The 53,851-nt window shown below is 72.6% G+C and carries 44 protein-coding genes and 1 pseudogene (1 of these 45 running past the window's edge); 17 read left to right on the top strand and 28 right to left on the bottom strand.

Features of this window, described 5'->3' with window-relative positions; genetic code table 11:
* Positions 1–123: 123 nt before the first annotated feature.
* From AC07FK_RS12535 to AC07FK_RS12505, 7 genes are all read right to left on the bottom strand, one after another.
* Positions 124–867 (bottom strand): glycoside hydrolase family 12 protein, encoded by a 744-nt coding sequence (locus AC07FK_RS12535; RefSeq protein WP_479104848.1) that lies wholly within the window; start codon positions 865–867, stop codon positions 124–126.
* A 23-nt stretch (positions 868–890) separates the two neighbouring features.
* Positions 891–3,179, bottom strand: coding sequence for a glycosyl hydrolase family 95 catalytic domain-containing protein (locus AC07FK_RS12530; protein ID WP_479104847.1), 2,289 nt, complete (start codon positions 3,177–3,179; stop codon positions 891–893).
* Complete coding sequence (locus AC07FK_RS12525; protein ID WP_479104846.1) at positions 3,176–5,158, bottom strand: beta-galactosidase; 1,983 nt, start codon at positions 5,156–5,158, stop codon at positions 3,176–3,178. Before AC07FK_RS12525 ends, AC07FK_RS12530 begins: the two co-directional genes overlap by 4 nt.
* A 44-nt stretch (positions 5,159–5,202) precedes the next feature.
* Entirely contained in the window at positions 5,203–7,422 is a 2,220-nt protein-coding gene (locus AC07FK_RS12520) for a WD40/YVTN/BNR-like repeat-containing protein (protein ID WP_479104971.1), read from the bottom strand.
* Positions 7,423–7,628: 206 nt separating this feature from the next.
* Positions 7,629–8,558, bottom strand: a complete 930-nt coding sequence (locus AC07FK_RS12515; RefSeq protein ID WP_479104845.1) for a carbohydrate ABC transporter permease — start codon at positions 8,556–8,558, stop codon at positions 7,629–7,631.
* Entirely contained in the window at positions 8,555–9,610 is a 1,056-nt protein-coding gene (locus AC07FK_RS12510; RefSeq protein ID WP_479104844.1) for an ABC transporter permease, read from the bottom strand. Before AC07FK_RS12510 ends, AC07FK_RS12515 begins: the two co-directional genes overlap by 4 nt.
* Positions 9,611–9,654: 44 nt before the next feature.
* Complete coding sequence (locus AC07FK_RS12505) at positions 9,655–11,319, bottom strand: extracellular solute-binding protein (RefSeq protein WP_479104843.1); 1,665 nt, start codon at positions 11,317–11,319, stop codon at positions 9,655–9,657.
* Between the two features lie 425 nt (positions 11,320–11,744).
* On the opposite strand from AC07FK_RS12505, the gene AC07FK_RS12500 reads away from it, so the two are divergent.
* The 4 genes from AC07FK_RS12500 (at position 11,745) to AC07FK_RS12485 (ending at position 18,608) form a co-directional block, all read left to right on the top strand.
* Positions 11,745–14,570: a glycoside hydrolase family 3 C-terminal domain-containing protein gene (locus tag AC07FK_RS12500; RefSeq protein WP_479104842.1), complete on the top strand. Its 2,826-nt coding sequence runs from the start codon at positions 11,745–11,747 to the stop codon at positions 14,568–14,570.
* A gap of 618 nt (positions 14,571–15,188) precedes the next feature.
* Positions 15,189–16,628 carry a PucR family transcriptional regulator gene (locus tag AC07FK_RS12495; RefSeq protein WP_479104841.1) on the top strand — a complete coding sequence of 480 codons (1,440 nt, stop codon included), beginning with the start codon at positions 15,189–15,191 and terminating at the stop codon, positions 16,626–16,628.
* A 118-nt stretch (positions 16,629–16,746) separates the two neighbouring features.
* Complete coding sequence (locus AC07FK_RS12490; protein WP_479104840.1) at positions 16,747–16,992, top strand: DUF485 domain-containing protein; 246 nt, start codon at positions 16,747–16,749, stop codon at positions 16,990–16,992.
* Positions 16,992–18,608, top strand: coding sequence for a sodium/solute symporter (locus tag AC07FK_RS12485; protein ID WP_479104839.1), 1,617 nt, complete (start codon positions 16,992–16,994; stop codon positions 18,606–18,608). The genes AC07FK_RS12490 and AC07FK_RS12485 overlap by 1 nt, the downstream gene beginning before the upstream one ends.
* A gap of 45 nt (positions 18,609–18,653) precedes the next feature.
* Here the strand turns inward: AC07FK_RS12485 and AC07FK_RS12480 are convergent, their stop codons facing one another.
* The 4 genes from AC07FK_RS12480 to AC07FK_RS12465 all read right to left on the bottom strand — a co-directional run bounded on the left by AC07FK_RS12480 (position 18,654) and on the right by AC07FK_RS12465 (position 24,963).
* Positions 18,654–19,868: a cation:proton antiporter gene (locus tag AC07FK_RS12480; protein ID WP_479104838.1), complete on the bottom strand. Its 1,215-nt coding sequence runs from the start codon at positions 19,866–19,868 to the stop codon at positions 18,654–18,656.
* 165 nt (positions 19,869–20,033) lie between these two features.
* Positions 20,034–21,761 carry a serine/threonine-protein kinase gene (locus AC07FK_RS12475; RefSeq protein WP_479104837.1) on the bottom strand — a complete coding sequence of 576 codons (1,728 nt, stop codon included), beginning with the start codon at positions 21,759–21,761 and terminating at the stop codon, positions 20,034–20,036.
* A gap of 140 nt (positions 21,762–21,901) precedes the next feature.
* Positions 21,902–22,177: a hypothetical protein gene (locus tag AC07FK_RS12470; RefSeq protein WP_479104836.1), complete on the bottom strand. Its 276-nt coding sequence runs from the start codon at positions 22,175–22,177 to the stop codon at positions 21,902–21,904.
* A 389-nt stretch (positions 22,178–22,566) separates the two neighbouring features.
* Positions 22,567–24,963 (bottom strand): ATP-binding cassette domain-containing protein, encoded by a 2,397-nt coding sequence (locus AC07FK_RS12465; RefSeq protein ID WP_479104835.1) that lies wholly within the window; start codon positions 24,961–24,963, stop codon positions 22,567–22,569.
* Positions 24,964–25,168: 205 nt separating this feature from the next.
* On the opposite strand from AC07FK_RS12465, the gene AC07FK_RS12460 reads away from it, so the two are divergent.
* Both AC07FK_RS12460 and AC07FK_RS12455 read left to right on the top strand, forming a co-directional pair.
* A complete protein-coding gene (locus AC07FK_RS12460) occupies positions 25,169–25,636 on the top strand; it encodes a helix-turn-helix domain-containing protein (protein WP_479104970.1) in 468 nt (155 codons plus the stop codon).
* A 10-nt stretch (positions 25,637–25,646) separates the two neighbouring features.
* Complete coding sequence (locus tag AC07FK_RS12455; protein ID WP_479104834.1) at positions 25,647–26,066, top strand: VOC family protein; 420 nt, start codon at positions 25,647–25,649, stop codon at positions 26,064–26,066.
* 182 nt (positions 26,067–26,248) lie between these two features.
* On the opposite strand, the gene AC07FK_RS12450 is transcribed toward AC07FK_RS12455, so the two are convergent.
* Positions 26,249–27,265: an isopenicillin N synthase family dioxygenase gene (locus tag AC07FK_RS12450; RefSeq protein WP_479104833.1), complete on the bottom strand. Its 1,017-nt coding sequence runs from the start codon at positions 27,263–27,265 to the stop codon at positions 26,249–26,251.
* A gap of 723 nt (positions 27,266–27,988) precedes the next feature.
* On the opposite strand from AC07FK_RS12450, the gene helR reads away from it, so the two are divergent.
* Together helR and AC07FK_RS12440 are read left to right on the top strand one after the other, a co-directional pair.
* Positions 27,989–30,136 (top strand): RNA polymerase recycling motor ATPase HelR, encoded by a 2,148-nt coding sequence (gene helR / locus AC07FK_RS12445; RefSeq protein WP_479104832.1) that lies wholly within the window; start codon positions 27,989–27,991, stop codon positions 30,134–30,136.
* A gap of 336 nt (positions 30,137–30,472) precedes the next feature.
* Positions 30,473–31,753, top strand: coding sequence for a geranylgeranyl reductase family protein (locus AC07FK_RS12440; RefSeq protein WP_479104831.1), 1,281 nt, complete (start codon positions 30,473–30,475; stop codon positions 31,751–31,753).
* 76 nt (positions 31,754–31,829) lie between these two features.
* Here the strand turns inward: AC07FK_RS12440 and AC07FK_RS12435 are convergent, their stop codons facing one another.
* From AC07FK_RS12435 to AC07FK_RS12420, 4 genes are all read right to left on the bottom strand, one after another.
* On the bottom strand, positions 31,830–32,192 hold the full coding sequence (locus AC07FK_RS12435) for a DUF952 domain-containing protein (RefSeq protein WP_479104830.1): 363 nt from the start codon (positions 32,190–32,192) through the stop codon (positions 31,830–31,832).
* Between the two features lie 114 nt (positions 32,193–32,306).
* Complete coding sequence (locus tag AC07FK_RS12430) at positions 32,307–32,666, bottom strand: hypothetical protein (RefSeq protein ID WP_479104829.1); 360 nt, start codon at positions 32,664–32,666, stop codon at positions 32,307–32,309.
* Positions 32,667–32,764: 98 nt separating this feature from the next.
* Positions 32,765–33,460 carry a type 1 glutamine amidotransferase domain-containing protein gene (locus AC07FK_RS12425; protein WP_479104828.1) on the bottom strand — a complete coding sequence of 232 codons (696 nt, stop codon included), beginning with the start codon at positions 33,458–33,460 and terminating at the stop codon, positions 32,765–32,767.
* Positions 33,461–33,707: 247 nt separating this feature from the next.
* On the bottom strand, positions 33,708–34,667 hold the full coding sequence (locus tag AC07FK_RS12420; RefSeq protein WP_479104827.1) for a GlxA family transcriptional regulator: 960 nt from the start codon (positions 34,665–34,667) through the stop codon (positions 33,708–33,710).
* 90 nt (positions 34,668–34,757) lie between these two features.
* Here AC07FK_RS12420 and AC07FK_RS12415 point away from each other — a divergent pair, with 90 nt between their 5' ends.
* The 3 genes and pseudogenes from AC07FK_RS12415 to AC07FK_RS12405 form a co-directional block, all read left to right on the top strand.
* Positions 34,758–35,705, top strand: coding sequence for an NADP-dependent oxidoreductase (locus AC07FK_RS12415; RefSeq protein WP_479104969.1), 948 nt, complete (start codon positions 34,758–34,760; stop codon positions 35,703–35,705).
* 87 nt (positions 35,706–35,792) lie between these two features.
* On the top strand, positions 35,793–36,749 hold the full coding sequence (locus AC07FK_RS12410; protein ID WP_479104826.1) for a LysR family transcriptional regulator: 957 nt from the start codon (positions 35,793–35,795) through the stop codon (positions 36,747–36,749).
* A 73-nt stretch (positions 36,750–36,822) separates the two neighbouring features.
* Positions 36,823–37,005: pseudogene (locus AC07FK_RS12405) on the top strand (hypothetical protein); the annotation flags it as partial.
* Positions 37,006–37,047: 42 nt separating this feature from the next.
* On the opposite strand, the gene AC07FK_RS12400 reads toward AC07FK_RS12405, so the two are convergent.
* The 3 genes from AC07FK_RS12400 to AC07FK_RS12390 are packed head-to-tail and all read right to left on the bottom strand — an operon-like array spanning position 37,048 to position 39,591.
* Positions 37,048–38,283, bottom strand: coding sequence for a sensor histidine kinase (locus AC07FK_RS12400; RefSeq protein ID WP_479104825.1), 1,236 nt, complete (start codon positions 38,281–38,283; stop codon positions 37,048–37,050).
* The gene (locus AC07FK_RS12395; RefSeq protein ID WP_479104824.1) at positions 38,280–39,017 is read right to left on the bottom strand and encodes a response regulator transcription factor; all 738 of its coding nucleotides are present in this window, start codon (positions 39,015–39,017) and stop codon (positions 38,280–38,282) included. Before AC07FK_RS12395 ends, AC07FK_RS12400 begins: the two co-directional genes overlap by 4 nt.
* Positions 39,018–39,021: 4 nt before the next feature.
* Positions 39,022–39,591: a DM13 domain-containing protein gene (locus tag AC07FK_RS12390; RefSeq protein WP_479104823.1), complete on the bottom strand. Its 570-nt coding sequence runs from the start codon at positions 39,589–39,591 to the stop codon at positions 39,022–39,024.
* 307 nt (positions 39,592–39,898) lie between these two features.
* Here AC07FK_RS12390 and AC07FK_RS12385 point away from each other — a divergent pair, with 307 nt between their 5' ends.
* Positions 39,899–40,960, top strand: coding sequence for a PucR family transcriptional regulator (locus tag AC07FK_RS12385; protein ID WP_479104822.1), 1,062 nt, complete (start codon positions 39,899–39,901; stop codon positions 40,958–40,960).
* A gap of 13 nt (positions 40,961–40,973) precedes the next feature.
* Here AC07FK_RS12385 and AC07FK_RS12380 read toward each other — a convergent pair whose 3' ends face one another.
* The 4 genes from AC07FK_RS12380 to AC07FK_RS12365 form a co-directional block, all read right to left on the bottom strand.
* Positions 40,974–41,588, bottom strand: coding sequence for a DUF1990 family protein (locus AC07FK_RS12380; RefSeq protein ID WP_479104821.1), 615 nt, complete (start codon positions 41,586–41,588; stop codon positions 40,974–40,976).
* Positions 41,589–41,888: 300 nt separating this feature from the next.
* Positions 41,889–43,820, bottom strand: a complete 1,932-nt coding sequence (locus AC07FK_RS12375) for an NAD-binding protein (protein WP_479104820.1) — start codon at positions 43,818–43,820, stop codon at positions 41,889–41,891.
* A 131-nt stretch (positions 43,821–43,951) separates the two neighbouring features.
* Positions 43,952–44,122: a hypothetical protein gene (locus AC07FK_RS12370; protein ID WP_479104819.1), complete on the bottom strand. Its 171-nt coding sequence runs from the start codon at positions 44,120–44,122 to the stop codon at positions 43,952–43,954.
* A gap of 153 nt (positions 44,123–44,275) precedes the next feature.
* Entirely contained in the window at positions 44,276–46,387 is a 2,112-nt protein-coding gene (locus tag AC07FK_RS12365; RefSeq protein ID WP_479104818.1) for an MMPL family transporter, read from the bottom strand.
* Positions 46,388–46,461: 74 nt separating this feature from the next.
* Here AC07FK_RS12365 and AC07FK_RS12360 point away from each other — a divergent pair, with 74 nt between their 5' ends.
* The 3 genes from AC07FK_RS12360 (at position 46,462) to AC07FK_RS12350 (ending at position 49,447) form a co-directional block, all read left to right on the top strand.
* A complete protein-coding gene (locus AC07FK_RS12360) occupies positions 46,462–46,953 on the top strand; it encodes a MarR family winged helix-turn-helix transcriptional regulator (protein WP_479104817.1) in 492 nt (163 codons plus the stop codon).
* 209 nt (positions 46,954–47,162) lie between these two features.
* Complete coding sequence (locus AC07FK_RS12355) at positions 47,163–48,929, top strand: S8 family peptidase (RefSeq protein ID WP_479104816.1); 1,767 nt, start codon at positions 47,163–47,165, stop codon at positions 48,927–48,929.
* A gap of 176 nt (positions 48,930–49,105) precedes the next feature.
* A complete protein-coding gene (locus AC07FK_RS12350; protein ID WP_479104815.1) occupies positions 49,106–49,447 on the top strand; it encodes a DUF5713 family protein in 342 nt (113 codons plus the stop codon).
* Between the two features lie 17 nt (positions 49,448–49,464).
* On the opposite strand, the gene AC07FK_RS12345 is transcribed toward AC07FK_RS12350, so the two are convergent.
* The 3 genes from AC07FK_RS12345 to AC07FK_RS12335 form a co-directional block, all read right to left on the bottom strand.
* Entirely contained in the window at positions 49,465–49,659 is a 195-nt protein-coding gene (locus AC07FK_RS12345; RefSeq protein WP_479104814.1) for a hypothetical protein, read from the bottom strand.
* 122 nt (positions 49,660–49,781) lie between these two features.
* A complete protein-coding gene (locus tag AC07FK_RS12340) occupies positions 49,782–50,084 on the bottom strand; it encodes a hypothetical protein (protein ID WP_479104813.1) in 303 nt (100 codons plus the stop codon).
* Positions 50,085–50,212: 128 nt separating this feature from the next.
* On the bottom strand, positions 50,213–51,199 hold the full coding sequence (locus tag AC07FK_RS12335) for a helix-turn-helix transcriptional regulator (RefSeq protein WP_479104812.1): 987 nt from the start codon (positions 51,197–51,199) through the stop codon (positions 50,213–50,215).
* A gap of 63 nt (positions 51,200–51,262) precedes the next feature.
* On the opposite strand from AC07FK_RS12335, the gene AC07FK_RS12330 reads away from it, so the two are divergent.
* Positions 51,263–52,456, top strand: a complete 1,194-nt coding sequence (locus AC07FK_RS12330) for an epoxide hydrolase family protein (RefSeq protein ID WP_479104811.1) — start codon at positions 51,263–51,265, stop codon at positions 52,454–52,456.
* Between the two features lie 82 nt (positions 52,457–52,538).
* On the opposite strand, the gene AC07FK_RS12325 is transcribed toward AC07FK_RS12330, so the two are convergent.
* Complete coding sequence (locus AC07FK_RS12325; protein WP_479104810.1) at positions 52,539–52,760, bottom strand: helix-turn-helix domain-containing protein; 222 nt, start codon at positions 52,758–52,760, stop codon at positions 52,539–52,541.
* Positions 52,760–53,257 carry a DUF2975 domain-containing protein gene (locus AC07FK_RS12320; protein ID WP_479104809.1) on the bottom strand — a complete coding sequence of 166 codons (498 nt, stop codon included), beginning with the start codon at positions 53,255–53,257 and terminating at the stop codon, positions 52,760–52,762. The genes AC07FK_RS12325 and AC07FK_RS12320 overlap by 1 nt, the downstream gene beginning before the upstream one ends.
* Positions 53,258–53,512: 255 nt before the next feature.
* Here AC07FK_RS12320 and AC07FK_RS12315 point away from each other — a divergent pair, with 255 nt between their 5' ends.
* Positions 53,513–53,851: the start of an AI-2E family transporter gene (locus AC07FK_RS12315; RefSeq protein ID WP_479104808.1), read on the top strand. The gene runs 777 nt beyond the window's last position; the window shows 339 of its 1,116 coding nt (coding positions 1–339); its start codon is at positions 53,513–53,515; its stop codon lies beyond the right edge, outside the window.

Genomic DNA, 53,851 nt, shown 5'->3' with positions numbered 1-53,851 from the left:
GGGAAGTACGTTCGTTCTCCTTCTCTTTCTTTTTTTTTTGTGCTGTCCATTTTCCGCCGGCGTGGTGCAACAGCCCCCCCCTCCCCCCCCGCCCCCCCCCCCCCCCCCCCCGCGGTCGCGGTGTCACCTCGCGGTGACCCCGAAGTCGTGCGTCACGAAGTCCAGTCCGCCCGGCGACGAGGTGATCTCGTAACCGAACTGGACGTCACCGATGGTCACGTCGCCGATCCAGCCCTTGGAGTTCTTGAGCCAGTCGAGGACGGCCTTGATGTTCACCGTGCCGGAGGTGGAGTCGCCGGTGCGCAGGAACGAGTACACGGCGTTGGAGCCGTTGTCGCCCCGGTAGACGTCCCACGTGTGCCCGCCGAGGGTGACCCTTCCCTGGCTCGTGCCGATCGGCCCGACCGGGCCGGTCTGGTTGACCCACAGCATGATCTCGTGGTCGTAGGCGGTGTCCCAGATGTCGTACGAGGTGTTGTACGCGCCCGAGGCCGGCACGGAGACGGTGTAGTGCGAGCTGAGCGACGACAGCGCGCTGATCTTGCGGTTCACCACCTTCTTCGCGTTGGGGTAGGACTTGATCCCGCCGGTGCCGGGGTGGTCGGCCCACACGCCCCAGTCGGTGGCCGAGTCGGCCCAGATGGTCTGGGCTCCGGCTCCGGAGCCCCAGATGTTGTTGTAGAGGGTGTAGCCGCCGCTGTTCCAGGTGCCCCAGCGGTCGGAGGAGTACCAGACGGCCGCGTGCGCGGGCGCGGACGCGAGACCGACGACGGCGAACATCGCGAGGAGCGGGGCCAGGAGCGCGGCGAGGCCGGGGCGGCGGTGCGTCCGGCGTGGTGCCGGTGCGGTGTGGGCTGTGCCTTCCATGGAGTTCCTTCCAGGGTGGGGGGTCACGTCTTCCCGGGGACGGAGAGGACGTGTGTCTCGTCGGCGACGAGAGTCAGGGGGAATCGGCCGGACGCCGTGACCACTTCGATCGTCCGGTCGGCCGGCGACGTCAGTGCGGCGGTGGCGTACGCGTCGCACCAGGTCAGGTCGAGCCGGGCAGCGAACCGGGTGCGGACGCCGCGCAGGGATCCCGCCGCGCACCCCGGCGGTACCGCCGGCAGCAGCACCAGGCGCTCGGGTGTCGACTGGACGAGGCACTCGACGAGTACGGCGGGGAGCGTGTGTGCGGCGTCCGCGTTGTAGACGTTCCGGCCCGGGTAGTGGGCGCTCATCAGCGAGGCGTGGAAGAAGTCGCCGTCCAGCACCCGGCCGAGTGCCCGCCCCGCGAGGCCCCGGTCGCGCAGCCGGGCGGCGACGAGGGCGGTGTGCAGGTAGCCGTGCGCCGAGTCGTTCTCGGCGCCGCGCAGGGCGAGGGCCCGGTGCGCGGCCGCGGCGAGCTCGGGGGTGTCGTAGGGGTTGATGTCGTCCAGCGGCCACACCGGGTACAGGTGGCTGAGGTGCCGGTGGTCGTAGGTGTCCCGCAACCCGGGACGGGCCCATTCGGCGAGGGCGCCGTCCTCGTTGACGCGGTAGGGCGGCAGCCGGTCGGCGAGTTCCCGCCAGTGGGGGGCGCGCGGGTGACCGGGGGCGAACGCGGCGGCGGTGGTGAGGGCGTGCCGGGCCGCGGCGATGTCCATGGTGGCGTCGATCGTGCCCCAGCCGGCGTTGGCGGGGCGGTTCTCCGGTGAGTACGAGGGGACGACGGTGAGGCGGCCGTCCGGCCCGGCCCGGACGAGGAAGTCCTCGTAGAACTGTGCGGCTTCGACGAGGGCGGGTGCCAGGCGGGGGTCGGGCCGGCCGCCGCAGAGGATCGCGTCGACCAGGGGGTGGAGCAGCCAGTCGGCGCCGGCGGTCCACAGGTGCAGCGGGTAGGCCCGTTCGAAGTGGCGGGTGTGGCCGCTCTCCCCGTCGGTGTGCGCGGGGGCGACGATCCCGCGCGCGCCGAAGATCGCCCGGGCGTTGTCGCGCCAGTCGGCCAGCTGGCCGTGGACCAGCCGCGCGTGGGCCTGCGACACCTCGGGCAGCGCCCCGGCGGCGGCCGACGAGATCTGCAGGTTGAGGTTGGCGTTGGTGGTGAAGGCCCCGGACCAGGCGGTGTTCCAGTCGCCCGTCCACAGGCCGGTGAGGCGAGGCGGCATCAGGCCGCTGGACGACAGCAGGTGGTAGCGGCCGGCGGCGAAGAGCCGCTCGACGAGGGCAGGGCTGCCGGGCAGGCGGAGCAGCGCGCTGCCCGGCAGCTCCCTTTCCGCGGCATCGGCCGTCAGGGTGAGTTCGGCGCGGAGGTAGGCGTCACGGTGGCGGGGCAGATGACGCGCGAGGAGCCGGCCGTAGACCGCGGTGGCGGTGTCCGGCGGCGCGGTGGCGGTGGCCACTTGGCCGGTCCGGGGCGCGCGGCCGGTGCCGTCCGGGGCCGTGTCGAGCAGTGCCCGCAGCGCGGTTTCCTGGTCGGCGGAGGGGTCGAGGCGCGCGGGATGCCGCTCCACCCGGGTCAGGAGAAGCACCGCCGACGCGCCGGTCACCCGCAGCCCGGCGGCGGTCGGCGCCGTGTGGCCGCCGGTGACGGCCACCACGGTCGTACCCGTGAAGGCGGTCCGTCCGTCCGCGTAGTCGGTGCGCAGGCTCAGTACGGCCGTGGCTCGGCCGGGCTCGCCGCATTCACAGGTGGACGTGCGACTGAATCGCAGCCCGTCAGGCAGTCCCGGCAGGCGTTCGTCGAGCCGCAGGTCGGCGCTGAGGCCGTCCGGCCGGGTGCTCGTCCGGTGGACGATCACGTCGTCGGCACGGGAGACGAAGAGGTCGCCGCGCCAGTCGCCGTCCACGGCGCTCGCGACGCCCGTGGTGAAGTCCACGTGCCGGCGGTAGTCCCGCGTCCGGTGTGCGGCGCGCCGTACGCGGATCTGGAAGGCGGGGTGGAACGGCTGCACCCACACGTGCGGGTGCCCGGCGCCGAAGCGCTCCGCCGCGGTGGTGTCACCCGCCAGCAACGCGTCCTGGAGAGCGGGCAGTTCGGCGGCGAGAGCGGGCGGGCCCGCACGCTCGCTGCCGTTGGGGCGGACCAGCGTGTGGTGGGTGACGACGACGCGCTCGTCGGCCGGGTCGCCGAACACCATGCCGCCGTGCCGGCCGTTGCCGCTGAGGAAGGCGTCCTCCCACCGGCCGGCGGGTTCCGGCTCCCACGTCCCGTGTCTCACGGCCGGCCTTCCGCCAGCACGGCCGCACCATGGCGTTCGAGGCTGACCGTTCCGTCGGTCCGGTGGCCGGAGAGGAGGTCCAGGTGGTGGCCCGGCACGGTGACCGTGACCGGCCCCGGCGCGTGGTTCAGCAGGAAGAGCAGGTCACCGCGGCGTACGGCCTCCAGTCCGGCGGGCCGGTCCGCGAGGACGGGCCGCACGTCCGCGGCGTCCGCCGCCCGGGTCAGCAGCGCGCACAGTGCTTCCGGTTCGGGAAGGGTGGAGACGTACCAGGCGCGGCCGTTGCGTAGGACGGCGGGCATTCCGGTGAGTTCGCCGCTGCGGTACGCGGCGACCGTGCCGGCGGTGGAGACCTCCAGCTCCTCCGCCCATACGGTGCCGTCGAATGCGCGGAAGCCGTCGCATCGCACCGTCTCGCCGGCCTGCACGGGCCACCACTCGTGGACCGTGGCGATGCCGAACAGCTCGCGCAGGCGTGCGTCCATGCCGCCCGGGCGGATGCGGTCGTCCCCGTCCGCGACCCCGGTCAGGAAGCCGGAGACCAGCGTGCCGCCGCCCCGTACATGGGCGACGAGGTTGTCGACCGCCGTGTCGGTCAGCAGGTACAAGTGCGGGACGACGACCAGCCGGTAGGCGCTCAGGTCGTGTTCGGGGTGGGCGAAGTCGGCGGTCCGGCCCGCGTCCCACAGGGCGCGGTGCCAGGCCCGTACGACAGTGGGGTAGTCCAGGTCGGTGGACGGCCGGCCCTCCTGCTCGTCCGCCCACCAGGAGTTCCAGTCGTGGAGGATCGCCACCTCGGAGGTGACGCCGGTGCCCGCGATCCGCTCCCCCAGCCGGGCCAGATCCGCACCGATCCGCTTGATCTCCTGGTAGGTGCGCCCGTGTTCGCCGGCATGGGACACCATGGCCGAGTGGAACTTCTCGGCACCCTGCCGGGACTGCCGCCACTGGAAGTGGCAGACCGCGTCCGCGCCGCGGGCGACGGCCTGGAGGGACCAGAGCCGGCCGAGGCCACGGGGCTTGGGGTGATTGACGCCGCGGAAGTTGACCGCGCCGGGCGCCTGCTCCATCACCATCCACGGCCCGCGCGCCTGGGAGCGGGTCATGTCCTGGATCATCGCGCCGTACTGTCCCCCGAGCGGATCGGCGGGATCCGGGTAGATGTCGACGGAGACGACGTCCTCTTCCCCCGCCCACTTCCAGGCGTCCTGGCCGATCCAGAACGGCATGAAGTTGCTCGTGACCGGGATGTGCGGAGTGTGCGCCGCGACGATGTCCCGCTCGGCGGTGCAGCACTCCAGGAGCGCGTCGGAGGTGAAGCGCCGGAAGTCGAGGGTGCAGGCGGGGTTGCGCAGGTACTGGGCCTTGCGCGGCGGGATGATCTCCTCCCAGTCGTCGTAGCGCTGGCTCCAGAAGGCGGTGCCCCACGCCTCGTTGAGCGCGTCGGTCGTCGTGTAGCGGTCGCGCAGCCAGCGGCGGAAGTGCCGGGCGGTCTCGTCGCACCAGCAGAACGTGCAGTACTCGTTGTTGACGTGCCACATCCGCAGCGCCGGGTGGTCGCCGTAGCGCGCGGCGAGGTCTTCGGTGAGGGCTGTCGCACAACCCCGGTAGACGGGTGAGCTGGGGCAGAAGTGCTGGCGCGAGCCGTACCAGATCACCGATCCGTCCTCCGCGCGCGGCAGGGTCTCGGGATGCCGGGATCCCATCCACGGCGGCGGTGAGGCGGTGGGGGTGGCGAGGACGACTCCGATGCCGTTCTGGTGCAGCAGGTCCAGCAGCCGGTCCAGCCAGCCGAAGTCGCGGGCTCCCGGGCGGGGTTCGATGCGTGCCCAGGAGAACACGCCGACGGTGACCGAGTTGACCCCCGCCTCCTTCATCAGCCGCATGTCGTCGGGCCAGGTGTCTTCGGGCCACTGCTCGGGGTTGTAGTCGCCGCCGAACAGGATGCGGCCCGCGGTGGCGTCGTTCAGGGAGGGCATGGCATGACTCGCTTCGTCGCAGGAGGGATGCGGGCGCGCCGGGGTCAGACGGGGTCGGCGTACTGGATGCCGCGGCCGTTGGTGCCGAGGTAGACGCGGCCGTGGACCCGGGGGTCGCCGGTGATCGTCTCCCCGATCCAGCCCCACTGGTGGTCGTCGTCGTTGACGCGGATCCAGGAGGCGGCCTCGTCGTCGGAGCGGAACACGGCCGTCTTCTCGGCCGTGGCGCCGACCTGGAAGAGCGCCGGGTAGCTGGCGCTCTCGGCGGCTCTGCCGAACCCCAGGGTGTACGAGGCCCAGCAGCTGGCGATTTTGGTGAAGGTGCGGCCGCCGTCCGTGGAGCGGTACAGGCCGTTCCACTTGGCGGAGAGCCAGAGGTGGCCCTCGTGCCCGGGGGTGGCGGCGATGCGGAACTGGCTGTCGCCCGAGGGCAGTCCGGTGGCTCCGGGGGTGAACGTCCGGCCGGCGTCGACCGACCGCAGAATGGTCCCCGCCCCGGTGTCGTAGGCGTAGAAGTGCCGGGGGTTCACGGGGTCGGCGACCGGGGCGGCTCCCCGGGGGAAACCGGGCGCCTCGGCCCAGGTCGCGCCGTTGTCGGTGGAGCGGTGGGTGGCGTGCGCCGAGCCGTCCCAGTGCACGAACGACCACAGCAGGACCCGGCCGTCGGCACTGACCGCGAGGGGACCCGGCGCCGTGGCCGCGATGTCCGGCTGGCCGGCGAAGGGCTGCCAGGTCCGCCCGCCGTCCGCGGACCAGGCGCCGTTGTGGTCCGGCGCCCAGCCGGCCCGTACGACGTACGAGGGCTTCAGCGCCGCCATCGCCAGGCCGGTGGCGGAACCGAAGACCGGGTTGTCCGCCATGCCCCGGGACGGCGAGGCGGTCAGCGAGTCGTGGTACATGACCCCGATGTCGCCCAGGCCGCTGATCAGGTGGGCCCTGCCGGTGGGCGGGGAGATCAGTTGCCGTACGGCGCTCTCCTCGAGCCCGCGGATCTCGGGGGCCCAGTGGACCAGATCGCGGGTGCCGTAGAGGGTGGCGCCGGTGCCGTACACGACGTGCCGGGAGTCGAAGGGGTCGATGGCGACGGTCTGCGTCCACCAGCCGAACTTGGGTTCCCGCTCGCCCCAGCGGAGGTAGGGCGTTTCCGACACGTCCAGCACGGCCCGGTCCTTGAGCGACGACCACGTGCGTCCGCCGTCGGCGGAGCGGAAGACGGTGTCGACTTGGGCCCAGCGGTTGTTGGTGGTCACCACGAGGGTGCCGGGGCGGCGGGCGTCCACGGCGACGCCTCCGTAGCCGAAGGTGTCGCGCGATCCGTCGGAGGCCGTGCCGCCGGGGGCGACCGGCGTGACGTCGCTCCAGGCGCCGGTGGTGGTGTCGTACCGGTGCACGCTGCCGTCACTCTGGCCGTTGGGCCCCGGGCCGTCCGCGAAGGTGACGTACAGGGCGCGCGTGTGGGGGTCGTACGCCGCCCGGATCGGTGTCCGCGCCGCCCGGCCTTCCGGCTGCCCCGGTACCGGTTCCCAGGTCCCGCCGTCGACGGAGCGGTACAGCGTGGGGCCCCCGTCGGCCCATCCGGCGTACAGCGTCCGGCCGGCGGCGACGAGGAGCGTGACGCCCTGCCCGGTCGGCGAGGGCTCGGCCGGGAAGCCGGCGCGTGCCCAGGCGGCTCCGCGGTCGGTGGACTTCCACAGGCCGTCGTGGCGGCTGCCGAGCCACAGGGTGGAGTTGTCGCGCGGATCGACGATCAGGCGCTCGCCCGCCCCCCGGCCGTCCTCGTTGGCGCCGAGTTTGACCGGCAGGTCGGTGCGCGCCCAGGTGGCGCCGCGGTCGTCGGACCGCACCACCGCTCCGTTGCCCGCCCAGCTCTGGGTGTACGTGCCGAGGGCGAGGTAGAGGCGGTCGGGCTCGCGCGGGTCGATGGCGACGGCCTCGACGCCGAGCAGGTTGTAGTCGTCCCAGCCCAGGCCGTCGTTGAGGGGCGTCCACGCGCGGGTGCGGTCGTCCCAGCGGTAGGCGCCGCCGATGTCGGTACGCGCGTAGGCCAGGCCGCGCACAGCGGGGTGGAACAGGACGCCGGTGATGAAACCGGTGCCGCCGATGACGACGTTGCGCCAGCGGTGCGGCCGGCTCGTGGCTCCCGCCGGGGTCTCCCCCGCCGCGCGGTCCGCCGGGGACGCGTGGGCGGGGTGCGACGCGGCGGTGAGGACGGCGGCGGCGCCGGCGGCGAGGACGGTGCGCCGGCCGGGGCGGTGTGACGACATGGCCATGTCTGCGACCTTCTCTTCGTGGGGGGTCCTGGAGCAGCGGTGACGAGGGGTGACCGCCGTGCCCGCCCGCCGTCGGGTACGAACGGGCACGGTGGTGGTTCGGGCTCGCGTGCGGTGTGGCACGGGAGGTGTTGCCGGGGGCTTCCGTGGTGACGCGACGGCCTGGGCTCCCGCGCCTCGCGCGGGACGGCACCGCCGTGTCAGCCCTTGACCGCGCCCGTGAGCATGCCCTTCTTGAAGTGCCGCTGGACTAACGGCGACAGGACGGCCACGGGCAGCAGCGCGAGCACCATGACGGCCATCTGGATCGACAGGGGTGAGAGCTGTCCGGCGTTGATGGCCTGGGCGAGCCCGGTGGGGCGTTCCTGCTTGAGGACCAGCTGCATCATCACGTTCTGCAGCGGCATCATGTCCTGGTCGCTGAGGTAGATCGACGCGTTGAACCAGGCGCTCCAGTAGCCGACGGCGTAGAACAGGGCGATCACGGCCAGCACCGCCCGGGACAGCGGCATCACGATCTGCCACAGGATGCGGAAGTCGCCCGCCCCGTCGATGCGGGCGCTGTCGGTGAGTTCGGGTGCGACCGACATGAAGAAGGAGCGCAGGACGAGGATGTTGAAGACGTTCACCGCGCTGGGGAGGATCAGGGCCAGGTACGTGTCGGTCAGCCCCAGCCCCTGCACCAGCAGGTAGGTGGGGATGAGTCCGGCGCCGAAGAACAGGGTGGCGAGCAGGGCCACGAGCAGCGGCCGGTGCAGCACGGATCCGCTGCGGGAGAGCCCGTACGCGCACAGCACGGAGACGGTCATGCTGAAGAGCGTGCCGACGGCCGTGACGCCCAGACTCACGATGGCCGCGCGGGTGACCTGGCCGCCGCCGAGCAGTTCCTGGTAGGCGACGAACGTGAGGTCGCGGGGTACGACGACGAGTCCGCCGGCCTCCGTGATGGTCTTCGACGACGAGAGGCTGGTGACGACGACGATCCAGAGCGGGAAGAGGATCGCCGTACAGGCCAGCACGAGGACCGTGCCCTTGGCCGCGAGTCCCGCCCGGCTCGGCTCCTCCTCCCACGCGGGCCGCAGCCGGCCGCGGGATCCCTCCCGGCGTGTCGCGCCCGTCACGGTGCTCATCGCCTGTACACCCCCTGCTCGCCCATCATGTGGGCGACCTTGTTGGCCGCCAGCACCAGGCAGAGGCCGAAGACTCCCTTGACGATCCCGACGGCTGCCGCGTAGCTGAAGTCGCCGTACTGGATGCCGACGTTCCAGACGTAGGTGTCGAGCACCTCGGCCGCCGTCGGGCCCACGGCGGTGCGCTGGAGGAGGATCTGTTCGAAGCCGACCGTCAGCGCGTTGCCCACCTGGAGGACGAGCAGCAGTGCCACCACCGGACGCAGGGCGGGCAGCGTCACGTGCCACATCCGCCGCCATCGGGAGGCGCCGTCCATCGCCGCCGCCTCGTACAGGTCGGGGCTGACCGCGGACAGCGCGGCGAGGAAGACGATGACGCCCCACCCCGCGTCCTTCCAGACCGTCTCGAAGGTGAGGAGGAACGGGAACAGGCCGGGGTCGGTCATCAGGTCGACGCCCTCGTGCCCGTGGTCGCGCAGGGTCTGGGCGAGCAGTCCGGCGCCGCCGAACATCTGTTGGAAGACGGTGACGACCAGCACCCAGGAGAAGAAGTGCGGCAGGTACAGGACCGCCTGCGCCACAGCGCGGACCCGGGGCCGTACGAAGCTGTTGACGAGCAGCGCCAGCAGGATCGGGACGGGGAAGAACAGGGTGAGCTGGACCAGGAAGATGACCAGGGTGTTCCCCAGCGCCTGCCGGAACAGCCGGTCCTCCCCCATGCGGGTGAAGTGCTCGGCGCCCACCCAGGGGCTGTGCGTGACGGCCTGCCAGGCGTTGTCGCCGAGATAGGGGTCGTAGTCCTGGAACGCCACCACGTTGCCGAGCAGCGGTACGTAGTGGAAGACCAGCACCAGGAGAACGGCGGGCAGCGTCATCAGGATCAGCGTGCGGTCGCGCCGCAGCCGAACCCTCCAGCCGGTCCCCAGGTGCAGGCGAGACCGGCCGGCCGGTGTGCGCGCCGGTCCCGCGTCCGTGTGCGCGGCGGGCCGGGACGGGGCCGTGGTGCTCTCGGCGGCGGCGCGATCGGGGTCCGCCACCTTGCTGTGCGACACGTTCTCTCTCCCCTCGCTCCCGGCTCGACCGGTGTCCTCGCGACTCAGGACGCCTGGCCGACCTCGTCGAGCAGCTCGCGGTACCAGCCGCGCAGCCGGTCGCCACCGCGGGAGCGCCAGTCCGACACGGCCTGCTGCATGTCGCCCACCTTCTTGCGGCCGCGCACGATGTCCTTCTCCAGGTCCTCGAACTGGCTGCTGAGTTCGGCCCATCGCCTGGGCTCCTGGACCTGCGCGCCGTGGAACAGCGGCTTGGTGACGAACGCGCCCATCCGCTGCTGCCAGCGCACCATTCCCTCGGCGACGTCGGGGTGGTTGGGGTAAGCGAAGAACTGCTGGGGGCCGGCGATGTACTCGTAGGTGGCGAAGACCTGGTTGTTGCCGGTCTCGGTCTTGGTGATCTCCTTGCCCTTGACGGTGTGGTGGACGCCCTCGACGCCGTAGGCCTTGAGCCGCTGCTCCTTGGTTCCGTACGGGGCCGCGGTGTAGTTCGCGATGGCGAGGACGTCGCGGACGGTCTTCTCGTCGGCGTGCTTGTTGACGAAGGCCCAGATGTTGGAGGGCGAGCCGGCGTAGAGCTTCGGATCACCGCCGTCGTGGTGGAAGTAGTCCATCGCCGCCATGGTGAACTCCGGGTTGTCGCCGCGCTGCACGACCGTCTTGCCGTACCAGTCGGAGATGTCCGCGTTGTACATCCACACACGGCCCGAGGCGAAGAGGTTGCCGATGTCGCCCGTCTCGGCCTTCGCGTCGGGGTGTACGAGACCGGCGGAGTACAGGGAACGGGACCACGCGAGGGCTTCGAGGTACTCGTCGGTCTCGATGCGGTGCACGAGCTTGTCGCCGACGAGTTTCCAGCAGGTGGGCTTCTCGTCGAGCACGCCGAAGAACTTGTACGCGGCCCAGGTCATGTCGCCGCAGCCCCAGACCTTGTTCCTGGCCGACGTTATCTCCTTGGCCAGGCCGAAGAACTCCTGGGTGGAGGTGGGCGCGTCGTACCCCTTCTCCTCGAAGAGGTCGGAGCGGTAGAACGGTGCGATGTTGGGGATGTCGCTCGCCGGCATGGGGAGGCCGCGCAGTTTGCCGCCGAACACCGCCCGCTGCCAGGCGCCGGTCGGTACGGCGGCGAGGTTCGGGTACTCCTTGACCTTGTCGCCCGACAGGTACGGGCCGAGGTCGGCGAACTTGTTGTTGACGGCGCTCGGTATCTTGCCGCCGAGTTCCCAGGCGGGGACCACGACGACGTCGGGTATGGAGCTGGAGGCGAGGACCGCGCCGAGCTTCTGCCCGTAGGTGTTGCCGTCCTGGTTCTGCCAGTTCACCTGGACGCCGATGGCCTCGTCCATCGCCCGGTAGTACGGGTTGCCGGACTTGGGCGGGGTGCCCCACAGCGGCGCCATGACCGTGACGGTGCCGCCCCTGCCGAGCTTCTTGGGTACGGACACGGCCAGTTGCGAGGCCGGCAGGGCGGTGGTGAAGCCCAGCGCCGAACCGTTCCTGCTCGGCACGTCCGGCTCCACGACCTCCGAGCCCGCGAAGGCCGGGAGCACGCCGCGGAGCTTCTTCCCGGTCGTGGCGCCCTCGGTGTCGCCGCCACCGGACGTGCCGCTGCACGCGCCGAGCAGGGGAACCCCGCCGGTGACGGCCACCGCGGCCACCGCGGTGGACGTGAGGAACGATCTCCGGCTGGGAGCTGTGGTCCTGGGCATCGGGTCAACCCTTTCCTCGTGCGGACAGCCGGTGGGCGTTCGGGGTCGGCGTTCGCGCAGGGGTGTCGGCGTGCGGGGATGCGTGTCGGCGTGCGGGGATACGTGTCGGCGTGCGGGGATGCGCTGCAGGAAAGCGAACGACGGGCTTCGCGCAGGTTTCCCGTCCGGCACAGGTTCTCGTCCCGTGTAGTTTCGTCGAAGCGCTTCGATGTTGCAGTGAGGTTAAGTGAGGACGCCAGTCGGTTCAAGGGTCGTCGCGAAAATCCTCGCAAGACTGCGCCAGTTGGGGCTTCCAGGCAAGCGTCCGGCCCGTGGAGAGGCGGCCGTTGCTGACCTGCTCCTCTTGACACCTCCGCACGACCGGCCTCAGCATCGAAGCGCTTCGAATCCGGTGTCCGGCCATATCGATCGTCTAGGGGACCCACGTGACCGACGCCCAGCCGCCGTTCCGCGATGCCGCGCTCCCCGTCGACGACCGTGTGGACGACCTGCTCGCGCGGCTCACCCCCGACGAGCGCATCGCGATGCTGCACCAGTTCACGCCGGCCGTCGACCGGCTCGGCGTCGGCGCCTTCCGCACCGGCCAGGAGGCGCTGCACGGCGTCGCCTGGATGGGCCCGGCCACCGTCTTCCCCCAGGCCGTGGGCCTGGGCGCCACGTGGAACGACGACCTCGTACGCCGGGTGGGCGAGGCCGTGGCCGCCGAGACGCGCGCGATGCGGGCCGGCGACCCACGGGTGGGTCTGAACGTCTGGGCGCCCACCGTCAATCTGCTGCGGCACCCGCTGTGGGGCCGCAACGAAGAGGGATACTCCGAGGACCCGCACCTGACGTCCGCCATGGCCGTCGCCTACACCGGCGGCCTGCGCGGGGACCATCCCGTCCACTGGCGTACCGCACCCGTGCTGAAGCACTGGCTGGCGCACAACCACGAGACCGACCGGGCCACTTCCTCCTCCTCGGTCCGCCCGCGGGTGCTCCACGAGTACGATCTGCGCGCCTTCCGCACCGCCGTCGAGGCCGGCGCCGTCGCCGGAGTGATGCCCGCCTACAACCTGGTCAACGGCCGGCCCAACCACCTCTCGCCCCTGCTGCGCGAGCAGCTGCGCCGGTGGACCGACCGGTCCCTGGTGGTCTGCTCGGACGCCGGCGCACCCTCGAACCTGGTCGATGCGGAGCACTACTACGACACCCACGAGGAGGCGACGGCCGCCGCCCTGCGCGCCGGGGTGGACAGCTTCACCGACCACGGTCAGGACTCCTCGGTCGTCATCGGCCGGGTACGCGGGGCGCTGGACCGGAAGCTGATCGGCGAGGAGGACGTCGACGCCGCCGTGCGCCGGTTGCTCGCCATGCGTTTCGCCCTGGGAGAGTTCGATCCGGACCCCGACCCGTACGCCGGCGTCAGGACGTTCGACACCCCGGCGCACCGCGCGCTCGCGCGGGAGGCGGCCGAGCAGGCCGTCGTGCTGCTCAAGAACGACGGTCTGCTGCCCCTGGCCGGAGGAGAGCGGATCGCCGTCGTCGGACTCCTCGCCGACGAGTGCAAACTCGACTGGTACAGCGGAACGCTGCTGCGACGCGCGACCCCGCTCGACGGGTTGCGCGCACGCTTCGGCGCGGAGAACGTCTCCTTCGCCGAGGGCGTCGACCGGATACGGCTGCGGACGGCGGCCGGCTGGGTGCGGGTGCCCCCGCCGTCCACCGCCGCCGGGGCCCGGGGCGCCGAGGGCGCGCTCGACCCGGCGCTGCTCGCCGGACGTACCGACCTGCCGCCGCTGACCTGCGGGGAGGAGCCGACGGAGTTCGCCATGGCCGACTGGGGAGCCGGCCTGCTGACCCTCCGCGCGCCCGACGGAAGCCATCTGTCGGTCGCGGAGGACGGCTGGGTGCGCGCTTCCGCCGACCAGCCCGGCGGCTGGGTCGTGCAGGAGACCTTCCGGCTGGAGCAACACGGGGAGGGGCACCTCCTGGCGCATGTGGGGACGGGCCGGTATGTCTCTGTCACCGCCGACGGCCTGAAGGTTGCCGACGACGGAGACCTTTTCGAGACGGTGGTCGTCGAGCGCGGCGAGGACGCGGTGGCGGCGGCCGCAGCGGACGCCGACGTCGTCGTCGTCGTGGCCGGGAACGACCCGCACATCAACGGACGTGAGACCGAGGACCGCGCCACACTCGGCCTTCCGGAGCATCAGAACCGGCTCTGGCGGGCGGCCCGGGCCGCGAACCCCCGTACGGCGCTCGTCCTCACCTCCTCGTATCCGTACGCCGTGGCCGACGCGGACGCCGCTCTGCCCGCCCTGGTGTGGACCGCGCACGGAGGCCAGGCGGCCGGGACCGCGCTGGCCCGGGTCCTGGCCGGCGACGTCTCGCCGGGCGGCCGGCTTCCGCAGACCTGGTACGCGGCCGACTCCGACCTGCCCGCCCTGCTGGACTACGACGTCATCGGCAGCCGCCAGACCTACCTGTACTACGACGGCACACCGCTGTACGCCTTCGGGCACGGCCTGTCCTACGCGTCCTTCGCCTACGGCGACCTGTCCGCCGAACGCGTCGGCGACACGGTCCGGGTGTCGTTCTCCCTCACCAACACCGGGGCGGCCGCCGCCGACGAGGTCGCCCAGCTCTACGGGCGCGCCGGGAGTCCGTCCGTGGTCCGCCCGCTGCGGCAGCTCCTCGCCCACCGCAGGGTGCGCCTCCCCCCGGGCGCGGGACAGCGCCTGGTCTTCGAGGTGCCGCTGGCCGGCATCGGCTTCTGGGACGTGGCCCACGGGCGCTGGACGGTGGAGGGTGGGCCCTACCTCTTCATGGCGGGCGCCTCCAGCACGGACATCCGCCGCACGGCCGCTGTGGAGATCGACGGTGAGGAGATCGCCCCGCGCGCCGTGCTGGAGCGCGGCCTCGAAGCCGCCGACTACGACGAACAGCGCGGCACGTCGATCGTGGACCGCGCCAGGACGTCCGGCGACGCCGTGACCCCCGCCGGCGACGGCGCCGGTGAACTCGTCTTCCACCGCTGCGACTTCGGCGACGGCGTCACGGCCGCGTCGGTCGAGGTCTCGGCCGCCGGTCCGGCCTCGGTCGAGCTGCGCCTGGCCGACGGCACGCCCCTCGCGACGTACACCCCCGCCACCGGCGGACGGTACGACTACGTCACCATGAGCGCCGGTTTCCCGCTGTCCGGCGTGCACGATCTGCACATCCGCCTGCACGGTCCGGTCCGCCTCGCGCGGGTCTCCTTCACCGGCTGAGGGGCCGGGGGCAGGGACCGGTGGCGGCCGTTCGGCGGGAGTCGCACGCCGGTGATCGCGGGGTCCGGTGACGCTCGTCCGGGGTGGGCGTTGTTCCGCCTCCGCTCCCCCATGCCCTCCCGTCAGCGCCTCGACGCGGCTACTTCTGCGCGTCGTTGCCAGTGTGCCCGGGGCCGGATGAGCGCGCGCGAGCGTCGCGGAGTGCGCACGGCAGAAAGCCCGCTCAGCTCCCCCCGGAGGCCGTCGAAACCCTTCGGCGGGTACGCGCACACGCGACGGCGCAGTCATACCGCAGTCGGGCCGGCCTGTGACGCCGCCGCCCGGACGGCCGTACGGCCGGGGTCGACGCGTACGCCTTCCGCCGCCGGGGACGAGCCGCGTGCCGGGCACCGGGTGACCGTACCGGCGTCGCCGCCGGATGTGGCGGAATCATCACGGTTCGGCAGCGACCTCGCCCTGAGGTAACCGACTGCTTAGCATGGTGGCTTCCCGGAGGCTGCCGCCGCCCACCCCGCTGTGGCGGCCGCCCCGGGGAGGGAACCACACCGCGCACCGCGCGGCGCACGACATGGCGACCCGCCGTGGTGTTCTCGCACGTCCCATCCGTTTGGAGGGTCCATGCACGCCAATGCTGTCCCCGGCGGCGTTCGCCCCACCGCCGCCGGCACCGGCCGCGCGAACGAACGCTTCCCCGCGCCGACCGGCACGCTCCGCTCCGACCCGCGCCGGGAGAAGACGCGCGACCACGAGGGCGCGGGCGGTCCGCGGTCCGACGGCTCTGCGGAAGCCTCCGCCGTCCAGCTGCTGGACCGCGCCTGCCGGCGCCTTCTGGGGCGCGGCTCGGAATTCACCGACGCGGTGGTGGGAAAGATCCGTGCCGAAGTGCCCTACTACAGCGACCCGGTGCTCGCTCCGCCGGACCTGCCGCGCTCGGTGAGTACCGGTGTCCGCCACGGTCTGGAGTCCGGCCGCGATCCGGACCGCTTCGTGGACGTCGAGCGGTACACCAGGGAGCTGGGCATCCGGCGAGCGGAGGAGGGCCGCCCCCTCGACGAGGTGATGCATGCCTACCGGGTGGCCGGCGCGGGCGTGTGGGGCGGCATCATCCGCGTGGTGGAGAGGGAGGGGCTCGGCGACACGCGTCAGCTGGTGCACGTGGCGGAGCTGGTGTGGAAGCACAACGACCGGGACGCGGTCCTGGTCGCCGACGCCTACCGGCAGGTCGCCCAGGGCGTCGCCAGCCGGCACGGCGAGCGCGTCCGCCTGATCCTCGCGGCGCTGCTGGAGAGCCGCGACGAGCCCGAGTTCACCCGGGACGCGGCGACGATCCTCGATCTGCCGCTCGACGGACGGTTCGCCGTCGCGGTGGTGGGGGCGACCCCTCCGTACGGCCGCGTGCCGGAGGCCGTACCCGAGGTGCGCGGCATCCGGATACTGCGCCAGGCGTCCGGACAGCGCGCCGTGCTCGTCGCCCACCTGGGCGACCGCCCCCTGGACGCGCTGGTTGCCGGCCTGGCCGCGGGCAGTGGACTGCGTATCGGCGTCAGCCCGGTGGTGCAGGGCCTGCACGGGCTCCCCCGGGCGCGTGACATGGCCGTACTGGCGCTGCGCACGTGCCGCGCCGACGGCGAGATCGCGCGTCTCGACTCCCGGCTGCCCGACGGTCTCCTGCTCTCGCGGCCCGACCTGTCCACCGCGCTGACCAGCCAGGTGCTCCAGCCGATGTACGACCTGGAACCGGCGGACCGCGAGATCCTCTTCGACACGCTGGGCATCTGGATCGACAAGGGCGGCTCCGCCGTCCAGACCGCCCGGCACATGCTCTGCCACCGCAACACCGTGCTCAACCGGCTCCGTCGCTTCGAACAGATCACGGGGCTCGCCCTGTCCCGCCCCCGCGACCTGGTGCAGCTGACCCTCGCCCTCGACGCCCTGCGCCTGCTCGGGCCGGCAGCCGCTCTCACGGGCGCCGGGGACCCGCCCCCGTCGTCCGCGGCCGGACGGCGCCCGCCCGGGGAGGAGCGCGGCCGGGTGGGCAGCGGCACAGCGACGCCGTAGCCGCCTTGGGAGCGGACAACGGCGCGGGCGCGGAGCATCGACGAGCCGGGGCGTACGTGCTCGAGTGAGCGCGCATCGGGCTCGCTCGCCCGCAGTTCCCGCACGCCAGGAGACCCTCATGGCCCAGCAGTACGCCCCCCGGCTTCGTCACCGGCCACAGCGGCACCGCCCCGGCGTGTCCTTCGCGGTGGTCAACGGAGTGACCCTGTGCGTGCATCTGCTGCTCGCCCTGTCCGCCGCCGGCTTCCTGGCCACCCGTATCTGGGGAGAGGTGAACATCGGCATGCTGGTGATCCTCGCCCAGGGCTGCCTGCTGCTGTGGACCGCCGCGCGGTACGACCGCCACGCCGACGAGGAGCGGTGATGACGACTGCCGGCCTCGCGGTCCTCGCGTCACCCGGTGCCCGGGTTCTGGACTCGGACACGCGGGGCATGGTGCTCGTCGGCTTCCTCGCGTTCATCGTGCCCATCCTGTTCATCTGTGTGCTCAGCGGCCCCTCGCGGGACCGCGTCAACGACTTCTACACAGCGGGTCGCACGCTCTCACCGCTGCGCGGCGCCCTCGTGCTGTCCGGCGTCTACCTGTCGGCGGCCACGGTGCTCGGGACGACGGGCAGCGTGGCGGTCTTCGGATACGACGGCCTGTTCACCGCCCTGTGCACGGTGCTGTCGCTCGGTGTGCTGCTCCTGCTCGCCCGCCCCCTGCGCGAACGCGGCTGCTACACCTTCGGCGACCTGTTCGCCCTCCGCGCTCCCGGGCCCGCGGTGAGGATCGCGGTCGCCGCCGTGGTGCTGAGCGCCTGCGTCCCGTACCTGGTGGTGCAGCTCTCCGGTGCGGGGGTGACCACGGCGATGCTGCTGGGACTCTCCGGACCGGGCCCGGAGCAGACCGCCACGGTGATGATCGGTCTCCTGGTCGTCTGCGCGACGGCGTTCGGCGGAATGCGCGGCATGATCACCGTGCAGATAGTCAAGACCGTGGTGCTGCTCGGCATGGCCCTGGCCGTGGCGGCAGTGGTGCTGCACCGTTTCGACTGGAGCGCCGACTCCCTCCTCCACGCGGCCGGGCAGGGCAGTGGCCGCCCCGCCGTCCACATGCGGCCGGGGCTGCGCTTCGCCGACGGCGGCACGGTCGAGGACACACTCGACCACATCGGCCTGATGATCACCATCGTGCTGGGTGTGGCGTGTCTGCCCCACGTCGCCACGCAGCTCAACACCGCCCGCGACGCGGCCACGGCACGCCGTACGGTACGTCACACCATCGGAATCGTCGGTGCGTTCTGCCTCGCCACCGCCGTACTGGGCCTCGGGGCCGGCGCACTGGTCGGAGTTCCCAAGATCCTCGCCGCGGACCCGGGCGCCACCAGCAGTCTGCTGATGCTCACCGGCGAACTCGCCGGTGGCTCCTCCGCGGGTGACGCCTGGCTCGCGGTCCTCGTCGCCTCCGCCGTCTTCCTCACCACGCTGGCGGTCGTCGCGAGCGTCACCCTCGCCGCCGCGGGGGCGGTCGCCCACGACCTCGTGACGCATGTGCTGCGCCGAGGACGCACCACCGAGGGCCGCGAGGTGGCGGCCGCCCGCATGGCGTCCGCCGGAGTCGGCGTACTGAGCATCGGGCTGGCGGTCTCGGTCCAGGGATGGAACATGGGGTTCCTGTCCGCGCTGGCCCTGGCGGTGGCGGCCTCCTGCCTGCTGCCCACCCTGGTGTACTCGCTCTTCTGGAGCGGCTACACCCGGGGCGGCCTGCTGTGGACGCTGTACGGGGGCTTGTTCTGCGCCGTCGGACTGCAGATGTCGAGCCCGATCTTCTCGGGCACACCCATCGCATTGCTCCCCCAGTGGCACCTCGACTGGTTCCCGCTCCAGACGGTCGTCCTGGTCTCGATGCCGGTCGCCTTCCTGCTCGGCGCGCTGGGCAGCCTCGCGGGCAGACGGCGAGCACCGGCGGTCACCGACCGCGCGGCGACACACGCCTGACGGTGCGGAGTCCGGCGCGGACGGCACGGAGGCGGTGACCGCGCGCTAGGTTGCCTGTCCCACGTCGGTCCGCTTCCTGCGAGCGTAGGCGCGGCCGATCGGTTCGGCGCTCAGGCCGTGCAGCACGATGCTGAGCATGACGGTCAGCACCATCACCCGGGCGATGAAATCGGCGCTGTGAGCGGGCAGCTCGACGGCCGCGAGGAGCCCGAAGACGATCGACGTCACGCCTCTCGGGCCCAGCCACCCCAGGAACAGCTTGTCGGACCGCCTCAAACCGGTCCCCGTGAGCACGAGCAGCACGGGGACCGTGCGCGCCAGGGTGACGGCGACGAGCGCGTACAGGACGATCGACAGGTGGAACCCGTCCGAGAACGCCTCGTTCACGGTCTGGCCGAACACGAACCACAGCCCGAGGCACATCAGAGCGACCAGATCGTCGGTCATCTGCACCGCGTCCGCCGGCAGGTGGCGCATGGCGGGGGCGATGCAGACGCCGGCGACGAAGGACGCGACGAAGCCGTTTCCACCGAGGGCCGACGACAGGGTGTATGCGGCCACGGGAACGGTCAGGATGCCGAGCCGCGTCGCCGCGTGCTGGGTCCAGCCGCTCGCCCACGACCGGCGCAGCAGCCACCCGGCCACGTACCCGATGACCGCCCCCGCGCCGACGGCCCAGGCCGCCGCTTCGACCGCGCCCAGCAGCGCCTCCGTGTAATCGGCGCTCCGCGTGCGGGACTCCACGGCGGCGGCCATGCACAGGAGGAACAGGGGCGAGACGATGCCGTCGTTCAGGCCCCCTTCGACGTTGAGCACGTCACGGAGCCGCGCCGGGATCCGCTTGTCCCTGACGACGGCCGTGGTGGGGGCAAGGTCCAGAGGGACGACCACCGTCGCCAGGACCGCCAGGATCCAGCCGGGCTGGTCGGGGAAGAAGGCGTACGCCGTGAGAAACGCGACGCCCAGCGTCAGCGGCAGCGCACCGCCGAGCAGGCGCGCGACGATCCCCTTCTCCCTGCGGATGACGCCCCCGGGCACCTCGGTGGCGTCGACGAAGAGCAGCAGCGCCAGCACGACTTCCACCGCGTGCTCGAAGCCGGCCGTGTCGATCTCGAAGCGCAGCGGAGGGTCCGAGCCGGCGGTCATGGCGACACCGGCCGCCATCATGGCGATCGGGGCGGTGATGCTCCAGCGCGCCAGCCGGTGCGAGAGGACGGCCCAGACGAACAGAATGCCCGCGATGACGGTGACGGCAAGCATCGCATCCTGCGCTTTCCGGCTGGGCGCCTTTCCCGATGTGCGGAGCTTAGAGCGACGCGTCGGGCGTGACGGCGGAGCGCGCCGGTGGGCAAGACATCGGATCGCTCGCAGGTGAGCGGCGCCGGCCGGTGCGACGCCCTTCGTCGTACCGGCTCCAGGCCGTGGTCAGTTCTCGGCTGCGTAGGTGTTCAGCACTGCGCCGTCGAAGTCGGCGACGAGGTATCCGGACGAGTTGTACTCGTCGGTGAGGTAGATGTTGATCGTCGGCACACTCTCGAACACCGGTCCGCGGACGACGGCGTAACGCATCGTCGGTTCGGCGATGCCGAGGTCCTGGTCGGCCTTCTGGATGAGCGCGGGCAGCTTTTCCCAGTCGACCTTGCTGACGTCGATCGGGCCTTCCTCCGTGCCGATCGCGGTGCCGCCGGGGCCTTCCTTTGCGGCGTAGCCGTTCCGGTACACGTAACGGTCGTACTTCTTCTCGCTCCCCTCGACCGGAACGTCGGCGATCGCGTACTCCTTGTAGACGGTGAGCTCGAAGAACTTCGTCGTACGGGTCTCCGCCTTGAGCGCCGCGATCGCCTTCCGCGCGCTGTCCGGTGTGAGGAGATTCTTCGTCTGCTTGGACGGCGGCAGTGACGCCTGCGCCGGCTGTTTGACGTCGTTGCGTTCCGTGGTGCCCGGAGTGTCCTTGCCGCCGGTGGCCCCCGTGGTCGAGGCGGAATTCTCCTGCGGCTTCCCGCCGAACAGACCGCTGTCCAGCGGCAGGGCGTTCAGCACCGTCCATGACGCTGTGGCCAGCAACGCAGCGGTCAGGACGGGCACGGTCCACCGCTTGCGTCCCCGCTGGGGCGAAGGGCGGAACGACGGGGTGTCGAGAACGGTGCCCCGCTGAGGCGGCGGACCGAAGCCGGCCGGCGGGGCGGACGCGGGAGCAGCGCTCGACGGCCAGGACGGCGCGGGCCGCGCACCCGGCACGTCGTGCACGGTCTCGGCTTGGGGGACGGCCGGCGGCGCGGGCCACGGCGCGGAAGCCGGGGGGACGGCGTCGGCGCCGCGTCCGGCGTCGACGAGCATCTGCTCCAGACGCGCGGCGTCGGGTCGTGCCGCGGCGTCCCGCGTGAGCACGGCGTCGAGGAACGGGGCGAGCGGCCCCGAGCGCACCGGCGGGGGTATCGGCTCGTCGAGAACCGCGACCAGCGTCGACAGGCTCGTCTCGCGCCGCAACGGGTGCCACCCCTCGAGGGCGGTGTAGAGCAGCATGCCCAGGGACCACAGGTCGGAGGCCGGGTTGCCCTCCTCGCCGCGGATGCGTTCAGGCGCGATGTACTCGGGCGAGCCGATGAGGTCGCCCGTAGCGGTCAGGCTGGTCGACTCGCGCAGTACGGCGATGCCGAAGTCCGTCAGGACGGGGGTGCCGTCGGGTCGCAGAAGCACGTTGGCGGGCTTCACGTCCCGGTGGTGGATGCCCGCGCCGTGCGCGGCCTGGAGGGCGGACAGCACGCCGCGCCCCACGGTCACCGCCTCGGAGACGCTCAACGGGCCCTGGGCCAGGCGTTCGTGCAGGGACTGCCCCGGCACCAGCTCCATGACGATCCACGGGTGAGGACCGTCGGACGCGTCCACGATGTGGTAAATGGTGACCACATGCGGATGGGCGAGCCGGGCGAGCGCCCGAGCCTCACGCAGTACGCGCTCACTGAGCATGCGCGCCCGGGCCGGGTCCGCCTCCGCCGTCGCGGGGTCCGGCGAACGTACTTCCTTCAGTGCGACTTCACGGTGCAGCACGATGTCCCGGGCCCGCCACACGGTGCCCATACCGCCGCTGCCGAGCCTGCCGAGCAGTTCGAACCGGCCGTCGATCGGCCGTCTGCCGGCCTCCTTGGTGTCCATAGCGGGTCAGCTTACGAGCAGCGCGCCCGCCACCGGAATCGCCCTTCGGGCAGGGGCCGATGCGCGGGAGTACCAGGCCGACGGCGAGGCTTTCGTGCCGTACGAACGGCCCAGTGCGCCGCGCGGTCCGGGAGCGGCGGTCAGGGTGCGTCCCCGGACCAGTCCCAGCGGCGCCGGTCGCCGGGGCGGGGGTCGTACAGGGCCCGCCCGCCGGCTCCGAACCGCCCCAGCTCCGTCTCCAGGGCGACGCCCGTGTCGATCCGGTCCGCCGCCCAGCCGGTGATGTCGAGCAGCAGACCGTCCAGCGGCCCGCCGACCAGCTCGGCGTACGCCCGTCCCGGCCGCGGGCCGCGCCGGGGGTCGTCGTGGTCCTGACCGTAGATCCGGCCGCGCAGCAACTCCTCGTCCCTGTCCATGGCCCCAGCCTCCCAGCCACCACCGACAACGGGGTTCCGGCCCGGGACGGCGGGGGCTCGGTCCAACCCGCGGATCAGCCACCGCCGGCGCGGCGGGTCACTCCGGTGCCGTCTGTACTGGGCAACTCCGGCCGGCCGACGACCCGCCCGGAAGCGGTCGGGCGGGTCGAGGCGCACGCGCCGACGCGTCTGCGCTCAGCCCGGTCGGTGTCCGCCGTGCCTCGACTCGTCCCACCGCACAGGCGCTGGGCGCCCCCGGGTGGGACGAGTCGGGACGGGCCGGGGGGAAGCCGTCCCACCGTGTCGGCGAGACGCTCGGTCAGGTGCCGCCCGGTCCGGCGCCGAGCCGGAACCGGTCCAGTGCCGAAACCGGTCAACGCCACTCCCGGTCAGGCCCCGACGTAGGCCGCGAGGTGCTCGCCGGTGAGCGTGGAGCGGGTGGCGACGAGGTCGGCGGGCGTGCCCTCGAAGACGACCCTGCCGCCGTCGTGACCGGCGCCCGGGCCGAGGTCGATGATCCAGTCGGCGTGCGCCATGACCGCCTGGTGGTGCTCCACGACGATCACGGACTTTCCGGAGTCGACCAACCGGTCGAGCAGACCCAGCAGTTGCTGGACATCGGCCAGGTGCAGGCCGGTGGTCGGCTCGTCGAGGACGTAGACGCCGCCCTTGTCGCCCATGTGGGTCGCCAGCTTGAGCCGCTGCCGCTCGCCGCCGGACAGGGTGGTCAGCGGCTGGCCGAGGGTGAGGTAGCCGAGGCCGACGTCGGCGAGCCGGTCGAGGATCCTGTGCGCGGCCGGTGTGCGCGCCTCGCCCGCGGCGAAGAACTCCTCCGCCTCGGTCACCGACATCGCCAGCACCTCACTGATGTCACGGCCGCCGAGACGGTACTCCAGCACCGACGCCTGGAACCGCTTGCCCTCGCACTCCTCGCACGGGATCGCCACTCCGGCCATCATCGCCAGGTCGGTGTAGATGACGCCGGCCCCGTTGCAGTTGGGGCAGGCGCCCTCGGAGTTGGCGCTGAAGAGCGCCGGCTTCACCCCGTTGGCCTTGGCGAACGCCTTGCGGATCGGGTCCAGCAGACCCGTGTACGTGGCCGGGTTCGAGCGGCGCGAACCGCGGATGGGGGCCTGGTCGACCGACACCACGCCCTCGCCCGCGGGAATCGACCCGTGGACGAGCGAGCTCTTGCCGGAGCCCGCCACACCGGTGACCACGCACAGCACCCCGAGCGGGATGTCGACGTCGACGGCGCGCAGGTTGTGCGCCGACGCGCCACGGATCTCCAGCGCGCCGGTGGACTCGCGCACGGTCTCCTTGAGGGACGCCCGGTCGTCCAGATGGCGGCCGGTGACCGTGTCGCTGGCCCGCAGCCCCTCGACGGTCCCCTCGAAGCAGACGGTGCCGCCTCCCGTTCCCGCCCCGGGACCGAGGTCGACGAGATGGTCGGCGATCGCGATCGTCTCCGGCTTGTGCTCCACGACGAGCACCGTGTTGCCCTTGTCCCGCAGGCGCAGCAGCAGGTTGTTCATCCGCTGGATGTCGTGCGGGTGCAGGCCGATCGTGGGCTCGTCGAAGACGTACGTGACATCGGTGAGCGAGGAGCCGAGGTGGCGGATCATCTTGACCCGCTGCGCCTCGCCGCCGGACAGCGTGCCCGAGGCCCGGTCCAGCGAGAGGTAGCCGAGGCCGATCTCCACGAACGAGTCGAGGGTGTGCTGGAGCGCGGTGAGCAGCGGCGCCACCGACGCATCCGCGAGGCCGCGCACCCATTCGGCCAGGTCGCTGATCTGCATCGCGCAGGCGTCGCCGATGCTGATCTTGTTGATCTTCGACGACCGTGCGGCCTCGCTGAGCCGCGTGCCGTCGCACTCGGGGCAGGTGGTGAAGGTGACGGCCCGCTCCACGAACGCACGGATGTGCGGCTGCATCGCCTCCTTGTCCTTGGAGAGGAACGACTTCTGGATCTTGGGAATCAGCCCTTCGTAGGTGAGGTTGACGCCGTTGACCTTCACCTTGGTCGGCTCGCGGTAGAGGAAGTCCTGCATCTCCTTCTTGGTGTACTCACGGATCGGCTTGTCCGGGTCGAGGAATCCCGACTCGGCGTAGATCCCGACGGTCCACACGTTGTCCGACTTCCAGCCCGGGATGGTGAAGGCTCCCTCCGCGATCGACTTGGAGTCGTCGTAGAGCTGCGTGAGGTCGATGTCGGAGACGGCGCCCCGGCCCTCGCAACGGGTGCACATGCCACCGGTGCGGCTGAAGGTGACCTTCTCCGTCTTGGTCTTGTCGGCGCCGCGCTCGACTCTGAACCCACCGCTCGCCGTGACCGAGGCGACGTTGAAGGAGTACGCGCCGGGCGGGCCGATGTGCGGCTTCCCGAGCCGGCTGAAGAGGATGCGCAGCATCGCGTTGGCGTCGGTGGCGGTGCCGACCGTGGAACGGGGGTCGCCGCCCATGCGCTGCTGGTCGACGATGATCGCGGTCGTCAGTCCCTCGAGTACGTCGACCTCGGGCCGGGCCAGCGTCGGCATGAAACCCTGCACGAACGCGCTGTACGTCTCGTTGATCAGGCGCTGCGACTCCGCGGCGATCGTGTCGAACACCAGCGAGCTCTTGCCCGAGCCCGAGACGCCGGTGAACACCGTCAGGCGGCGCTTCGGGATCTCGATGCTGACGTCCTTGAGGTTGTTCTCGCGCGCGCCGTGCACACGGATCAGACCATGGCTGTCGGCGACATGCGGCGCAGCCGACCGCGCGTCCGTCCTCGTGACCCTGCTCATCGCGTCTCCATCCGTTACGGGCCGCCTTCGCGCTTTCCGTCGGCGTCGCCTGACTTCGATCTACGAGAGCAGTATCTCTGGTTCACTTTCGCCGCGGCGGCCGCTGCCACGGTCCGGCGCCTGCCTCGCCGGCGGTGTCGTACGGCGTGTCGCGCCCGCCGGCCGACGGGACATGGCCGGACGGACGGGCGTCCGCCGCCGTGCGATGCTGGTGGGCGTGACGCTTGAGGACCTCGTACGACTGCGGCGCGCACGGGACGCGATGGACCGCGACTACGCCGAGCCGCTGGACGTCGCGGCGCTGGCCAAGGTCGCCCTCATGTCGCCCGGGCACTTCTCCCGCAGCTTCCGCGCCGCCTTCGGTGAGACGCCGTACGGCTACCTGATGACGCGCCGTGTCGAGCGTGCCAAGGCGCTGCTGCGGCGGGGAGACCTGAGTGTGACGGAGGTCTGCTTCGCCGTCGGATGCACCTCACTGGGTTCGTTCAGCTCCCGCTTCACCGAGCTGGTCGGCGAGAGCCCGAGCGCGTACCGGGCCCGCCGCCACGACGAGGGCGCCGCGATCCCGGCGTGCGTGGCCAAGGTCCTCACGCGACCGCTGAGGAACGGCGAACCGGTCGGGAAGGCCCAACCGGTCAGGATCGGAGAAGCGGAACCCGGCGCCGCCTCGTAGCGTCGAAGGCATGAACATCAACCTCGCTCAGTGCTTCATCGCAGTCGACGACCATGACAAGGCGCTGGCCTTCTACCGCGACGTCCTCGGCCTGGAGGTGCGCAACGACGTCGGGTTCGAGGGCATGCGCTGGGTGACCGTCGGGTCGCCCTCGCAACCGGACGTGGAGATCGTCCTCGAACCGCCGGCCGCCGACCCCAACGCCTCGCCGGCCGACCGGCAGGCGATGACGGAACTCCTGGCCAAGGGCATGCTGCGCGGCGTGATCTTCTCCACCGACGACTGCGACGCCACCTTCGAACAGATCCGGGCCGCCGGCGGCGAAGTCCTCCAGGAGCCGATCGACCAGCCGTACGGCGTCCGCGACTGCGCCTTCCGCGACCCGGCCGGCAACATGCTCCGCTTCACCCAGCCCCGCGCCCCCCGCTAGGGAGGGCACTCGCGCCCGCTGCGGCCGGGCGTCAGCGGGCGCGAGAAAGGCCGGGGTGAACGCGACGGCCCCCAGAGCGGCCCCCGCGACAGCGGTCCACAGACGGCCGACGCCGTGCACGGCGTAGTGGACGCCCGCCACACCCAAGGTGACGGCGAGGGCCCCGCCGCCCCTGACTCCCGTCAGCCGGTGATCAGTCTCGGGTGGTGGCGGCGGGCGACCTCGGGGTGGGCCCGTACCCAGCCCTTGAGTTCGTTGCGGCCGTACTCCGCGTGCAGCGGATTGGCGAGGTCGTGGGCGAGGCCCGGGGCCTTGCCCAGGTAGGGGCCCGGGACGGTGCCGACGACCGTGTCGAGGCGCGGGTTGTAGAAGAAGGGCACGGAGAAGCGCTCCACCGCCCCCGGCGGGCTGACCACCCGGTGGTCGGTGGCCGACAGGTAGCCGTCCGTCGCGATCTCCAGCAGTTCACCGAGGTTGACCACGAACGCGCCCGGCAGTGGCGGCACTTCGACGAAGCCGTCGTCGGAACGGACCTGCAGTCCGCCCACGCCGTCCTGGAGCAGCAGCGTCAGGAACCCGTAGTCCTTGTGCGCACCCACCCCCTGGCCACCGCCGGAAGGCGCCGATCCCGGGTAACGGATCAGTTTGGTGTGCAGATGCGGGCGGTCGGCGAACGCCTCGTCGAAGAAGTCCCCCGGCGCTCCGATGGACAGCAGCAGTTCGCGCAGCAGCCGGTGGGCAACCGCCGCCAGCCGCTCCTGCCAGGCCAGCACCACCGTACGGAGTTGCGGCAGCGCGGCGGGCCACTGGTTGGGGCCCTCCAGCCAGAGGTACGGCGGGTCGTCGGGGCCGATGGCGGGTGCGAGCCGTTCGGCGCCCACGTCGAGCTGGTCGCGCCAGTCGGAACGGCCTCCGGTGAGCTCGTGCCCGACGCGGGTGTAACCGCGGAAGTGCGGCGAGCGCACGTTGCTGACGGCCAGCCTGTCGGCCTCCGGCAGTGCGAAGAACTCCCTGGTGACGCGCAGGATTTCGGCGGTCTCACCGGCGCTGACGCCGTGGCCGGTCAGATGGAGGAAACCGACGTCGCGCGCTGCGGCGTGCAGTTCCTTGTGGAACGCCTCCCGGGCCACGGGATCGTCGGCCGTGGACAGATCTATGACCGGCAGCGAGCCGGCGGAAAGGGGCGACATGCGCGACATGATGGTGTTCCGTCTCTGCTGAAGCGAGGCCCTGCTCCCGGAGATGGCGGGATCGCGGGGGTACGGAAAGCCGTCGGCAGGGGTGTGCCCGAGTACCGCGTGTCCGCGACAGGACCGGTGGAAAGGGGGAGGTCAGTCCTGGGGCAGACAGCTCATGGTCGTGACGCGCACGTAGTCCACGTGTCGGCGCATCACGAGAAGAGTCACCGGGCCAGGGTAACCCGCGGCCCTGTCGCGCTCACGCGGAACTCGCCCCGGCCGACGGCGGTGCGCTGCGGCGTCGGCCGCACCAGGGGTTCCACCCGGGCCGCTGCCCGCCCGTGCGACGTGGCACCGTACGCGGCGCGGCTCCGCCGCGGAGGGTGTCCTGTCACGGGACGAGAAGTCACGGGACGAAAAAAGGCAAGGAGTACACCGCTCCTTGCCACTCTCAACTTATAACCCACCAGGGGGCTTGCCGCAAGGCCCCGGTGATGCCGCAGAATCGTCCGCCGTAGCCCGAATCCAACGGAAGTGAGCGTCGCGAAACTGCCTGAATCACGCGAGACCTTCGCACCGGAAGCAGACCACGAGAACGGACGAAGGCCGGCGCCCGAGCCGACGACGGCCACCGGATCCACGGCAGGGCGGAGCCTCGCCCGTCCCGCCCACCCGGCCCGCCACCCGGCCCGGACGCCCCGCCGCGCGCCCCAGTCGCATGCGGCACCAGATCGGAGTTACGGAGTGCATCCCCTGACCACCAGCGCGTTCGACCTTCCCGACCGCCTCTCCCCCAAGGCCGACCCGGCCCTGATCGCAGGCGACGAGCAGCACTTCGCGGCCGTCGCGGAGTGCCTGGAGCAGTCGATCGCCGAGGTGTCCGACCGCTTGGACGCCGAGCGCAAGGCGCCCGGGGGCTCGGGCCGGCAGGCGATGGACCGGGACCTCGAGGTCCACCGGCTGACCGCTCGGCTGCGCGCACTGCGTCGCTTCGGGCTGGACCTGTGCCTCGGGCACATGGTCCTGGCGGACGACCCCGAGCCCGTGTACGTCGGACGGCTCGGCCTCACGGACAGTACGGGCCGCCGGCTGCTGCTCGACTGGCGCTCCCCCGCGGCTGAGCCGTTCTTCGGAGCCACCCACGCCAATCCCATGGGGCTGGCGAGCCGCCGCAGGTACCGCTGGACCCGCGGGCGGATCAGCGACTACTGGGACGAGGTGTTCACCTCGGACGGCTTCGCCGGGCACGCCGCGCTCGACGACCAGTCCGCCTTCATCGCCAGCCTGGGCTCCAACCGGTCGCCGCGGATGCGGGACGTGCTGGGCACCATCCAGGCCGACCAGGACGCCATCATCCGCGCGGGATCGCGCGGCGCCCTCGTCGTCGACGGCGGTCCGGGTACGGGGAAGACCGTCGTGGCTCTGCACCGCTCCGCCTACCTCCTGTACTCCGACCCCCGCCTCGGTCACCGCCGGGGCGGCGTGCTGTTCGTCGGTCCGCACCAGCCGTACTTGGGTTACGTCGCCGACGTACTGCCCAGCCTCGGGGAGGAGGGCGTGCAGACCTGCACCCTGCGGGACCTCGTCGCCGAGGGCGCCTCGGCAGGAGTCGAGGCCGACCCGGTCGTGGCACGTCTGAAGGCGTCCGCGAAGCTGGTGACGGCGATCGAGACGGCCGTCAGGTTCTACGAGGAGCCGCCCGCCAAGGGCATGACCGTGACGACCCACTGGTCCGACATCCGGCTGAGCGCCGACGACTGGGCCGTGGCGTTCGAAGCGGCGGAACCCGGCACTCCGCACAACGACGCACGCGAACAGGTCTGGGAGGAACTTCTCACGATCCTCGTGGACAAGCACGACGGGGACGCCTCGCCGGCACTTCTCCGCAAGTCGCTGCTGCAGAACAGGGAACTGCTCGCGGCCTTCGACCGCGCGTGGCCGCTGCTCGAAGCGGCCGATCTCGTGGGCGACCTGTGGTCGGTCCCCGCCTACCTGCGCAAGTGCGCTCCCTGGCTCGGCCCCGACGACGTGCGGCGGCTGCGGCGCGAGGACGCCCAGGCGTGGACGGTGTCCGACCTGCCGCTCCTGGACGCGGCGCGGCAGCGACTCGGCGACCCCGAGGCGTCACGGCGTGAGCGGCGGCGCACGGCCGCTCTCGCCGCCGAGCGGGAGCACATGACCAAGGTCGTCGACGCCCTGCTCGAAGCCGATGACGACGGCGAGGGGGTCCTGACGATGCTGCACGGCCAGGATATGCAGGACAGCCTCGTGGACCAGACCGCTGCGCGCGGCGCCGAACCGGACGTGCTCGCCGGGCCGTTCGCGCACATCGTCGTGGACGAGGCGCAGGAACTGACCGACGCGGAGTGGCAGATGCTGCTGCTGCGCTGCCCGTCCCGGAGCTTCACCATCGTCGGGGACCGCGCCCAGGCCAGGCACGGATTCACGGAGTCGTGGGAGGAGCGGCTCGGGCGGGTGGGCTTCGACCGGATCACTCTGGCCTCCCTCGGCATCAACTACCGGACGCCGGAGGAGATCATGGCGGAGGCGGCACCGGTCATCCGTGCCGAACTGCCGGACGCCAACGTGCCGGCCTCCATCCGCGCCAGCGGCATCCCGGTCGTGCACGGCTCCGCCGCTGATCTGCACCGGATCCTGGACGCCTGGCTCGCCGCCCATGCCGACGGGACCGCCTGCGTCATCGGCGATCCCACGTTCCGGGCGACGTCCCGCGTCCGGTCGCTGACCCCCGAGCTGTCGAAGGGGCTCGAATTCGACCTGGTCGTCCTCGTGGACCCGGAGGCGTTCGGCACGGGCGTCGAAGGTGCGGTCGACCGCTACGTCGCCATGACCCGGGCGACCCGGCAACTGGTCGTCCTCACGAACTCCTGACGCCGGCGGGCGAAGTCCGTGAGGCGTCCGGGGCGGGGCGGTGGGCGGCGGAGAAGCTGCCCCCGCCCCACGGGCCCCTTCTGCGCCGGGGGCACGCGCCGGTGCGCGGGGCGGCGGATCTCGTGCAGCTGGGCAAACAGCTCGCTCGCGTCGGCAGGGCGGCGGACGCCCGGGAAGCCCTGGCCCAAGCGCCGCCGGTGCGGAACGGAGGCGTCGAACGGCTCCCCGGCGCTCGTACCCCTCACGGACCAACGGGGTGTCGACCCGTCGTCGGACGGGGTAGTGAACCCTTCTCCGCCGGTCAACGGCACGTGGACGAGCGAAAAGGGAACGCCCATGACGGCTCTGCAGGTGCGGGACGCGGCCGACGTCGTCGTGGTGGGAGCGGGGCCGGCGGGGTCCGCCGCCGCGTACTACCTCGCGCAGACGGGACTGGACGTCCTGCTGCTGGAGAAGGCGACCTTTCCCCGCGACAAGACGTGCGGTGACGGCCTCACCCCGCGGGCCGTCAAAGAGCTCGTCGCCATGGGCATCGACGTCAGCCGCCGGCAGCCCGGCTGGGTGCGTACGAAGGGGTTGCGCGCCTACGGCGGCGGGGTCCGGGTCGAGATTCCGTGGCCGGAGCTGGCGAGCTTTCCCGATTTCGGCCTGGTGCGCACGCGGAAGGACCTCGATCACTTGCTGGCGCTGCGGGCGGCCTCGGTCGGCGTCCGCCTCCAGGAGGGCACCAAGGTCACCGGCCCCGTACTGGACGAGCGCACGGGCCGGATCCGCGGTGTGGTCGCGCAGTGCGGTGACCGCCCGTACGAGGTCGACGCCCGGGTCGTCGTCGCCGCCGACGGCGCTTCCAGCCGGATGGCGGTGGCCATGGGCCTGCCGCAGCGCAAGGACCGCCCCGTGGGAGTGGCCGTGCGCCGCTACTACACCACTCCCCGCCACGACGACGACTACCTGGAGGCATGGGTGGATCTGTGGGCCCCGGACGCGCGGGGGCGCCGTCAGATGCTTCCCGGTTACGGATGGATCTTTCCCCTGGGCGACGGCACTGCGAACGTCGGTGTCGGCACGTTCGGCGTGGACCTGCCCTTCGACGTCGACTACCGCGCTCTGCTCAGGGACTGGACGGCCCGCCTGCCGCAGGACTGGCGCATCGGCGAGGAACACGCGGCCGGCCCCGTCCGGGGCGCCGCGCTGCCGGCGGGTCTCACGCGCCCCGCGCAGTACACCCGGGGCATGCTGCTGACCGGCGACGCCGGTGGGACGATCAACCCGCTGAGCGGGGACGGCATCGACTACGCCATGGAATCGGGGCGCCTCGCCGCGGACGTCATCGCCCAGGCACTGGCCCGGCCCACCGCCGCGCAGCGCGAACGTGCCCTCGGGACCTACTCGCGTGTGCTGCAGGGCGCGGTGGGCAGTTACTTCACCCTGGGGCGGTTCATCGTGCACGCCCTCGGCAATCCGCACATCATGCGGTTCATCGCCAAGAACAGCCTGCCCAATCCGACCGTGCGGCGGCTCATGTTCAAACTCTGGGCCAACCTCGCCGACCCCCACGGCAAGGACTCCCTGGACCGGGTCATCAGTGTCCTGCTGAAGGCGACCCCCGCCGGCTGAGCGGCGTACCGCTCCGGCTCGGCCGGAGCGGCCTCAGCTCCGGACCATCGGTTCCGGGCCACTCGGCGCGGACCACTCAGCTCCAGACCGCGAGGCCCGCGGCTCGGCCCTCGTCGTCCCGCTGAATCTCCATCAGCCCTTCGACCGCGTCACGCCTGATGGGCCCGTACACGTGGGGGAACGCGGTGCCGGGGGCCACGCCGGGAGGCGCAGCACCCTCCGCCTCCTCCCACTCCACCCCGGCGTCGAGCCGGTCCTCGTCGATGAGCAGGGCCATGAGGGGACCGTTCCGGTCGCGGAAGTAGGCGTCCGCGACGGCGAGCGTCGTGTGCTCGTCGGGGGAACAGTGAACGAAGCCGTCGCTCGCCAGGGAGGCCGGGGCATAGGGGTGGTCGGGTACGGCCAGCCACTCGTCGAGCGCGACCACGTGATAGATCATGGTGCAGTTATAGCGAGGCGCGCACCGGACCGGGTAGCCGACCGTGCCCTCCCTGGGGGCCCGCGGCCTCAGGCGTGCGGGTCGGCGTTCGTCTCTCACGTGGCACGGGGCAGTTCACGGGGCCATCGGGCGATGCCGGTCACTGAAGGGGCGACTCCGGTGGGGGAGCTGGACGGTGCGGGCGCGGTCGACCGACTCGATGCCCTCGACGGCCCGCAGGGCCGGATACCGGCCCTCGGCGATGGTGCCGGACAGGGAGCCGAGTACCGGTTGTTCGCCGGTCGCCACCAGGCCGGTCCGCCGGGCGGCTTCCATGGTCCGCGCGTACCGGTCGGGGTCGAGGGAGACGACGACCTCGACCGGTACGGCGCCGCCGGGTACCGGCTCATGGGGCCTGGAGCAGACCCGCGCCGACGTCCCGGGCCGGCTGCGGCAGCGGGTGCGCCATGGACAGCAGCCGTCGGGGCGCTGCACCTGGGGGCCGCCCGATCCTGCCGCCGGGCGCACGGTTCACCCGACCGGCCGTGGGCACGTCGACGAGGCGTGATCCCGGCCGGCCGGGCCTGGCGTCGTCAGGCCAGCCTGGTCAGGACTTCGGCCGCCAGCGGGGCGGAGGAGGCCGGGTTCTGACCGGTGATCAGGTTCCGGTCGACGACCACGTTCGGCGCCCACGGCTCCCCCGCGCGCACCTGGACGCCGGCCTCGACGAGACGGGTCTCCAGCAGCCACTTCGCCTTGTCGGCGAAACCGGCCTGCGTCTCCTCGGCGTTGGTGAAGGCGGCCACCTCGTAGCCGGCGAACGCGTGGGAGCCGTCGGCCTTCCGGGCGGCCAGGAGCGCCGCCGGGCCGTGGCAGACGACGGCGAGCGGCTTGCCGGAGTCGAGGGCGTCGATCAGGATCCGGCCGGAGGCGGGGTCGACGGCGAGGTCCTCCATGGGGCCGTGGCCGCCGGGGTAGAAGACGGCCGCGTAGTCGTCGAGGCGCACCTCCGCGAGGGCTGTCGGATGCCGCAGCTCGGTGATCGCGCCGAGCGCGGCGGCGACCCCGGCGGCCCCCTCCGGGCCGCCGTTGACATCGGGCGCAAGGCTGCTCTCGTCCACCGTCGGCACGACGCCGCCGGGCGTGGCGACGACGATCTCGTGTCCGGCGCCCTTGAACGCCTCGTACGGGGCGACGACCTCCTCCGCCCAGAAGCCGGTGGGGTGCTCAGTGCCGTCCGCCAGCGTCCAGTGGTCAGCGCCGGTCAGCACGAAAAGGATCTTCGGCATGGTGAGTCACTCCGGGGTGGCGGGCCCGCTGGGGCCGCGGAAGGGTGCGGGGCGCACGCTCCGGCGTTCGGGGAACGCCGACGTGGCGCGTCCGGCTCGTCGGTGCGGCGAGGTACTCGAAAGGTAGGCGCGCTCACCCGTCGGCATCCAATGACGAATCCAATGACGGGCATCGGCTTCCCGATGGGTCGGGGGGAATACCGCCGGCACGGCCCTCGCCCGGGGACGGTCCGTCGCTCCGGTGGTGTCAGACACCCGCCGGCGTCACGCCCCGGAAGGTACGCCGGTAGGCGAGCGGCGTCACGCCGATGGCGGCGTGGAGGTGCTGCCGCAGCGAGGTGCCGGTGGCGAAGCCGACCTGCCCCGCCACGTCGTCGACCGCCAGGTCGGTGGACTCCAGGAGGTGCCGGGCCCGGGCGACGCGCTGCTGGATGAGCCACCGGCCCGGGCTCATGCCGACCTCTTCGCGGAAGCGGCGGGCGAACGTGCGCAGGCTCATGCGGGCGTGGCCGGCGAGCTCGGCCAGGGTCAGCGGCTCATGGAGGTTCTCCAGCGCCCACTGGCGGGTGGCGGCCGTTCCGTTTCCCGAAGTGCCCGGCACCGGCTGCTCGATGTACTGCGCCTGGCCTCCGTCCCGCCACGGCGGGACCACGCAGGCGCGCGCCACCCGGTTGGCGATCTCGCTGCCGTGGTCCTTGCGTACGAGGTGCAGGCAGACGTCGACCCCCGACGCGGCGCCCGCCGAGGTCAGCACATCGCCGTCGTCGATGAACAGGACGTCCGGATCCAGGTCCACCTGCGGGAACCAGGCACGGAAGACGTCCGCGAGGGCCCAGTGCGTGGTGGCCGGCCGGCCGTCGAGCAGCCCCGCGGCCGCGAGGAGGAAGGCGCCGGTGCAGATGGACACGATGCGGGTGCCGGGTGCCACGGATGCGAGCGCCGTCAGTACGGCCTCGGGCGCCTCCCGTCGCAGACGGGAGGCGTCGAAGGGCGGGACGACGACGGTGTCGGCCGTGCGCAGGGCCTCCGGGCCGTGGTCGGCGGTGATCGAGAAGTCGGCGTTGGTCCGCACCGGTCGCCCGTCGACGGTGCAGGTCAGCACCTCGTAGCGGTCGCCGGCGGCGCCGAAGACCCGGCTCGGCATCCCCAGCTCGAACGGGTACACCCCGTCCAGAGCCAGTACGACCACACGGTGAGCGTTTCCCATGGCACGATCCTGTCGAAAGATGGCAATCATGCCATGGTACGGAACGGCGGCCCCGGCGAGGCTGTACGTATGACGAACACCGCCACCACCATGCGCGCCATCAGCCAGGACACCCATGGAGCCCCCGATGTGCTCAGGGAAGTCCGCGTGCCGCGGCCCGCTCCCGGCCCGAGCCAGATCCTGGTCGCCGTCCGCGCCGCGGGCGTCAACCCGACGGACTGGAAGCACCGCGGACAGCGCCTCTTCCTCGACCGCTTCCCGCTCGTCCTCGGCTGGGACGTCTCCGGCGTCGTCGAGGCCGTCGGCTACGGCGTCACCGTCTTCAAGCCCGGCGACGAGGTCTTCGGCATGCTGCCGTACCCCTACGGCGTGGGGTCCCACGCCGAGTACGTGACCGCCCCCGCCCGCGCCTTCGCCCACAAGCCCGCCGGTATCGACCACGTCCAGGCCGGCGCCCTCCCCCTCGCCGCCCTCACCGCCCACCAGGCGATCGTCGACACCGCCGCCGTCCGCGCCGGGCAGCGGGTCCTCGTCCACGCGGCCGCCGGCGGCGTCGGCCACCTCGCCGTGCAGATCGCCAAGTCCCGTGGCGCGTACGTCATCGGCACCGCGAGCGCGGCCAAGCACGATTTCGTACGCTCTCTCGGCGCGGACGAGGTCGTCGACTACCGCACCGTCGACTTCGCCGAAGTCGTGAGGGACGTCGACATGGTGCTCGACCCCCTCTCCGGCGACACCCGCGCCCGCTCCCTGGACGTCCTGCGTCCCGGCGGCGTCCTCGTCTCGCTGCTGCCCGGAGAGGACCCGGACGAGGCGGCGAAGGCGGCCGCACGGGGCGTCCGCGTCGAAACCCTCCTCGTCGAGGCCGACCACGGCGGGATGAACGCGATCGCCGACCTCGTGGCGGCCGGCGCCCTGCGCGCCCACATCGAAGCCACCTTCCCCCTCGCCGAGGCCGACAAGGCCCACAGCCTCGGCGAGACCGGCCGCACCACCGGCAAGATCGTGCTGGTGGTGGAGGACCCGGCGACGGCGTAACCGGCCTGCGGGCAAGGGAGGGGCTCGGGGCCGAGCCGGCACCGCGCCCCTCCGGCGCACTCATAGGACTCGCATAGAGTCGGCCGCGTGACCCATAGGGATTCCGATGAGACGGCCCGTCCGCCCCAGCATGCCGGCGGAGCGCAGCACCCTGCGGATCTGAACCTCCTGCGCACCTTTCTCGCGGTCTACCGCGCCGGATCCTTCACCGCCGCCGCCCCGTTGCTGGGCCTCTCGCAGCCCACGGTCACCGCGCAGATCCGCACGCTGGAACGGCAGACCGGGCGCGAGCTGTTCGAGCGGCTGCCGCGCGGCGTCGCGCCGACCCCGGTCGCGGACGAACTCGCCGCCCGGGTCGCCGCGCCCCTGGACGTCCTCGCCCGCGCGACCGCCCCCGCCTCGCCCGGCGCCGGCCCGGCCGAGCCGGTACACCTGGCGGGCCCCGCCGAGCTGCTGTGCACGCGCGTGCTGCCCGGGCTCGCCGTCCTCGTCGCCGACGGCGTACGGCTGCGCGTGACCACGGGACTGACCGATCACCTGCTGGACGAACTGCGCGCCGGCCGCCACGACGTGGTGATCGCCACCACCCGTCCGCGCGGTCGGACCCTGGCCGCCGTGCCGCTGATGGACGAGGAGTTCGTCCTGGTCGCCGCCCCCCTCTGGGCGGACCGCCTCAAGGAGGGGCTGGCCGCCCAAGGCCCGGCGTTCCTGAGCGCCGTACCGCTGATCACCTACGCCGAGGATCTGCCCATCGCACGGCGCTACTGGCGCCACGTCTTCGGCAAGCGCCTGACCGGCCGAGCCGCCGTCACGGTCCCCGACCTGCGCGGCGTACTGTCCACGGTCGCGGCCGGCGGCGGCTTCACGGTCCTGCCGCGCTACCTGTGCGCGGACGAACTCGCTTCCGGCACTCTGGTCGCCCTGCACGAGCCCGACGACCCGCCCATCAACACCGCCTACCTCGTGCAGCGGCCCGGCGGTACGGACAACCCGCACGTCACGCGCGTCCGCGACCAGGTGCTGCGGCTCGGCCGCACCTGGTGAGACCGGCGTACCGCCGAACCCCCGGGGGCGTCCTCCCCGCGTGCGTACCCACCACCCCCCTGGGGCGGCCCGGCTCATCGACGAGACCGTCGTCCGGTTGCTCCTCGTACCGGCTGCCATGACCCTTCTCGGCAGGGCGGCCTGGTGGACACCGCGCTGGCTGGACCGCGTCCTGCCGCACGTGGACGCCGAAGGTGGGGGCGTCGCGGCCGCCGCTACGTCCGGCTCGGCGGGCGGCCGGCCGGCGAGAGGCTGAGAGCGCGGTCGTCCCGGGCTGCCTCGCGGGGCCCGCCCCACCTCATACGGCGGGTTCGGGCCGGCGGGCGTCGGCGGTCGGGAGGGTGATCTCGAAGCGGCAGCCCCCTGCCGTGTTGCGGACCGAGGCGTGTCCGGCGTGGGCCTCGACGATGCCGCGCACGATCGCGAGCCCGAGTCCCGCCCCGGTGTCTCCGTGCCGCCGCTGTCCCCCCGCCGCGGCATGGGCCGTGGTCGCCGCTTCGTCCGCCGCGCCGCCCGTGGCGGAGGCGGCCGTAGCCACGCGGTCGGCCGGAGGGGTACGCGCCTCGCCGCCGCGCCACCCGGTGTCGAAGACGCGAGGCAGGTCCTGTTCCGGGATGCCGCCGCAGCCGTCCTCAACCGCGAGCACGACCCGGTCGGCCTCACGACGGGCGCTCACCGCGACGGTTCCGTCGGCCGGCGTCGACCGGATGGCGTTGACCAGCAGGTTGCCGAGGACCCGCGTGATGCCCTGCCCGTCGACCCGGACCGGGAAGGGCGCGATGCCGCCGTCCACCAGCCGCACGCCCCGCTCCTCCGCGAGCGGCCGGGCGGCGGCGAGGGCGTCGTCGACCAGGTCGTAGACCGACATCCGGGTCAGGGCCAGCTCCAGGGACCCGGCCTGGATGCGGGACAGCTCGAAGAGGTCGTCGACCATGCCGGAGAGGCGTTCCACCTCGGTGCGGATGCGGGCGTGGTAGCGGCCTGGGTCAGGGGCGACGCCGTCCTCCAGGGCCTCGGCCATCGCGCGCAGCCCGGCCAGGGGGGTGCGCAGGTCGTGCGAGATCCAGGCGATCAGCTCCCGCCGCGAGGCGTCCAGTGCGCGCTCGCGCGCCTGTGCGGCCTTCAGCCGGGTCGCTGTCTCCTCCAAGGCGGCCGCGAGCGCGGCGAGTTCGGCGGTGGGCGGGTCCGCGGGAGCCACGAAGCCGGTCTCGCTGCCGACGGTGAGCGCCGCCGCCGCCAGTTCCCGGCTGCCGGCGGCGATCCGGCGTCCGAACAGCAGCGCGGCGCCCAGCGAGACGGCGCCCGACACGGCGACCACGATCAGCACCACGCGGAAGTCGTGGCCGGACAGGAACATCTCCAGTGCCACCGCGACCGTGCCCGCCGCCATCGCGACGACGGCGAGCGCGGCGACGGCGAACATCGACAGGACGACCGAACGGCGGCGCAGCAGCGTGACGGCGGGGGCGGCGAGGAGCCCGGCGGCCAGGGCGCCCAGGGCCGCGAGGGCGACGATGATCAGCATGTCGATCACGGCTGGTGGCCCCCGGGTCCGGCCGCGGGCGGATCGAAGCGGTAGCCGGCGCTCCAGACGGTGCTGATGAGCTTCGGTGCGGCCGGGTCGTCCTCGACCTTCTCGCGCAGCCGGCGCACGTGGACGGTGACGGTCGACGCATCGCCGAACTCCCATCCCCACACCTGCCGCAGCAGTTCTTCGCGGGAGAACACCCGGCCCGGATGGCGCAGCAGGAAGACCAGCAGGTCGAACTCGCGCCCTGTGAGGGCCAGTTCACGGCCACCGCGTTCGGCGCGCCGCGCGACCGGGTCGGCGGCCAGGTCGCCGGCCCGCAGGACGGCCGGGGCGGCGGCGGGCGCCGGCGCCTCCGAGCGGCGCAGCACGGAAGCCACGCGCAGCACCAGTTCGCGGGGGCTGAAGGGTTTGGCCATGTAGTCGTCCGCACCGAGTTCCAGGCCGAGGATCCGGTCCGCCTCCTCGCCGCGCGCGGTCAGCATCACCACGGGCAACGGCGGCCCGCCGCCCGCCCGCAGCCTGCGGAACACCTCCAGGCCGTCCAGGCCGGGCAGCATGAGGTCCAGGACGACCAGCTGGGGCCGCGCGGCCGCGGCCATGGCGAGGGCGGCGAGGCCGTCGGCGGCGTGCGCGACCTGGTAACCGGCGCGGGTCAGGTAGCCGGTGACGACCTCGGCGACGGTCGGGTCGTCCTCGACGACGAGGACGCGGCGGGCGGGAGCGGGGCGGGTGTTCAACGGGTCAGCCCGTCACCGGGGCGAGGTCGGCGGCGCCGAAGGAGACCGAGAACCGCTTGCACCACAGCACGGCGCTGTGGAACTTCGACAGATCCGTGCCGGCCGGGACGGTGTAGTTCTGGTTGCCCAGGTTGCCCTTGAGCTTGCCGAGCTGGACCGCCCCGTCGCCCAGCCCCGCCTCCACCGCGTCGGCGTTCCTGGTCGAGAGGTAGACCCGTACGTCCGGCCCGTCGGAGGTCTTGAGGTCCTCCAGGCGCAGCACCTGCCCGCCGTCCGCGAGCCGGACGGTACGGGCTGTGCCGCTGGTGCCGTGCTCGTGGGTGACGAAGCCGCCCTCGGCGAGGTCCTTGGGCCCCGTGTCCTTCATCGGCGGCTCCTCGCCCTCGTCGCCGTTCTTGTCCTTGGCGTCCGGTGCGGCCGGCGCGGCCGCGGACTCGGAGGCGGTCGGCAGGGCCTCGTTCACCGCGGTCTCGGTGAACGCCTTCCAGGGCTGGAAGAGATAAAGCCCGATGCCGGCGGCGACCACCAGCACCAGAAGGGCGGGAACGACGACACGGCGGGACACACGGGACACCTGGACCTCCTGCGGGGACGAGCGGGGCGACCGCTACCGGCCGGGCCCCATCATGCACTCAGCAAACAGCAGGCCGGCCCGCCGGGACACCGGCGGCCGCTCCCCGTAAGACACCGGTAATCACTGCCGCGGGGAGCCCGCGGCCGGTCGGCGCCGCGTCCCTCCCGGCGCACCCGGCGCCCGTCGTCGGCCAAGGGCGGTCAACGCGGCCGACCGACACCGGTGATGGGCCCGCACGGGGTCCGTGCCACCCTGGACGATCACGCCTCGGCACCACGTCACCGGCGTGTCCGGAACGGGAGTGGCCATGGCGGAGCGCGAAGAACTCGAGCAGTACCTGGACGGGTACGCCCGGACCCTGGCGGCCGCCTGCCGCACCGGCAGACGGCTGACGCGCGAGGAGCTGGAGACGCGGCGCGCGCAGGGGGAACGCGCGGCGGAGGCCGGGATCGGCATGCGCGCCCTGGTGCGGGCCCACCTGCGCGCCGCTCAGGGCGTGCGGCACACCCTGCGGGGAGCGTGCGCCGACCACTTGCTCGTGGCCGTGGAGCAGGCCGTGGACGCCTTCGCGGAGGGGCACGAGAGGGCGCAGCGGCTCGCCGTGCGCCAGGAGGAGGCGGCACGCCGGGAGTTCATCGACGACCTGCTGCACGGGCGCGGTGATCTGGGCCGTATCGCCGAGCGGGCCGAGCGCTTCGGGCTGCTGCTCTCCCACGCCCACGCGGTCGCCGTGGCCCAGGGCGCCGAGCCGTACGACGACGGCTACCCGGTCGCCCGGCGCATCGAGTCGTCCCTCGCGGCCCGCTTCGGAGACCGCCGCATCCTGCTCACCACGAAGAACGGCCGGCTGATCTGCGTCGCGCCCGGCGACGACCTGGACGTGCTGCCCGTCTTCGCCGAACAGGCGCACACGGCCACCGGCGGCGGCCGCGTCGCCATAGGCCGGGCGCATCCCGGGGTCGGCGGGGTCGTCCAGTCGTACGAGGAGGCCCTGAACGCTCTCGACCTGGCCGGCCGCATGGACCTGGACGCCCCGGTCCTGCACGCGTCGGACCTCCTGGTCTACCCCGTGCTGACCCGCGACCGGCAGGCGATGGCCGACCTGGTGCGCAGTGTGCTGGGCCCGCTCCAGCAGGCTCGCGGCGGAGCGCGGCCCCTCATGGACACCCTGACCGCGTACTTCGACACCGGATGCGTGGCCGCCGAGGCGGCCCGGCGGCTGTCGCTGAGCGTGCGCGCCATGACGTACCGGCTGGACCGGATCCACAAGCTGACGGGCTCCGACCCCGGCGACCCCGTGCACCGCTACACGCTGCAGACCGCGGTCATCGGCGCCCGTCTCCTCGGCTGGCCCGGCGAGCCTCTCTGACGCTCCGGACGCCTCAGGGCTCGCGGCGCCTCGCGGCGGCGCCGGCCGACCGGGAGGCGGGCAGCAGCGCACGCAGGTACCGGCGGCGGAAATGGCCCTGTGCGAGCAGCAGCAACGGAAACAGCGTCCGCCACGGGCCGCTGGGCGCCGCACGGGTGAGGGAGCGGAGCGTGAACGCGACCGTGCCGTCGGACGCCCGGTGGACGACGAAGGCCTCCTCGCCGCAGACAGGATGCCCCGGCCCGGTGCCGTACGCGAAGCCGCACCGGTCGGGTCCGTCGACGACCGCCACGACGCGCACCGGTTCGTGCACCGCGACGGGGCCCCAGGCTGCGGTGATCCGGTACGGGGCGCCCTCGGTGACCCGCTCCCCGGCCCCGGGGCCCGGTGTGACGGCGAATCCGCTGCGCCGCTTCACGCCCCACCGCACAACGGCGTCGGCCGCCGCCCGCCAGTCCGCGTCGCCGTGCCCGATCACCACTGTCCGCTCGTAGCGTCGGAAGCCGTCGTCCGTCGGGAGCCACATGTCGTCGCCCGGACACGTCGCTCCGGCGGGACCGTACGTGAGAGCGCCGGCCGGCGCGGTGCCGCCCCGGGGGCGGCGGGCCGTCGGTTCACCGCTGGTCATGGGGCTCCTGGGTCGCGGGCGGGCGGATACGACCCGAAGGCCGGCCTCCGCGGGGGACACCGAGAGCCTACTGAGGGGAGCGGCGTCCGCCGCCCCGGGCTGCCGACAGCGGCCCTCGGCGGCCTGCTCCGTCGGGGATCGACACCGGACTCGGTGCGCCTCCCCGGTCGTCGAGTGCGAGCGGCAGACTGAACGGGTGGGCGGTCCCGATGGTCACGCATTCCACCGGCCGGCCCGCGACGGCGGGCCGGCTGACCGGCTCGCCGTCGCGGGCGGCGGTCCGGCGTCGCTCCCCCGTGGTCAGGCGTGCCTGCCGAGGAGTTCGGCCAGGCCGCGCCGGGTGGCGGCGAGGACCACCCGGTCCTGGGGCTGGAGAACGTAACCGGCGTGCAGGTCCCAGATGAGACCGGTCGGATGCTCGTCCCCGTCGGCCGCGCGGGGTGCGGCCAGGTCGGGGCGCCGGTCGGCGGGGGCGGTGGTGTCCAGGGCGAGGACGCGCCAGGCGCCGGGCCGGAAGGCTTCCTCGATGGTACGGCCCTCCAGCTGCGGGTGGCCGGCCACCACGAGGGCGGCGAAGACCAGCACCTTGCGCTCCACCGGTATGGCGCCGAGGATCTGACGGCCCATCATGGCTCCGGCGAACGCCGGAGCCGCCAGGTGGGAGACGCTGCGGCTGCGGGTGAGCGCGCGCGGGTGGGCGACGCGCAGCGTGCGGTAGACGGCGGTGGCGAAGTCGTCGTCGTACAGCCTCAGTGACACGTGGAGGTCCGGGCGGACCGTGCGGGCGTAGAGGGCGGCCTCCAAGTTGGTGGTGTCGGAGCTGGTCAGAGCGAGCAGGGCGTGCGCCCGGTGGATCTTGGCCGCTTCCAGTACCCCTTCCTGGGTCACGTCGCCGATCACGGTGGGCACGCGCAGGCGCCGGGCGAGTGCGATGCCGCGGGCTTCCGGATCCTCCTCGACGCACACCACGGGGATGTCCAGGTCGCGCAACTGCCCGAGGACCCGGGTGCCGATCTTGCCGAGGCCCAGAAGGACGACGTGGCCCGACAGCCCGCGCGGGGGGCGGCGCAGGGCGGAGGCGCCGCGCAGTACGCCGAGCGCCTCCAGGGACGCGGCGATGAGAAGGGGCAGCAGCGCCAGGCCCACCAGTCCGGACAGCAGTTGGAGGACCTGGCGCGCCGGGCTCTCCCCCAGCGCGGGTTCGTTGATGGAGAACAGGTCCAGCAGCGTGACGTAGGAGGCGTGCAGCGCTCCCTCGTCGGTGACGACGACGGACGCCACGGTCAGGGCCACGACGGCCAGTGCCCCCACGGCGAGCGACCAGCGCAGGCGGCGCGAGAACAGTTGCGAGAGCGGTACGCCCCGGCCGGAGAGCCGGCCCGCCGGCGGAAGCGGACCGGTGTGGGTGACGGTTTCGAGGACGACCGTGCCCCGCCCGGTGGCCGCGGCGACGGTGCGCGGGTCGGGCAGGAGCTGCGGCCCGGACGTTCCGCTCGCTTCCGATCCCTCCTGGCCGGCCGGATCGCTCGCGGTGGCGGAGAGGAGGGCGAGCGTGCACAGGCCGGGTTCGGACACCTCGCCGGGGGACGGCGGGGTGCGCTCCACGGCGCGCAGGAGGAACCCGTCGGCGTGGACGACCTTGCTGGTGCCCACGACGGCGCTGGCGGCCAGGGCGGGCGCGGCCGTGTCGGCGTCCGACAGTACGGTGGTCGACGCGTCGAGGACGACCGGGTCCAGATCCGGCAGGGTGACCAGGGCCGCCTGATCGAGCAGTTCCTCCAGGTGCTGGCCGAGTTTGCGGTTGTAGAGGCGGATCACCAGTCGCAGGCCGGGGTTGAGCCGCCGGGCCGCGAGCGCGGCCCTGATGTTCGTCTCGTCGTCGTCGTACACGAGCGCCAGCGCGGCGGCCCGGCCGACCCCGGCCGTCGCCAGTACGGAGTCGGTCGGCTCGGGGGCTTCGAGCACCGCCAGGGGCGCGGAGCCGGCAGGAGGAGACGTCGACCGGGCCAGCGCGGTCGAGACGCGCCCCAGCAGCACGGATCCGCGGCTCTGCGTCGGCACGGTGAGCCGCGCCCCGAGGGCCGCGCCGCCGGCCGGACCGACGAGCGTGACGCGTTCCCGGTAGACGTAGCGCAGTTCGGAGGCGAGCCGAAGGGCCAGTGCGTCGTCGCCGCAGACGATCATGTGGCCGGACTCTCCGGGCAGTTGGGGCTGGGGGGTGAGCTGAGACATGGGGACAGCCTGCCTGGTCCGCCCGCGGCGCGAGGCGGCGAGGTCCGGCAGAGGGTGGCTGGTCGGCGTTGCGTCGCCCCGCGGGGCGCGGGAGTTGGGCCGGACCGCGCGGCGCGTGGCGTGCGGTGGGGTCACGCGGTGTGCGCGTGCTCCTGCCTGTACGTCGTGAGCAGGGCCGGCCCTGCGGGGGTCCTGGCACGCAGCGGCCGGCCCGGTTCGAGCCTCCCGAACGCCCCGTCGAGGTGCGGGCCTGCCCCGACCGCCGCCGGCGCGACCGACACGGTGCGGCTGCGCGAAGACATCACGGCTCGGGTGGCGAACGAGCGCCGAAGTCACCGGCGGACGAGGTGGGCCGACGGCCGACGTGATGGTCGGCGGAGGGGACGGGGCCGGACAGCGCCCCGTCCCGCCGCGCCGGCCGGCGTGATCGCCGTACGGCGCCGGGCCGTGCGGAACTACTTCGCGCGCTCCGTCGCCGTACCCGCCGGGGCGTCGGCCCGTGCGAGGGCGCTCGGCCACCAGGCCCTCGGGCCGATGTCGACCACCAGCGCCGGCACCAGCAGGGAGCGGACCACCAGGGTGTCCAGGAGCACGCCGAAGGCCACGATGAAGGCGATCTGCGCCAGGAAGGCCAGCGGGATCACCATCAGCGCGGCGAACGTCGCCGCGAGGACCACGCCCGCCGAGGTGATCACCCCGCCGGTCGTGGCGAGCCCGCGCAGCACGCCCCGGCGGGAGCCGTGGACGAGTGCTTCCTCCCGTACCCGGGACATCAGGAAGATGTTGTAGTCGACGCCGAGCGCCACCAGGAACACGAACCCGTAGAGCGGGACCGACGCGTCGGTGCCGCTGAAGCCGAGGAGGTGTTCGAAGACGAGCGCCGACACCCCGAGCGTCGCCAGGAAGTTGAGCGCGACCGTCGCCACCAGAAGCACGGGGATCAGCAGCGAACGCAGCAGCAGGACGAGGATCAGCAGGATGACGGCGAGCACGACCGGCACGATGATCAGCCGGTCGCGGGCTGCCGTCTGCTGGGTGTCGTACTGCTGCGCCGTGTAGCCGCCGACGAGCGCGTCGGCGCCGCTCACCGCGTGCACCTTCGTACGCAGCCGTTCGAGCGTGTCCTTCGCGGCGTCGCTGTCGGCGGCCGCCTCCAGCGTGGCGTCGATGCGCAACCGGCCGTCCACGACGAGCGGTTCGCCGGCGCCCGGCCGGCCGGACGCCGAGACGGCGGCGGCCGTGGCCACGCCCTCGGTGCTCTCGGCGGCGGTCGTCACCTCCGCTGCGCGGCCCGCGTCGGCGATGATGACCGCGGGGTTGCCCGAGCCGCCCGGAAAGTGCCTGCCGAGGGTCTCCTGAGCCGCCACCGAGGGGGCGTCGTTGACGAAGATCTCGTCGAGCGGCACGCCCTTGGACGACAGTGCCGGGGAGAACGCGGCGAAGGCCGTCAGCACGAGGGCGGTGGCGACCCACACACGTCGCGGCCGGCGGTCGACCAGTGCGGCGACGCGGCGCCACACGCCGTGGCCCTCGGCTTCGGCGTCCGACGGCTTCGGCCGGGCCGGCCAGTACGCGGCACGGCCGAGCAGCGCCAGTACGGCGGGCAGGAACGTCAGGGTGGACAGCACGGCGCAGACGATCCCGATCGCGCCGACGGGGCCGAGCGCGCGATTGTTGGTCAGGTCGCTCGCGAGCAGGGCCAGCAGCCCCAGCGCCACGGTCGCCGCGCTCGCCGTGACGGCGCCGAACGAACGGCGCACCGCGGCCAGTGCGGCGGCCGCACGGTCCTCACGTACCGCGAGTTCCTCCCGGAAGCGCGCGGCGAGCAGCAGGGCGTAGTCGGTGGCGGCGCCGATCACCAGGATGGAGAGGATGCCCTGCACCTGACCGTCCACCCGCACCACGTCCCGGTCCGCCAGCGCGTAGACCACCGCGCAGGCCAGCCCGAGCGCGAAGACCGCCCCCAGGATGATGACGAACGGCAGCAGTACGCTGCGGTAGACGAGCAGCAGGATGAGCAGTACGGCGCCGAGCGCCACGCCCAGCAGCAGACCGTCGATGCCTGCGAACGCGTCCGACAGGTCGGCCTGGCTCGCCGCCGGGCCGGCGATGCGCGCCACCGAGCCGGGCACGCCGCCCGCCGCCTCGCGCACTTCGTCGAGGACGGCGGGCAGTTCCTCGCCCAGGTTCGGCCGCAGCTGGACGACGGCCTGCATCGCCTCGCCGTCCTTCGACACGAGTGCGGGCGACGGGCGGCCGACGACGCCGGGCCGGCCGGCGAGCTCCGCGACCGCCCTCGTCGCGGCGGACCGCTGCTTCTGGGTGACCGGGCCGCCGTCCACCGTCCACACGACGATGGCGGGCACCGTCTCCGCCTGGTCGAACGCCCGCCGGGCCTCCAGCACCCTGGTGGACTCCGCGCTGCGCGGCAGGAACGCGGCCTGGTCGTTGGTTGCCACCTCGCCCAGCTTGCCGGCGTACGGGCCGAGCGTGCCGCCGATGCCCAGCCAGACGATCAGGAGCGCTACGGGTACCAGCCAGCGGGCCCAGCGCGGTGTGCTTCTCATGAGGATCCCCAGCGACGTCACGATTATGTCAGCCATCAAGTATGTCAATGGTCGAGATACCATATCCTGGTGTGATGAGCAGCGCCGACACCCCCTCCCCCGCACTTCCCTCCGAGGACCCCGTCGGGTTGCAGGAGTTCGCCGTGCTGCTGCGCCGCCTGAACGGCGAGTTCAACCGCATCGCCCAGGAGTTCGCCCAGGCCCAGGGCCTGCACCTCACCGACGTGCAGGCGCTGATCGCTGTCCTCGACGGGGACGCCGACGACGAGGGCCCCATGACGCCCGGCCGGCTGCGCAAGCGGCTGAACCTCACGTCGGGCGCCATGACCGCGTGCCTCGACCGCCTGGAGAAGGCCGGTCACATCCGGCGCGTGCGAGCGGCCGACGACCGCCGGGTGGTCCACCTGCACTACGCCGAGGCGGCCAAGAAGGTGGCCCGGGACTACTTCTCGCCTCTCGCCCGCGGCACCGACGCCGCCCGCGGACGTTTCACCCCCGACGAGCTGAGGGTGGTCGTCCGCTTCCTCGCCGAAATGAACCGGGAGCTGTCCCTCCTGCGCCGGTAGGGGCCCGGCCGGATCCAGCACTCCGCGGTACCGACTGGCCGCGGGGCGACGCCTGTTGGCGCCCGCGCGCGGGACCCTCGCCCCACGTCCCGCGCACTGCAAGGGATTCCCCTCTTACTCCGTGGCCGGGGTGTCTGACATGTTGCGTCCACCCCCTACACGTTTCGTCCCCGGCGGCCCCATCGGCGTGCCGGGACTCGGAGGACGCATTGAGACGTCACATATTCAGCCGGCTCCAGGCCCCCGTGGTCGCCGCCGTCGCCCTCGGAGCCACGCTGGCGCTCGCCGCTCCGGCCGCGGCCGTCACAGCCGAGCCGCAGGCCACCGCCGCCGCCTGGGCCGCCGGCACCCGCGCGCACCTCGTGATCACCACCCCCGGGGACACCAGCGCCGTACGGACGGCGATCACCGCCAACGGCGGTTCGGTCTTCGCCGCGTACGACGCGATCGGCGTGATCGTCGCGCACTCGGCCTCGACCGGCTTCGCCTCGGCCATGCGGAGCGTCGCCGGGGTGCAGCAGGTCGGCGCGACGCGCACCTCGGACGTCCCGGCCGACGCGTACAACCCCGCGCTGCCGGCGAACCCGACCCAGTCGGCGACCACGCTCACGGAGAGCCTGAACCGCTGGGACATGACCCAGATCAAGGCCGACCAGGCCTGGGCCGTGACGACCGGCTCCGCGTCGGTCAAGGTCGGCGTACTCGACACGGGCGTCGACGACCAGCACCAGGACATCGCCCCGAACTTCAACGCCGCCGACTCCGTCTCGTGTGCCTACGGCAAGGCGGACACCCGTACGGGTGCCTGGCGTGACGTCGGCACGCACGGCACGCACGTCGCCGGCACGATCGCGGCCGCCAAGAACACCAAGGGCGTCGTCGGGGTGGCGCCGGGGGTCAAGGTCTCCTCGGTCCGCATCGCCGAGCCGGGCAGCAGCCTGTTCTTCGCGGAGAACACGATCTGCGGCTTCATGTGGGCCGGTGACCACGGCTTCAAGGTCACCAACAACAGCTACTACACGGACCCGTGGCAGTTCAACTGCCCGGACAACGCGGACCAGGCGGCCATCATCGAGGGCGTCAAGCGCGCCCAGGAGTACGCGGAGCGCAAGGGCTCGCTCCAGGTCGCCGCGGCGGGCAACTCCAACCTCGACCTGGCGAACAAGACGGTCGACACGGAGAGCCCGAACGACTCCACGCCCGTCACCCGGACGATCACCAACGCCTGCCTCGACATCCCGACCGAGCTGCCCGGCGTCGTGACCGTCGCCGCCATGGGCAAGGGCAACGTGAAGGCGTCGTACTCCAACTTCGGCAACGGGGTCATCGACATCGCCGCCCCCGGCGGAGACGGCGCGTCAGGTGTCTACTCCACCCTGCCGGGCGGCAAGTACGGCAACATGAACGGTACGTCGATGGCCTCCCCGCACGTCGCGGGCGTCGCCGCGCTCCTGGCGAGCGTCAACCCGACCGCGACCCCGGCCGACCTGCGCTCCAAGCTCGGCGTCCAGGCGACCGACACGGCCTGCCCGTCGGACAGCCGCTGCACGGGCACGACCACCAAGAACGGCTTCTTCGGCGAGGGACAGACCGACGCGCTGCGGGCCGTCGGCAGCACTCCCCCGCCCCCCGGCTCGTACTTCGAGAACACCGCGGACGTCACGATCGCCGACAACGCGACCGTCGACAGCCCCCTCCCCGTCTCGGGCGTGACCGGCAACGCGCCGGCCACCCTGAAGGTGGGCGTGGACATCAAGCACACCTACCGCGGCGACCTGGTGGTGTCCCTCGTCGCGCCGGACGGCACGGTGTACCTCCTGGAGGACTTCGCCAACAGCGACGGCACGGACAACGTGGCCAAGACGTACACGGTGAACGCCTCCTCCGAGGTCGCCAACGGCACCTGGAAGCTCCGTGTCCGCGACATCGCGTCGCAGGACACCGGCAGGATCGACGCCTGGAACCTGACCTTCTGATCCGGTTTCCCCACCGAGCCGCTGCGCGCCCCGTACGTCCGGGGCGCGCAGCGGTGTTTCGACGGGCATCTCGGATCCCCCGCGTGACCACGAGCGGCAACTCGCCGCGCCGGCCCATGGGATAGCTTGTGCGACGCTGTGCCATTTCCGGTGCACGACCGAGGACGGGGAACCGCGTGCCCATCAGTAATCAGCAGATGTCCGCGCACTCATTTCTGCGCGGCATGTACGCGGACGGCTACTTTCCCGACCACGTGGTGGACAAGGGAAAGGCGATCCTGCTCCGGCTGTGCGAGCGCATCGAGGCGGACCCGCCGGCCGGCCTGGCCGCGCTCTACGTCCTGACGCATGCCGCCACCGAGGAGTTCAACGCCCTGGAGGCGGAGTTCGAAGCCGCGGGCTGTGCGATCGAGACCACCGCCCGCGAGGAGATCGCCGAGAACTTCTGGTTCGTCGCCGACGCCTACGGCTTCGGGAACGCGGACGTGGAGGAGCTGATCGCCACCCGGGAGTGGTGAACCGCACGCCCCTCGCCCTACGCGGCCGCGTCCCCGGCCTGCGCTTCGGCGGCGGGCTCGGCGCGCGAGCCGATCCTCGGCACCAGGCGAAGATGGCGTGGGCGGGCGTGGCGCGGCGCTTCGGCGGGGGTGAGCATCCGGTCCTCGTAGCGGCCCATGAGGACGATCAGGCCCAGGAGGAACGGCGGGAGAAGCAGAGCGATGGCCAACACGACGGCTCCCTGGGGAGAAATCCGGTTTCTCTTCGCATTGCCGTATATCGCCGTCGCACCGCCCCGGAGTGTGTCGGTCGTGTGACCATTTGACGCACATGCGCGCATCCCTCAGGCGGAGCTCACCCGCCCGGCGGCTCGTACAGCGGTCGCATCCGCTCCCAGCACTGGCGCAGATGCGCTTCGGCTTCCCGCACCACCCGTGATCCCCTGACCGGTACGCACGCCCGCCTTCCGCCGTCCGGCGGCACACCGGCGAACCCGCGCGCGGCGAGCGGCCTCGCCCCGGCGGCGGGGGGTGCGCCCCGCCGGGCCGTCGGGGCCGTGCACGCGGGCTGGTTCCGCGTCGCCCACCAGCGGCCGAGGAGCACGACGGCGGTCACGGCGGCGGCGAGCAACGCACACCCGCTCCGGAGGTGTTCCAAGTCCCTGCACCACCCTGTGGATCACGGCTGCGGACCGGCGCCACGCCGGCGCCCGCCCGCACCCCGGGACACGTCGTCCCGAGGCCCCGCGCCGTGTACCCCGGTGCCCGCCGGTCATGCACCCCGGCTCACCGGGCGGACGGGGGCCCGGGCGGCGGTGGCGTCGACCTGGCGTAGCGCCCGGCCAGTTCCCGCAGGTGGTCGACGAGTTCCGGCGGGCCTGCCACCGTGAAGTCGTGACCGAGCAGCCCGAGGTGCACGGCGAGCGAGTCCAGCGAATCGGCGCCGGTCTCCAGCACGCACGTACGGGCGTCGACCGCCTCGACGACCCCGACCGCCGGATTGATCCGCTCCAGGACGGCGGCGGCCGGGGCGCTCACGGTCACCCGCGCCCGGTACCGCCACGCGGCGGCCGACGCCTTGCCCGCCACATAGGCGGCGGCGTCGCCGTCCGGGTCCTCGCGGGGCGCGAAACGCGGGCCCGCCGGTGTGCGCGGCGTGAGGCGGTCCACCCGGAACGTGCGCCAGTCGTCCCGGTCGACGTCCCAGGCCACGAGATACCAGCGGCGCCCCCAGTTCACGACCCGCTGCGGCTCCACCAGCCGGCGGGACACGGCACGGGCGTGGTCCCGGTAGTCCAGGCGCAGCCGCTCGTGGTCGCGGCACGCCGCCGCCAGCGTCATGAGGACCTCGGTGTCGACGGCCGGCGAGGGCCGGTCGGCGGGCACCGGCCGGGTGTACTGCTGGAGGGCGCGCACCCGGCGCCGCAGCCGCGCCGGCAGCACCTGTTCCAGTTTGGCGAGCGCCCGCAGCGACACCTCCTCCGACCCCGCCATCGCGCCCTGCGCGACCGTCCGTACGGCCATGGTGAGCAGGACCGCCTCGTCGTCCTCCAGCAGCAGCGGCGGCATGGCCGCCCCGGCGGCGAGCCGGTATCCCCCGGCCGACCCCCGGGTGGCGTCGACGGGGTAGCCGAGCGCGCGCAGGCGCTCGACGTCGTTGCGTACGGTCCGCCCGCTCACCTCCAGCCGCTCGGCCAGTTCGGAGCCCGGCCATGCGCGCGGCGTCTGGAGCAGCGAGAGGAGCTTGAGCAGGCGTGCGGAGGTTTCGAGCATGAGGGCACTCTGCCTTGGGGATTAGGAACGCTTCTTTCCTGTACGGGTTCTAGAGTTGTTCCCATGGAGACCAGGAGCAACGCCTCAGCTGTGAACACCTCGCACGCCGACGCCGACGCCGCCGGTGAGGACATCCGGCCCTTCCGGATCGACATCTCCCAGGCCGACCTCGACGACCTCCGCTCCCGCCTGCGCCACGCCCGCTGGGGCGCCGGCGTCCCGGGCGTGGACGGCTGGGAGCGGGGTGTCCCCGTCACCTATCTGAAGGAGCTGGCCGCCTACTGGGCCGACGGCTTCGACTGGCGCAGGGCGGAGGCCCGGCTGAACGAATTCCCGCAGTACATCACCGAGATCGACGGGCAGAACATTCACTTCGCGCACGTGCGGTCGGCCGACCCGGAGGCCCTGCCGCTGCTCCTCGTCCACGACTGGCCCGGCTCCTTCGTCCAGTTCGCCGACGTCGTCGAGGCGCTGTCGCGACGCTTCCACGTCGTCGTCACCTCGACGCCCGGCGTGGGCTTCTCCACGCCGCTGTCCTCCACCGGCTGGAACACCGGCCGTATCGCCGGGGCCTTCACCACCCTGATGGCCCGCCTCGGTTACGACCGCTACGGCGTGCAGGGCAACGGCGGCGGCGCCTGGATCGCCGGCGAAATGGGCAGGACCGCCCCCGACCGCGTGGTGGGCGTGCACGTGAACGGGCTGGTCACCTTCCCCTCGGAGGACCCTGCCGACTTCGCGGGTCTGGCGGAGGCCGAACAGACCCGGCTCCAGCGCCTGCAGGACTTCCGCGACGACAAGATGGGATTCAACGTCATCCAGTCGACGCGCCCCGAGACGGTGGCCCACGGGCTGCACGACTCGCCGGTCGGCCAGCTCGCCTGGATCGTGGAGAAGTTCAAGGAGTGGACCGACCCGGCGAACGAACTCCCCGAGGACGCCGTCGACCGGGACACCCTGCTGACGAACGTGAGCATCTACTGGTTCACCGGAAGCGCCGCGTCCTCGGCCCACCTGTACTACGAGACGGCCCACGACCCCGCCGCGTGGGCGCCGAAGGCCGCCGGCACGGTGCCGACCGCCGTGGCCGTCGCCCTGCCGACCGACGTGGCGATCCGCCGGTTCGCCGAGCGGGACCACCGTGTGGTGCGCTGGACCGAGTTCGAGCGCGGCGGGAACTTCCTGGCCCTGGAGCAGCCGCAGCTGCTGATCGACGACGTCGTCGACTTCTTCACGGGCCTGCCCGAGGGCGCGTAGGCCCGGTTCGGCGGGCCGGCGGGTCCCTCCCGGAGCCGGGGAGGGACCCGCCGGCCGTCCGTCCGTGGACCCCGGGTCGGCGTCATCCGTCCAAGCTGTCCGGCGCCTCCCAGCGCAGCAGGTCTCCGGGCTGGCATTCGAGGACTTCGCAGAGCGCGGCGAGCGTCGCGAAGCGCACCGCCTTCGCTCGGCCGTTCTTGAGCACGGCCAGGTTGGCGGGCGTGATCCCGACACGGTCGGCGAGTTCACCGACGGACATCTTCCGCCTGGCCAGCATCACGTCGATGTCGACGGCGATCGGCATCAGATCACCTCGTCGAGTTCGGCCTGCATCTGCGCCGCCTCGACATCGCGCGCGACGGCCTGGGCGAGCAGCATCCGCAGGACGAGCACGATGAGCGCGACCCCGAGCACCGCCACGCCGGCCCCGCCGATCAGGAGCACGATTCCCGGGGCCACGGCCTCGCCGGGAGCCAGGACCACCCCGAGTGCGAACACGACGAGCGCGGCCGCGACGACCGCGCCGATCACCACGTCGACGTACCGGAAAGCCGCGTGGGAGAACACCGTTCCCCGCCGCACCATCGTCACCAGCCGCCACACGCAGACCAGCACGACCTGGGCCGTCAGCACGCCCAGCACCGCGATCACGAGGAGCGGGGTGCGCAGGTACGCGTACTCCGGCTTGAGCCCCTCCATATCGATGGCCAGCAGCGGCACCATCACCGCCTGGACGAACACCGAGCCGGCGAGCAACGCCACAAGCACGGCACGCAGCGCGAGCCCTGTCAGCTTCCCCATTATCTCTCCCTCGATCGACCGACGATGGGAATCTATCGACTATCGATAGATTCAGCAAGAGAGAAGGGCTCTGCGAACGGCACGTCGCCCGCCTCGACGCGTTCAGTGGCGTGGTCGCGCCGGACGGTCCCGCAGGATCGCTCGCGCCGGGTCCGGGCCACGCGCATTGCCCCAAGTCACCTGCCCGCACGGGCGGCCGGACGGTCCGGACCACCGGGCGTCCCGAGCTCGACGGCCTCCCATAAGGTGACCCCCATGGCTGCCACCTTGAGTTCCACGAAAACCGCCGCCGCGCTGCGGACATCGGCGCGCGTCTCCGTCGATGTGCTGCTGGTCCTTCTGATGGCCGCGGTGACCCTGTGGGTCCTCGGCCGGATGTGGTCGATCGTGTGGCCGCTCATCATCGGCCTGCTCCTCACCACGCTGTCCTGGCCCCTGGCGCGTCTTCTGCGCAATCGCGGGTGGCGCCCCGCCCTGGCGGCGTCGCTGGTGACCGTGCTGTTCCTGCTGGTGACGGCGGGCATCGTGGCGCTGATCGCGGTACCGGTGGCGTCCCAGTCGGGCGAGCTGACCGACGGTGTGGTGGAAGGCGTC

The organism is Streptomyces sp. NPDC046122 (assembly GCF_056429965.1).
Note: the sequence above shows the minus strand (reverse complement) of the source record. Positions and strands in the feature narration are given on the sequence as shown.

Coding starts and splice junctions, on each gene's coding strand:
- AC07FK_RS12515 (WP_479104845.1), bottom strand. CDS start 8,558: ATGAGCACCGTGACGGGCGCGACACGCCGGGAGGGATCCCGCGGCCGG.
- AC07FK_RS12535 (WP_479104848.1), bottom strand. CDS start 867: ATGGAAGGCACAGCCCACACCGCACCGGCACCACGCCGGACGCACCGC.
- AC07FK_RS12495 (WP_479104841.1), top strand. CDS start 15,189: ATGCACGCCAATGCTGTCCCCGGCGGCGTTCGCCCCACCGCCGCCGGC.
- AC07FK_RS12420 (WP_479104827.1), bottom strand. CDS start 34,667: ATGGGAAACGCTCACCGTGTGGTCGTACTGGCTCTGGACGGGGTGTAC.
- AC07FK_RS12325 (WP_479104810.1), bottom strand. CDS start 52,760: ATGCCGATCGCCGTCGACATCGACGTGATGCTGGCCAGGCGGAAGATG.
- AC07FK_RS12450 (WP_479104833.1), bottom strand. CDS start 27,265: ATGTCGCGCATGTCGCCCCTTTCCGCCGGCTCGCTGCCGGTCATAGAT.
- AC07FK_RS12470 (WP_479104836.1), bottom strand. CDS start 22,177: ATGGACAGGGACGAGGAGTTGCTGCGCGGCCGGATCTACGGTCAGGAC.
- AC07FK_RS12425 (WP_479104828.1), bottom strand. CDS start 33,460: ATGCCGAAGATCCTTTTCGTGCTGACCGGCGCTGACCACTGGACGCTG.
- AC07FK_RS12375 (WP_479104820.1), bottom strand. CDS start 43,820: ATGTCTCAGCTCACCCCCCAGCCCCAACTGCCCGGAGAGTCCGGCCAC.
- AC07FK_RS12360 (WP_479104817.1), top strand. CDS start 46,462: ATGAGCAGCGCCGACACCCCCTCCCCCGCACTTCCCTCCGAGGACCCC.
- AC07FK_RS12380 (WP_479104821.1), bottom strand. CDS start 41,588: ATGACCAGCGGTGAACCGACGGCCCGCCGCCCCCGGGGCGGCACCGCG.
- AC07FK_RS12330 (WP_479104811.1), top strand. CDS start 51,263: ATGGAGACCAGGAGCAACGCCTCAGCTGTGAACACCTCGCACGCCGAC.
- AC07FK_RS12385 (WP_479104822.1), top strand. CDS start 39,899: ATGGCGGAGCGCGAAGAACTCGAGCAGTACCTGGACGGGTACGCCCGG.
- AC07FK_RS12370 (WP_479104819.1), bottom strand. CDS start 44,122: ATGTCTTCGCGCAGCCGCACCGTGTCGGTCGCGCCGGCGGCGGTCGGG.
- AC07FK_RS12465 (WP_479104835.1), bottom strand. CDS start 24,963: ATGAGCAGGGTCACGAGGACGGACGCGCGGTCGGCTGCGCCGCATGTC.
- AC07FK_RS12415 (WP_479104969.1), top strand. CDS start 34,758: ATGCGCGCCATCAGCCAGGACACCCATGGAGCCCCCGATGTGCTCAGG.
- AC07FK_RS12335 (WP_479104812.1), bottom strand. CDS start 51,199: ATGCTCGAAACCTCCGCACGCCTGCTCAAGCTCCTCTCGCTGCTCCAG.
- AC07FK_RS12455 (WP_479104834.1), top strand. CDS start 25,647: ATGAACATCAACCTCGCTCAGTGCTTCATCGCAGTCGACGACCATGAC.
- AC07FK_RS12460 (WP_479104970.1), top strand. CDS start 25,169: ATGCTGGTGGGCGTGACGCTTGAGGACCTCGTACGACTGCGGCGCGCA.
- AC07FK_RS12490 (WP_479104840.1), top strand. CDS start 16,747: ATGGCCCAGCAGTACGCCCCCCGGCTTCGTCACCGGCCACAGCGGCAC.
- AC07FK_RS12475 (WP_479104837.1), bottom strand. CDS start 21,761: ATGGACACCAAGGAGGCCGGCAGACGGCCGATCGACGGCCGGTTCGAA.
- AC07FK_RS12505 (WP_479104843.1), bottom strand. CDS start 11,319: ATGCCCAGGACCACAGCTCCCAGCCGGAGATCGTTCCTCACGTCCACC.
- AC07FK_RS12520 (WP_479104971.1), bottom strand. CDS start 7,422: ATGTCGTCACACCGCCCCGGCCGGCGCACCGTCCTCGCCGCCGGCGCC.
- AC07FK_RS12525 (WP_479104846.1), bottom strand. CDS start 5,158: ATGCCCTCCCTGAACGACGCCACCGCGGGCCGCATCCTGTTCGGCGGC.
- AC07FK_RS12320 (WP_479104809.1), bottom strand. CDS start 53,257: ATGGGGAAGCTGACAGGGCTCGCGCTGCGTGCCGTGCTTGTGGCGTTG.
- AC07FK_RS12440 (WP_479104831.1), top strand. CDS start 30,473: ATGACGGCTCTGCAGGTGCGGGACGCGGCCGACGTCGTCGTGGTGGGA.
- AC07FK_RS12485 (WP_479104839.1), top strand. CDS start 16,992: ATGACGACTGCCGGCCTCGCGGTCCTCGCGTCACCCGGTGCCCGGGTT.
- AC07FK_RS12365 (WP_479104818.1), bottom strand. CDS start 46,387: ATGAGAAGCACACCGCGCTGGGCCCGCTGGCTGGTACCCGTAGCGCTC.
- AC07FK_RS12480 (WP_479104838.1), bottom strand. CDS start 19,868: ATGCTTGCCGTCACCGTCATCGCGGGCATTCTGTTCGTCTGGGCCGTC.
- AC07FK_RS12435 (WP_479104830.1), bottom strand. CDS start 32,192: ATGATCTATCACGTGGTCGCGCTCGACGAGTGGCTGGCCGTACCCGAC.